The following is a 55133-nucleotide window of genomic DNA, read 5'->3' as shown; positions in this document are numbered from 1 at the left end:
TCGTATCGGCGAAGGGGCGTGCGGGCGCGAAAGGCCGCGCGCGCGGCCGTGATGTCGGGAAAGAGACCAAGGCTCGCGAACTGCACGAGAGCGTTGCCGGCGGCGCTCGCCTCCACCGGGCCGGCCAGAACCGGACGCCCGGTTGCGTGGGCGATCAGGGCGCACAGTGTTTCGTCGCGCGCGCCGCCGCCGCCGAGCCGGATGGCACGGATGGGGGCGCCTCGAAGGCGCTCGGCCGCCGCGATGCCGCCCGCGATCTGAAGCGCCATGCCCTCGTAGAGCGCGCGGGCCCATGGTCCGGGTTGGCCGGGGGAAAGGTCGGGGTCGGCGGCGCGAAGGGCGCCCACGAGATCCACCGGGTCCAGAAAGGCAGGCGCGGAAAGGTCCGGCACTCCGGCGGGGGCCGGAGATGCGAGGGCGAGACGGCCCCATTCGGCGAACCCGATATCCTCGCCCGTCGCCGCCGCCCATTGGTCTCGCAGCGCGCGCAGGAGGAGGAGCCCCGCAAAGCTCTTCACCAGAAGCGCGCGCCCCTCGACGCCGCCTTCCAGGCCGAAGCCGGCTCGGCGCGCTGGGGCGTCGATCGGCCCGTCCGGCACCTCGATGCCGAAGATGTTCCACGAGCCGGCCACCAGAAAGGCCTCGTCGTCTTGGGGGGCGAGCGCCAGGGCCGCGCTCGCCGTGTCGTGGGCGGCGACCGCGACCACCGCCGCCTCGCCAAGGCCGAAGCGCTCGGCGATTTCCGGCTTTAGGGAGCCGAGCCGCGTTCCAGCCGCGACCAGCGGGACGAAGGGCTGGCTCGGCATGCCAGCAAGCGCGAGGATTTTGGGGCTCCACGCTCCGGTGCGGAAGTCCACGAGGCCGCTCGTGCGCGCCAGGCTGCGCTCGCAGGCGGGCGTGCCCGACAGGCGATAGGCAACGAGATCGGCGATCATCAGAAAATGTTGCGCCTTCGCAGCAAGGTCCGGATGGCGGCGCGCCCAGTCGGCCAGATGGAAGACGGTGACGAAAGGCAGGATCTGCGCGCCCGTCCGCTCGGCGATCGCCTCGTGGTGGGTCCGAAGCGCCTCCAGCCCTCGGGCCCCGCGCCGGTGGCGGTGGGTGCGGGGCTGGTCCACCGGCCGGCCCGTCTCGTCCAGAAGCGCGAAGTCGACGCCCCAGCTGTCGACGCCGACCGAGGCGACGCCGCCCGCGCGGGCCGCCGCGCCAAGGCCCTCCTCGATCCCCTTCAGGAGGCGGTCGAGATCCCAGGCCGGGCCGTCGGGCAGGCGCGTCTCGTAGCCGGAGAAGCGATGCAACTCGGAGAGGCTCAATCCGTCCTCACCCCATTCGGCCAGCATCGCACGTCCCGAACCGCCGCCGAGGTCGAGCACCAGGCAGCGCGGCGAGGGGGAGGAAGGGCCCTGCATTCCCTTCGGCCTCAGGCGATCATGTAGCCGCCGTCGACCGGCATCGACAGGCCGTGCACCATGGCGGCTTCGTCCGACAGGAGAAACAGGATCACCTCGGCGATGTCGTCGGGTTCCGCGAAGCGCCCGAGCGGGATGCGGGCCATCATCGCCCCGGCCTTGTCCGGATCGCTCCAGGCCTTCACCGCCATCGGCGTCAGCGTCACGGTCGGATGGAGGCCGTTGACGCGGATGCCATGGGGGCCGAGTTCCTTGGCCATGACCCGCGTCAGGCCGTCGAGCCCCGCCTTGGAGGCGCAATAGGCGGCGTGGTCGGGAATGCCGACAAAGGACGCGCAGCTCGACACGTTGACGATCGCGCCGGATCGCCCCGAGGCGACCATGTCGCGCGCGTATTCCTGCGCGACGATCATCGGGGCGCGGGTGTTGACGGCGTAGAGGAGGTCGAAATTCTCCACCGACACGTCGAGGAAGGATTCGAGCTCCGTCGTTCCCGCGCAGTTGACGAGGAGGTCGGCGGGCAGAGCCTCGCGCGCCGCCCGGCGCGTGGCGTCGGCATCGGCGAGATCCACCGCGATCGTTTGCGCGCCGGTCTCCTCTTTCAGCGTTTCGAGATCGGCGGGGGAGCGCGTCAGGGCGATCACCTCCGCCCCGCGCCGGGCCAGCATCAGGGCGGTGGCACGCCCGATGCCCTTGCCCGCACCGGTGACGACGACGCGTTTGCCGGAAAAATCCATGGTCGCCCCCCTAGAGCCGCTGGCCGCTTTCGCGATCGAAGAGGTGGACGCGCCGCGTGTCGATGCGGAAGGACACGTCGTCGCCGGGCGCCGCGTCGATCCGGTCCTTGACGATCGCGTCGAGCGAATCCGTACCGACCTTGGCGAAGATCTGCGTTTCCGAACCGGTCGGCTCCAGAACCGAGATGCGCGCGGGGATGCCGCCCGGCGCGACGTCGATATGCTCGGGGCGGATGCCGTAGGTCACCGCGCGGCCCGCTTCGGCCACCCGATCGCCCAGCGGCAGGTGCGCGCCGCCGTCCGACACGAACACCGGGGCGCCGCCCTCCGCCGCGATCCTGCCGTGGACGAAGTTCATCGCGGGCGAACCGATGAAGCCCGCGACGAACGTGTTGGCCGGGCGGTCGTAGAGGTCGAGGGGCGCGCCCATCTGTTCCACGCGCCCGTCGCGCATGACGACGATCTTGTCGGCCATGGTCATCGCCTCGATCTGGTCGTGCGTGACGTAGACGATCGTCGTCTTCAGGCGCTGGTGCAGCTCCTTGATCTCGACGCGCATGGCGACGCGCAGCTTGGCGTCGAGGTTGGACAAGGGCTCGTCGAACAGGAAGACCTGCGGATCGCGCACGATGGCGCGGCCCATGGCGACGCGCTGGCGCTGGCCGCCCGAAAGCTCCTTCGGGTAGCGGTCGAGATACTTTTCGAGATCGAGAATGCCGGCCGCCTTGCGCACCTTCTGCTCGATCTCGGATTTCGGCGCGCCCTTGATCTTGAGCGCGAAGCCCATGTTCTCGGCCACCGTCTTGTGCGGGTAAAGCGCGTAGGACTGGAACACCATGGCGATGTCGCGGTCCTTGGGTGCGACGTCGTTGACGACCCGGCCGCCGATCGAGATCGTGCCCTCCGAGATCGCCTCCAGCCCCGCGATCATGCGCAGAAGCGTGGACTTGCCGCAGCCCGACGGGCCGACGAGGACGACGAACTGCCCGTCCTCCACGTCAACGTCCACGCCGTGCATCACCTGCACCTGGCCGTAGCGCTTGCGGACGTCCTTGATGGTCACCTGTGCCATGGGAATGCCTTCGAAACGGGGGCGCCGACGACCGGCAGGGCGGCGCTCGGGGTCAAGGTGTTCAGCCCTTCCAGACGATCAGGACGCCGAGCGCGATCGCCAGGATGTGGCAGACGGTGAGCGGGATCGACTGTTCCAGGAAGCGCATCCAGAAGAGCTCCAGCGCGACGAACAGGTAGATGCCGATGAAGAGCCGGTCGAACCAGTTGGTGACGATGGGCAGGAAGCCGCCGGGCCTTGGGGCCGCCTTCGCCGCGACGGCGGCTTCCTCGTCCACGGCTTCGACTTTCGCGGTGTGGTCCATGGAAACTACTCCTTCACCGCGCCGAAGGTCAGGCCGGCCACGATGTGGCGCTGCACGACGGCGAAGACGACGAGGGCGGGAATGAGCGTGATGATGGCGATCGAGGCCATCGTGCCCCATTCGGTGCCCGTGGTGGTGACGTATTCCGACAGGCCCGTGGTGATGGTGCGTGCGTTGAAGCTCGTCAGCGTGGCGGCGAGCAGGAACTCGTTCCAGGCGAAGACCCAGGTGAGGATCAGCGTCACGGCAAGGCCCGGCCGGGCAAGCGGAAAGATCACCTCGCGGATCACCTGCCAGGTCGAGGCGCCGTCAACGGTCGCCGCCTCGTCGAGTTCCTTGGGCAGCCCGTCGATCGTCGGGCGCAGCGTCCAGATCGCGAAGGGCAGGTTGAACGTGCAGTAGAGGAGGATCATCCCGATGCGCGAATCGTAGAGGCGGAAGTCGCCGATCGCGAAGACCTGCGTGAATAGGAGGAAGAAGGGCAGCAGGAACACGGCGGCCGGCGCCATGCGGTTGGTGATGGTCCAGAAGAAGATGTTCTCCTTGCCGCCGAGATCGTACCTCGACAGAGCGTAGCAGGCCATGAAGGCGAGCGTGGTGCAGAGCACCGCGTTTCCGCTCGAGATGATGACCGAGTTCATCATGTAGCGGCGCAGCGTGTCGTTGGTCAGGACGTTCGCGTAGTTGTTCCAGTAGACCGTGTCGAGAATGACGCTCGGCGTCGAGAACAGGTCCACCGCCGGCTTCACCGAGATCACGAACAGCCAGTAGATCGGAAACAGCGTCAGGAAACTCAGGCCGACCCAGAGGAGGATCGACAGGACGGGCCGGGAGGTTCGCATTAGAAGGTCCTCTTCTTCCGCGCGCGCGGCGCGACGAGGGCGACATAGAGGATCCAGCACATGACCAGCGTCAGGTAGAGGACGATCACCGAGATCGCCGATCCGTAGCCGTAGTCGGTCTTGGGAAACACGACCTTCCAGATGTGGAGGCCGATATAGCGGGTGGCCGCACCGGGCCCGCCGCCCGTCAGCATCCACACCTCGTCGACCGTGCGCAGCGCGTCCATCAGGCGGATGAAGACGGTGGCCAGGATCGCCGGGCGGATCATCGGCAGGGTGATGTGCCAGAACACCTGCCAACGGCTCGCCCCGTCGATCTGCGCCTGCTCGAAGGGCTCCTTCGGCAGCGACACGAGGGCGGCGAGCAGCGTCAGGGTGACGAGCGGCGTCCAGTGCCAGATGTCCATGATGACGGTGAGGATAAAGGCGGCGTTGGCGTCGCGCCCGATGTTCAGCTCGTAGCCGAACCAGGCGTTGAGATAATAGGGGATGATGCCGATGGAGGGCGTCGTCAGGAGGCGCCAGACCGAGCCGACGACGATCGGGGCGACGATCAGCGGCAGGGTGTGGATGGTGCGGAAGAAGCCGCGGCCCGGAAACTCCTTCATGAAGAGCTGGGCGAGGAGGTAGCCGATCACGACTTCCGAGAACACGGCGAAGAAGGCGAACTTCAGCGTGTACCAGATGGCGAGAAGGAACTCGGGGTCGAACACCAAGCGCCGGAAGTTGCTCGCGCCGTTGAACACCATGAAGGGACTGGCGCCGAACGGGTTCCACTGGTGGAACGCCACGTAGAGCACGTAGACGAACGGCACGATGCCGAAGGTGGCGAGGATGAGGATCGTCGGGGCGAGAAGCAGCCAGCCGACCTTGTTGGAACGCATGGAAACCATCCTCCCGAAACGAAGATGCGCGGCCCCGTTCTTTCCGGCGTCAGGTGAGAGGCGAAAAGGGGGCGTTGCGGGCGGTCGAGGCTTGGGGGCCAGGGCGGTGCCGGCCGGGAGTGGCCATGGGCTTCGTCCTGAAAAGGCCCGGCGAAACCGCTGGGCGGGGCCGGGTGAGAACGGCCGCCGCGCGCTTGGGCTCGCGGCGGCCGTCCGAAGCCTTCAGACTACTTGCGATAGCCGAGGTTGGTGAGTTCCTGCTCGGTCGCGGCCGCCATCTGATCGAGACCCTCGTCCGGGCCGACCTCGCCGGTCAGGATGCGGTAGAAGATCGGCGCGACGGTTTCGCGGATCTGGGCGTGGAAGGGATACTTCGGCGCGCCCGCGAAGAGGCGGCCCTCGTCCTTCATCATCGTGTAGTAGCCGCCGAGCCGGGCATCCATCTCCTTCACCTTCGGATCGTCGTAGGTGGCGGTGTTGGTGACGCGGGGCGCGACCACGGCCCAGTCCGGCTGCACCGAGTTCTGGCCGATATACTGGAGGAAGAGAAGGGCGGCTTCCTGGTTCTTGGCGGTGACGGGCACGCCGAAGGCGCCGCCGTCGTAGTAGCCGATATAGCCCTTGCCCGATTCCGCATCCGCCATGACGCCGTCCGACAGCGGCGGCAGGGCGATGCCGACCTTGTCGACGACCTTGGACTTGGAGGCGTCCGACGCGATCCAGGCGGCGTTCTCGCCATAGACGAGCCCTTGCGCGGCTCGGCCGGCGGCGAAGGTGGTGGCGACTTCCGACCAGGTGCTGGCCGCCGATTCCGGCGGAGCGATGTCGCGCAGATGCAGGAAGTATTTCAGCGCGGCCTTGGCCTTGTCGCTGTTCATCGTGCCGCCGTGCTCGACGGAAGCGCCGTAGTTGTCGTCGGCGTTGATGCCCCAGTTGTAGACGCCGAAGGTCGGCGCGACGGATTCGACGTATTCGTACCAGGACGCCGGGTGGCCGGTATGGGCCTGGCTCGTCGTGCCCCAGAGCTGCTCGCCCTTGTCCTTGCCCCACTGGGTGAAGAACTCGGCGATCTGCGTATAGTCCTCGTGCGTCTTGGCGGGCGCGAGATCCTTGCCGGTCTTTTCCTTGAAGGCCGCCTTGACAGCCGGATCGTCGAACAGATCCTTGCGGTAGAGGTAGATCTTGATGAAGGCTTCCATCGGCACGCCGAACAGGTCGTTGTCCTGGCCGCGGAAGTAGTCGGCGAAGGTGGTGAAGTTCTTTTCGTCGAAGTCGGGCGCCTTGAGCGCCGGGTTGTCCGCCAGCGTCTTGGTGATGTCGGTCAGGAACTGGCGCTGCAGGTAGGCGTAGACGATGTCCTGCTCGATATAGACCATGTCATAGATGCCGGTCTTGGCTTCCATGTCCTTGATGGCCTTGTCGTACATCTGGTCCCAGGAGGTGGTTTCCAGCTCGACCTTGATGCCGGTCTTTTCCTCGAACTGCTTGGCCAGAACGTCCTTGACGTAGTTCGACGGCGGCGTGCTCTCGGTCACGCCGTGCAGCGTCACGCCCTTGTACTTGGCGCCCGCGTCCGACCAGAAGTCGGCCCGCGCCGCCGTCAGGCCGCCCATCAGACCGACCGCCAGGGCGATCAGGCTCGTTCCCAGTTTACGCGTCATGCTCCATTCCTCCCGAAAGTCCGTCTTGCCCGCGGATCGTTCGTCCCGCCCTTGTTTCCGGGCGGCTATCGCTTTGGAATCGATGACCCTGGACCGGCGATCTCCACTCCCATCGCGGTGGGTCCATGGGCGATTCGTAGACCAACTCCGAACCGCGCACAACATTTGTTGCGAAGGACGCCAAATTATATTGGAGGTTCGGCAAAAAACGATGGAAGGATAGTTGGCGCACTGGTCACCGCGATAGCGGATATGCTGTCGAATGGCGTTGCAACGCAGCAAATTGGCGCCGTGTTGCAGCAACGGAACTCCCTTGACAACCACGGCTGGCCGGGAACTTTGTTGCACCGGCCAACAATGGGGGAGGATTTGATGAGTCGGTTGGGTATTCATTCGTTCGTCTGGACCAACGGCGCGACACAGGCCGATCTGGAAAAGGCGCTGGAGCAGAGCGCCGAAAGCGGCTTCGAACTGATCGAGTTCGCCTATCTGCGCCCCGATCGGTTCGACATCGACGCTTTGGGCAAGAAGGCGCAAGGGCTCGGCATCGAGATCGCGGTGACCATGGGTCTGCCGGTCTCGGCCGACGTGTCGAGCGAGGACGAAAGCGTCGTCAAGGCGGGCGAGGCGCTTCTGGCGGACGTCGTTCGCGGCGTGCGCGACGTCGGCGGCAAGACGCTCGGCGGCATCCTGTACTCCGCCCATACCAAGTACAACGCGCAGCCGACCGACCGGGGCCGCAAGAATTCGCTCGGCGCGATCGCGCGGACGGCGGATCTGGCGAAAGAGGCAGGCGTCGATCTCGTGCTCGAAGTCGTCAACCGCTTCGAGACCAACATGCTGAACACGGCGGCGCAAGGGTTGCAGTTCGTGAAGGAAACGGGTTCCGACCACGTCACCCTCCATCTCGATACGTTCCACATGAACATTGAGGAGGCCAATCCCGCCGCCGCCATCCGCCTCGCCGCTGACAAGATCGGCTATTTCCACATCGGGGAAAGCAACCGCGGATACTTGGGCGACGGCGTGATCGACTTCGATCCGATCTTCGACGCGCTGCTCGACATCGACTACCAGAAGAACATCTCGTTCGAGTCCTTCTCGGGCGCGGTGGTAGACGAGGCCCTGTCGCTCGCCTGCGCGATCTGGCGCGACACGTGGACCGAATCCATGCCGCTCGCGCTTCACGCCAAGAGCTTCATCGACTTGAAACGCGACGAGGCGGCCCGCCGGCGCGCGACCAACGCCCGGCCCTGATCCGGCGCGCGACGCATGCATGCCTCGGCCGGTGGACCTTCGCGTTCGCCGGCCAGGGCCGATCCTTGGAGCTCGGAAGACCTGTCGTCGCCCGTACCGGACCTGACGCGTCCGGAGCGCTCCTTTCTCGCCGGGAGAAGCCTGATTGTCGGAAATGGCGACCCTTGATCCCGCGACGCGCCGCGTCCGGCAAGGCAACGAGATGGCGGCACTGCGCGCGTTGCACCGGTTCGGCCGCCTCAGCCGAGCCGATCTGGCGCGCAAGCTCGGCCTCAACCGCTCGTCGTCCGGCCATATCGTGGCCGCGCTGACGCAGGAAGGGCTGGTGCGCGAGGTTTCGGGCGAGGAAACGGGGCGCCCGGGCGCAAACCGCGCGGGGCGTCCGGGTATCCTTCTGGAGCTGCAGCCGGACGCCATGTTCTTTGCCGGCTGCGAGATCGGCGTCGAGCACGTGTCCTTCGTGGCGGTCGACCTGTCGGCGCGCCCGATCGCCAGCCTCACCCGCCCCTTCGACGCGCCGGCGGCGGGCGTCGCGGCGGCATTCGAGGCGGCGACCGGCCTTGCGGCCGAGTGCCTTCCCGCCGCCGGTTGGGCGCGCTGCGAGGGGCTCGGCATCGCGATCCCCGCGCAGATGGAACGCGGCGGGCGGGTGCGCGTCGCCCCGCTTCTGGGCTGGCACGACGTTTATCCCGCGGAGATCATGCGTCCCCACCTGCCGCCGACCCTGCCGGTCGTCGCCGAGAACGACGCCAACGCCTTTGCGGTCGGCGACGCCTACGGGCGCGAGGTGGCGCGGCCCGGCGTCACCCTGGCGCTAGTCATGGAAACGGGCGTCGGCGGCGGCATCGTGGTGGACGGCGACCTGTTTCGCGGCGGCCATGGGCTTGCCGGCGAGATCGGGCACCTTCTCCTGCCGGACGAAGGAGGCGGCATGCGTCGCTTCGAGGAGCGCGTCGGGCTGGAGGCGATCCTTTCCGCCGCGCGCGCGGCCGGGCTTTGCGGAGGGGACGCCACCTTGGAGGCCTTTCTGCGCGAGGTCGGAGAGCGGGTACCGCGCGCCGTCGCCATCGCGGAGGACTGGGCGCGCTCGCTCGCCTTCGGCCTCGCGCAGGCGTGTCGGCTGATCGACCCCGACCAGATCGTGCTCGGCGGGTCGGTGGCGGCGCTTTATCCCCTGGTTGCGGCGCGCGTTGCCGCTCATTGGCGCGAGATCTCAGGGGACGGGTTTCCCGTGCCCGCGATCGCCGTCAACGACGGTCCCGTGTTCGGGGCCGCCTTCGGGGCGGCCTGCATCCTTCACCAGCGCTTCCTGTCGGCCGCCGACGGGCTCGCTCCCTGACCCACGTTCGAGGAACCACTTCGCCATGAACGATCCCTTTCGACTGGACGGCAAGGTCGCCCTGATCACCGGCGGCGCGCGCGGCATCGGCCTTGCCATCGCGCAGCGCTTTGCCGGCGCGGGCGCGCGGCTCGTCCTCACCGCGCGCAGCCTGTCCCCCGAGGCCGAGGCGGCCTTGGCGCAGACGGGTGCCGAGTGGGATTTCGTGCCCGGCGACGCGCGCGACGCGCAGACGCCGGACCGGGTCGTCGCCTTTGCGGCCCAGCGCTTCGGCGGGCTCGACATCCTCGTCAACAATGCCGGCGTCGCCTCGCATGGCGACACGCCCGAGTTCGACGACGAGCGCCTCGAACTGATCCTGTCCACCAACGTCGCGCAGGTCTTCCGCTTCTGCCGCGCCGCCGTGCCACATATGCGCGAACGAGGCGAGAGCGCGATTCTCAACATCGGCTCGGTGTCGGGCTTCATCGCCAACATTCCGCAGAACCAGACCGCCTACAACGCGTCCAAGGCGGCGGTCCACATGATGACCAAGAGCTTGGCCAGCGAGTTCGCGGCGGAAGGCATCCGCGTCAACGCGGTGGCGCCCGGCTATATCGACACGGACATGACGCGCGGCGGCTTCGAGAACCCGGACTGGGATCCGGTGTGGCGCCGGATGACGCCGATGGGCCGCTACGGCCAGCCGGACGAGGTCGCGACGGCCGTCCAGTTCCTGTGCTCGCCCGCCGCCGCCTACATCACCGGCGCCGTCCTGCCCATCGACGGCGGCTACCTGACGCGTTGAACGATTTCGAAAACCAACAGGAAAGGAACCGACATCATGGCACAGGAACTCGCCGGCAAGGTCGCGGCCGTCACCGGCGGCGCATCGGGCATCGGGCTGGAATGCGCCCGCACCATGCTGCGCGCCGGGGCGCGCGTCTTCATCGTCGACAATGCGCAGGACCGGCTGGACAAGGCGGTGGCGGATCTGGGTGAGGGCGCCACCGCGCTTCGGGTCGACATTACCAGCGGCGACAGCGTCGCCACCATGCTGCCGGCCATCCTCGATAAGGCCGGCCAGCTCGACATCTTCCACGCCAATGCCGGCTCCTATATCGGCGGCGACCTCGTGGATGGAAACGCCGACGCCTTCGACCGGATGCTGAACCTCAACGTCAACGCCGTGTTCCGGGGCGTCCATGCCGTCCTGCCGCACATGATCGAGCGGGGCACGGGCGACGTCATCGTCACGAGCTCGGTCGCCGGCCACCAGTCGATCCCCTGGGAGCCGGTCTACAGCGCCTCGAAATTCGCGGTGCAGTCCTTCGTCCACGCGGTGCGCCGGCAGGTCAACAAGCACGGCGTTCGCGTCGGCGCCATCGCGCCCGGCCCGGTGGTGACGCCGCTCGTCGACGACTGGCCGGCCGAGAACCTCAAGCGCGCCATCGAGAACGGCGCGCTGTTCCAGCCGGTGGAGGTCGCCGAGGCCGTTCTCTTCATGCTGACGCGCCCGCGCAACATCGTGGTGCGCGATCTCGTGCTCCTGCCGCAGAACTTCGACATCTGAAGCCACCAAGCCTTTTCGCTTGAAACCGAGGCCCCGAGCCGCCATCTGGCGGCTCGACCAGCCGAACGGACAAGGGACAAGGGACGACATGGCGGATACGGGCACGACGGGGCAGACACGCAGCTTCGAGGCGGATGTCGCCCGCCTCCTGCACCTGATGGTGCACTCGGTCTATTCCGACAAGGACGTGTTCCTGCGCGAGCTCGTGTCCAACGCCGCCGACGCCTGCGAGAAGCTGCGCTTCGAGGCGATCGCAGCCCCGACCCTGCTGAACGAGGGCGGCGAGCCCGCGATCACCCTGACGATCGACGCCGGGGCGCGCACCCTCACCGTCGAGGACAACGGCATCGGCATGAGCGAGGCGGAGATGGCCGAATCGCTCGGCACCATCGCGCGCTCGGGGACCCGCGCCTTCATGGACCGGATCACTGAGAAGGGCGAAGCCAGCGAGAACCGGCTGATCGGCCAGTTCGGCGTCGGCTTCTATTCCGCCTTCATGGTGGCCGACCGTGTCGAGGTCGTCTCACGCCGGGCGGGAAGCGACACCCCCGCGCGCTGGTCCTCCGATGGCCTCGGCACCTACGAGGTCGGCGCGGCCGATTTGGAAGGGTCGCCCCTTCGCGGCACGCGCGTCATCCTGCATCTGAAGGAGGACGCGGGCGCCTATCTGGAGGCTCACACCCTGGAGCGTACGGTGCGCTCCCAGTCCGGCCACGTGCCAGTGCCGATCCTTCTGCGCGAGGCCCCGGATGCCGAGCCGAAGCGCATTGCGGACGGCGCCGCGCTGTGGACGAAGTCGAAGAGCGAGGTGTCGTCGGACGAATACGCCGACTTCTACCGGACGCTGGCCGGCGGTTTCGACGAGCCGGCGCTGACGCTCCATTACCGCGCCGAAGGCCTTCACGAATATTCGGTGCTGGCCTTCGTGCCGGGCGCCAAGCCGTTCGACCTCTTCGACCCCGACCGCGCCGGCCGCCTGAAGCTCTACGTGCGCCGCGTCTTCATCACCGACGAGGCGGAAATCCTGCCGCGCTACCTGCGCTTCGTGCGCGGCCTCGTGGATTCGGCCGATCTGCCGCTCAACGTGTCGCGCGAGATGATCCAGGAAAGCCGAGTGCTGGCCGCGATCCGCAAGGGCGTGTCGAACCGCGTCCTGTCGGAGCTCGCCAAGCTTTCTGAGAACGAGCCGGAGCGCTATCTCTCCGTCTGGGAGAATTTCGGCGCCGTCCTGAAAGAGGGGCTCTACGAGGACGAGGCGCGCCGCGACGCGCTGCTTGGCCTGTCCCGCTTCCGCACCACGACCTCGGGCGCCGAGTGGCGCTCCCTCAAGGAGATCGTCGCCGCCTTCCGGGAAAACCAGGACGCGATCTACTACGCCACCGGCCCCGACGCCGAGCGGCTTGCCGCCTCGCCCCAGCTCGAAGGGTTCCGGGCGCGCGGGCTGGAAGTCCTGCTCCTCACCGATCAGGTGGACAGCTTCTGGGCGGCCGGTGGCGTCGAATTCGAGGGCAAGCCCTTCCGCTCGGTGACGCAAGGCCTCGCCGATCTCGGCACCGTGCCGCTCGCCGAGGGGCAGGAGCCGCCGGCGGAGGCCGCACCCGAAGTCGGCGATTTCGTCGCCTTCCTCAAGGCGACGCTGGGAGATGCGGTGTCGGACGTTCGCGCTTCCGAGCGCCTGACCACCAGCGCCGTCTGCCTCGTCGCGCCCGAGCACGGGATCGACCGGCAGCTGGAACGCCTTCTGGCGAGCGCCGGGCGCCTCGGCGCGGCGGGCTCCAAGCCGATCCTCGAGATCAACCCGCGCCACGACCTCGTCCAGCGCCTGGCAAAGCTGGGGGACGGCGAAGCGCATTTACGCGAGGACGCCGCCCATCTCCTTCTCGACGAAGCCCGCATCGCCGACGGCGAGCCGCCGGAGAACCCGCGAGCCTTTTCCGAGCGCCTCGGCCGCGTTCTCGGCCGCGCTCTGAACTGACCGATGCGAGCCGGCGGCGGATTTCGGTCCGCCGCCCGCTTGTGTTCACCGCTGGGCGGCGAGCGCCGATCGATAGATCTCCACCATGCGCTCGACCTTGCCGTCCCAGTCGAAGTCGCGCCGGACGGTGTCCCGCCCGGCCTGCCCCATGGCGCGCCGCCCTTCGGGGTCGCGCGCGAGCGCCGCGATGGCCTCGGCCAGACGCTCGGCGAAGGTGTCGCGCGGGCTTGGGTCCACCAGAAGGCCGCTACCCTCCGTGAGGTAGTCCGCCGGCCCGCCCCAGCGGCTGGCGATCACCGGCAGGCCCATCGCCATCGCCTCCAGAACCACTGCCCCGCCACATTCGCGCAGCGAGTTGAGGATCAGCGCGTCGGAGCGGGACATGATCTCGGCGCACGTTTCCTGCGGCTGGAAGCCGTGGAACGTGACATGGTCCGTCAGGCCGAGATCGTGGGCGAGCCGTTCCAGCGCGCCCCGTTCCTCCCCGTCGCCCAGAAGGTCGAGCCGGGCGTCGATGCCCTGTTGCCGCGCCAGCGCAAGCGCGCGCAGCGTCACGTCGATCGCCTTCCAGCCGACGAACCGGCCGACATAGACGAGCCTCAGTCCTTCGCGCGCCGTAGCGGGCGGCTTTCCCGTGAACCGGTCCCAGAGCGCCCAGTCCACGCCGTTCTCCACCAGCGTTTCGATCCCGGGATGATGGGGATCGGGAAGCGCCCGGCGCGTCCGGTCGTTGGCGACGAGAAGGGCGGCGGCGCGGTGCTTGCCCGGGCTGAGGCGGTTGAGAAGGAGCGCCGCACGGCGCCCCCAGGCGATCGAGGCCCGCGTGGCCCCTCGCTCGAAATCGCCGTAGCCGGGGGGATAGTCGATCCCGCCGTTCATCGGCCCGATCACCAAGGGCACGCCGAAGCGATGGAGGCTGGAGGGGATCAGCGGGGACACCGGGATCGGCTGATGGATGAGATCGACCTGGCCTTGCGCTACCAGCGCCCGGATCAGCCTGGCTTGATAAAATTCGTTGACGGCGGTCATCAGGGCGCCGCCGATCAGGTCGCGCACCCGGTCGGGAAACCTTGCGAAGGCGCGCCAGATCAGCTTGTGCCAGACCGTGTCGGGCACGAAATGCATCCGCTCGTGGTCGTAGCCGGACAGGCCGAGGAGCTCCTCGCGGTTGCGGTGGTGGGCGATGAGCCGAACCTCGTGTCCGCGCCGCGCGAGGCCGCGGAAGTAGTGCAGCGGCAGCACCGCCTCGCCGCCGAAGCGCACGGACGCGTTGGGCGCGACGATCAGGACCTTGAGAGGCGAGGGTGGCGACATCGGCATGGAGGATCCTCGGATGCGCCGGACGGCTTCGTTTCCGCGAACTGCATTCGCCGATTCCTACCCGCCATTGGTGTAGCAACCGTGGATGACGCCGCTGCATTCGCTCCCGAAGGACGAGCGCCGCCTATCCCCGCTCGTCGAGGCTGAACTCGCGCGGCTCGTTCTCGCGAAGCGGGAGCCGGCGCGCATAAAGAAGCGTCGCCGCGTCCTCGCGCCGCGCGATCTCCGCGTCGCCGCGGCCCGCGCGCGCCCGGATCAGGGCTTCCGCCTCCGGCCATCCCGGCGCCAGCACCGCGAACAGGCGGGTGCCGTGCAACGGCTCGCGGCGGCGGTCCTCGGGCGCCACGGCGCCGACGAAAAGCGTTTGCGTCTCGCTCATCATTCCTCCGAACTCGTGCTCCGGGAGAGATGGGAGGAAGGGCTCGCGTGGCCAGCAAAAGTTTGCCTGGGTGTCAGCCCTTGGAACTTAACCTAGTTAATGGACGAATCTCCCCCGCTCCCATCGGAAGGACCGGCCACGGAGGAACGGTTCTTGGTCGTGTATCTGATCCGCAAGCTGCAGAATTTTCTGGTCCTGTCCGACGAGGAGCGCTCCGCGCTTCAGGATCTGACCCATCGCCGGCCGCGCGTCCTGCAGCCGCGCGACGACGTGATCCGTCAGGGCGAGAAGCCGTTCTTCGTCAACCTGGTCCTGGAAGGCTTCGCTTGCCGATACAAGGTGCTGCCCGACGGGCGGCGGCAGATCCTGTCCTTCTTCATGCCCGGCGACCTGTGCGACCTGCACAACCATGTCCTGTCCGCCATGGATCATTCCATCGGCGCGATCTCGCCGCTGCGCATCGCCCAGATCGTGCCCGACGAGATCGAGGCGCTGATGGACCGGCACGCGCGCCTGCGCCGCGCCTTCTGGTGGAACGAGCTCGTGCGCGAATCGACGACGCGCGAATGGCTCGCCAATCTCGGCCAGCGAACCGGTTCGGAGCGGGTGGCCCATCTCCTGTGCGAGATCTTCGTGCGCATGCGCTCGATCGGGCTGGTGGACGCGGCGGGCGCCTGCCCGTTTCCGATCACCCAGGCCGACCTGTCGGACGCGCTCGGCATTTCCATCGTCCACACCAACCGCATGCTGCAGGACCTGCGCGCCGAGGGGCTGATCGTGCTCAAGGGGCGCACCCTGCAGGTGGACGACCTGCCGGCGCTGACGCGGCTCGCCAATTTCGATCCCACCTATCTCCATCTGCGGCCCGATGGAGGCGAGGAGCCGCTTTCGGGAGCGGCCGAAGCCCACAGGCAGGCCAGCGTATGAACCGATCGCCCGGCCCCTCGGGAACCCGGCCCTCGCCCATGCCGAACCGGCATGTGTGGCGGGCGTCCGCGGACGGGGGCTGGGTGTCGGTCGGCCCGTCCTTCCTGCGCCGAACGGGGCTCGAACTCGAGGCCTGCCTCGGGTCGGGCTGGATGAGCGTCGTCCACGGCGGGGACCGGGATTCCTTGCGTGAGGGGCTGCGCCGGGACGGTGCGGCGTTGGGCGCCGAGGCGCGTCTCTGGAGCGCCCCGCAGAACCGCTACGTGCCGAGCCTCTTCGTCGCCGAAGCGGTGTTGGAGCCGGGGGGGCGGGTGCGCGAATGGGTCGGCTCGATCAGCGACGTCGTGCCGGACCCCCATGTCGAAGGCGCCCTGCCGGCGTTTCACGAGCGCATGCTCGACGTCCTGTCCACCGTTCGCGCGCTGGTGCGCCGCTCGGCCGAAACGGCGGGCGGCGTCGACGAGCTCGCCATGCATGTGGACGGGCGCATCACGGCGCTGGCGCGCATCCAGTCCGCGCTCCTGCGCCGGCCCGCCCAAGGCGTGCCGCTCCTCGACCTGGCGATGGACGAGCTGCGCTCCTTTGCCGGGCACGGCGAGGAGCGGCTCGCTCTGTCCGGGCCCGACGTGCGGGTGCGGGGCAAGCTGGCGGAACTCGTCGCGCTCGCCCTCCACGAGCTCGCCACCAACGCCGTGAAGTTCGGGGCGCTGCGCGCCAGCGAGGGGCGCGTCGAGCTCGACTGGTCGCTGCGGCGCGACGAGAGCCTCGTCCTCGTCTGGCGCGAGCACGGGACGGCGAGCGGCTCCGCGCCGGAACGCGAAGGCTTCGGCTTCGATCTTCTCGCCCGCACCCTGCCGGACGATTTCGACGCGCGCGCCCATGCCGAATGGCTCCCCACCGGTGCCGTTTGGACGATCGAGATTCCCTTGCGCGGGCCGGCCCGCTTCTGCCTGTCGATGTGAAGGGGCTCACGCCGCGACCAGCGGAATCCCTTCCGTGCGAAAACGCTCCAGAAGCTGGAACAGGATGGTCGAGCGCGTTCCGTAGACCTGACGCGGCCCACTCACGAAGGCGAAGGACTTGAACGTCACCTTGCCCTCGTCGATCCCGTCGATGAAGACGCTGGGCGAAGGGTCGGCGAGCACCGCGTCGTGGGCGGCGTAGATGTCGAGGAGTGCCTGACGCACCGCCGCCACGTCCACATCGAGCGTGGCGGAGAACATGATCTGGATGCGCCCGAGCGGGTCGGCCAGCGTCATGTTGCGGATCGACTTGGTGACGAGCTCGGAATTGGGCACGATCAACGTCGAGCGGTCGGCGATCTGGATCTCGGTGGAGCGCACCGAGATGCGCTTCACGTCGCCCTCGTCCGTGCCGATGCGCACGGTGTCGCCGATCTTCACCGGCCGCTCGGCGAGGAGGATCAGGCCCGACACGAAGTTCTGGGTGATCGCCTGGAGGCCGAAGCCGATACCCACCGACAGCGCCGACACCACGAGGGCGATGCGCTCGACGCCGATGCCGAGCGTCGTGATCGCCCAGAAGCCGGCGAGGATGATGCCGGCATAGCTGACGATGGTGGAGACCGAGTTGCGCGCGCCCTGGTCGAGGTCGGTCGCCGGCAGGAAGCGCTGCTCCAGCCAGTGACGCACGACGCGCATCAGCGCGATGCCGACGGTCAGCGCGACGGCCGCCTTCAGGATCGCGCCCGGCACGATAGTGAAGCCGCCGACGCGGATCTCGGCCGAGGAGCTGAACTGGTAGAACAGGGAGCTTGCGCCCGGCCCGAGCGGCCCGGACAGGAGGAGCGCGGCCAGAACCAGGATGGCGATGCGAAGGACCGCCGACAGGACCACGCCGAGCTGGCGCACTTGGGTCTTGCGAAGGCCGAGCCCCGTATGCAGCGAGCGGCCGAGCCGGCTGTCGGCCGACAGGAAGGTCGTGAACACGTCGTCGACGACCACGAGCAGGAGATAGGCGGCCGAGGAGACGATCGCCGTCCAGATCACCTGCCGCGTCAGGAACAGGGCGAGGTTCACATAGCCCTGGAGCGCGGCGACGAGGCTGACGAGGACGCAGATCCAGGCCGCCAGCGTCGCCAGGGTGATGAGGGTCGTGCGAGCGCTGGGCTCCCGGTTCGCCGCGTCGCTTCGTGCCCGGCGCAGGCGCCCGAGCGTCAGGAGAACCGAGACGATCAGCGCGCCGTAGGTGAAGGCGACGGCGTAGTTGAGGACGATCGCGGCCGCCTGGCTGACGCCGACCGACCGCCCGCCTTCCACGAGGAGGACGCCGAAGAAGGTGAGAAGCGCGGCGGTGACGGGAAACGGCCGGAGGCGCTCGGCCGCCTCGTCGTCCAGCGGCAGGAGCCGCCAGGAGGCCTGGCCGACGAGAAGAAGGCCGGCTCCCAGCGACACCACGAAGGCGCCGACGGAGGCGGTGGTGGCGAGCACTTCGACGAGAGGCCGCGTCCGGTAGGTGAGGACGCCCGCCCAGTTCAGCCCGTAGGTGAGAAGCGTGAAGCCGAGGGCCGCCGTCAGCGTGCCGACGAGAACGAACCAGAGCGCCAGCCCCGAGCGGCGGGCGCGCGAGCCGGGAACCTGCTCCACCGCGAAGCGACGCCCTTTTTCGCGAAGCCAGCGGCGCAGCGGCACGAGAAGCAGGAGCGCCAGCCCGATCGAGCCGGCCACCACCGCGATTCTGGACGACAGGCGCGTCTGAGGAATCTGGGCGATCGCGTCGTGGATGAAGTCGCCCAGACGCGCGAGATCGTCGGGCAGGGCCTTGGCGACATCCGTCCAAAGCGAAGGCGACAGGGGCGAGGCGACCTGGCTGAACGTATCGCGGCTGAAGGCCTCGTTGATCTCGCGGATCATCCGGTCGATCGTTTGCTTGGCGTCGGCGGAAACCAGCCGGCCGCGCTTGATGGCCGAATCGAGATCGTTGCGCTCGGCCGTCAGGCGATCGCGCTGCGCCTTGACGTCGGGTGCCTCCCCGTCGCTCGGCTCCCCGAGCTCGGCGATGCGCGCGTCGAGCGCGGCAAGCTCGGGCTCCATCGTGCCGACGGCCTCGTTGGCCGTCACCCCGACCGTCATGGCGCGGTCGCGTAGGGCTGCCTTCGCGTCGGTGGTCGTGTCCGCGTTGGCGGCGGTCGTGATCGCTGCGAGCTCGCTCGCCTGCGCGTCCACCACCGCGATCGGGGAAGGGGCGGCATCGCTTTCCTGCGCCCGGGCTCCGGCAGCGCCGAGGAGCAGCGCCAGGAGGAGAGACATCCAGACGGCGCGAAGAAGGCGAGTGAAGTGCAGCATGGACGCGTCGCTTGCAGCGCCCGGCCAGGCGCCGTCCCCTCAAGGTGAACCCTCGTGCCCGGCGGCTGAGGGCCGCCCGGCGCCGGGCGTTCTACCGGCATCTCGGGGGCCGAAATGTGGCTGCCGGGGTCAGGCCGTCTCAAGTTGTCGCAGGGCTGGCGAATGGGCCCGCGCCCATCTCGACATCGCAGGGTGCCGCGCCACATCGGAGGGCATGAACCGCTTCGACGACCCGACCCTTCTTCGCGACGAGCTGACCCGGCGCTTCGATCTCGTGCTTCGCCCCTCCACCGGCGAGATCGAGCGATATCGCCTGGAAGCGGCGCGACTGGCGATGGTGCTGGCCGATCGCGAGGCGGCCGAGCGGGAAGCGGCGCGCGGCGTTTTTCTGATGCCGCCCGAAGCGGCCGCACCCGTTCTCCTGCGCACGGCCGCCTGAGGTTCAGTCCCGCGTCCCGCCCGGCGCGTCGGGGATCAGCACCAGTTCGCCGTGGCGCACCGAGCGCTCGGCCATGACGTGCTCGGCGAAATGGCGCACCGCGCCCGTTTCCCCCTTCAGCACCGAAACCTCCATGCAGGTCCCGTGGTCGAGATGGACATGGAGGCTCGACACCGACAGGTCGTGATGGTCGTGATGGGCGTTGGTGAGCCGGCGCGACAGGTCGCGCGCGGCGTGATCGTAGACATAGACCAAGGCGGCGACGCAGGGGCCCGCCGCGCCGGAATCCTGCCGCGCGCGAGCGAGCCCCGAGCGGGCGAGGTCGCGGATCGCTTCCGAGCGGTTCTGGTAGCCGCGCTCGGCCATGACCTCGTCGAGCGCGGCCATCAGTTCGTCGTCGAGCGTCACGGTCACGCGCTGCATCGGGAAGAGCCCTTTCCGGTGGATCGCGATCTCATAACCCGAAGGGCGCGGTGCGGGCAAAGCAGGACCCAAGGGCGTGGTCGCCGAGTATGATGTTTTGATATAGACCTCATACTCTCCCGCCTCTATGGTCCGCCCGATTCGACAGCGCGCGCGGGGACGACGGACATGGCACGGAAATGGGCTATCGCGGCCGCGCTTCTCGGCATTCTGGCGGGGCCCGCATCGACCCTCGCCGCGCCCCGGACCGATCTCGTGCTCGCCATCGGCGGCGAGCCGGACACCGGCTACGACCCGATCCTCGGCTGGGGATCCTACGGCCATCCCCTGTTCCAATCGACGCTGCTGCGCCGCGACGCCGACTTGGCGACGCAAGCCGATCTCGCCACGCGCTGGACCCTGTCGGAGGATCGCCTGCGATGGACGATCGAGATCCGGCCGGACGTGCGCTTTTCCGACGGCTCGCCGTTGCGGGCGCGCGACGTCGCCTTCACCTACAACAAGGCGCGGGACACTGCGGGTGCCCTGGACCTGTCCGTGCTCGAAAGCGCCGAGGCGATCGGCGACACGACGGTGGTGCTGCGCCTGCGCAAGCCCTGGATCACCTTCACCGAAACCTTCTTCACCCTCGGCATTGTGCCCGCCGACGCCTACGGCCCGGACTACGCCCGCCACCCGCTCGGTTCCGGCCCCTATCGCCTCGTGTCCTGGCGGGAGGGCGAGCAGCTGATCGTGGAGCGCAATCCGAACTATTACGGCGAGAAGCCCGCTTTCGAGCGGCTGACCTTCCTGTTCACGGGGGAGGACGCGGGGCTGGCGGCCGCGCGAGCGGCGCGCGTCGACATCGTGTCCGCGCCGGCCCCCTTGGCGGACGACGTGCCCGAAGGCTTCCGGGCGGTGTCCGTCCGCACGGTGGACAATCGCGGCCTCAGCCTTCCCTTCCTGCCCGCCGAGGGGCGGACGAACGCGGCCGGCCAGCCGCTCGGCAACGCCGTCACCTCGGACCCGGCGATCCGCCACGCGATCAATCGGGGGCTCGACCGGCAGGTGGTCGTCGACGTGGCGCTCCACGGCCACGGCACGCCCGCCTTCGGCCCGGTGGACGGCCTCGCTTGGGCGGGCGCGGGGGACCGGGTGGATTCCGACATCGAGGGTGCCCGACGTCTCCTCGATGAAGCCGGCTGGCTCGAAGGCTCGGACGGCGTGCGCGAGCGAAACGGCGTGCGCGCCGCCTTTCCCCTCAACTATCCCGCCGCCGACCCGACGCGTCAGGCGCTGGCGGAGGTCGCGGCCGAGCTTTTGAGGCCGCTCGGGATCGAAGCGACCCCGAAGGGCGGCTCCTGGGACGCGATCGCCCGCGTCATGCATGCCGAGCCCGCCGTGTTCGGCTTCGGCAGTCATTCGCCCTACCAGCTCTACAGCCTCTACCAGTCGACGCTGGCGGGCGTCGAATACCTCAACCCGACCTACTACGCGAACCCCGTCGTGGATGCGTTGTTTGCCGAGGCGCAGGGTGCGCCGAGCCTCGAAGCCTCGTTTCCCCTTTGGGCCCGCGCCGCCTTCGACGGGCGCACCGGCTATGGTCTCGAAGGGGACGCCGCCTGGGCCTGGCTAGTCAATCTCGACCATGTGTATTTCGTCAACCGATGCCTCGACCTCGGCCGTCCGCCGATCGAGCCGCATGGCCACGGCTGGCCGCTGACGGCCTCGATCGCCGAATGGCGCTGGACCTGCGATTGAAGATCCTCGGCCTTGCCTTCATGCGTTTCGCGCTGGTGCTCGCGCTCGTCGCGGGAGCCGCCTTCGCGCTCGCCAAATTGTCACCGATCGATCCGGTCGGCGCCTATCTCGGCCCCGGCATCAGCCGGTTGACACCGGACATGCGCGCCGGCCTCGAGGCCGCCTGGGGGCTCGACCAACCCGCGCCCGTCCAGTTCGCGCGCTGGCTTGCCCGGCTCCTGTCGGGCGATCTCGGATGGAGCACGAGCTTCAACGCGCCCGTCGGAAGCGTCATTGCCGAGCGCGCCAGCTCGACCCTTCTTCTGACGCTGCCCGCCTTCGCACTCTCCGGTCTCCTCGGCTTCGCGCTCGGCGTCCTGGCCGGCGGTTTCGAGGGCTCGGCGCTCGACCGCGCCGTGCGCCTTTACGCCTATGTCCTGGCCGCCACCCCGACCTTCTGGCTGGCGATCCTGGCGCTCACCGTCTTTTCCGTCCGGCTCGGCTGGACGCCGATCTGCTGCTCCGGCCCGATCGGGGTGCCGCCCGGCGACGTGACGGTGGGGGAGCGTCTACGCCATCTCGCGCTGCCGCTGCTCGTCCTGTCGGTGTTCGGCGTCGCGCAGGTGACGCTCCACACCCGCGCCAAGGTGGCCGAGCTGATGCGCGCCGACCCCGCCCTCTTCGCCTTCGCGCAAGGGGCGAGCCGGCTGGATGTCGCTTGGGCGCACGCGGCGCGCGGCGCGCTCGTGCCGGCGCTGACGGTCGTCTGCGCCTCGGTCAGTGAGATTCTGGGCGGCGCCGTCCTGGTGGAGCAGGTCTTCGCCTATCCCGGCCTAGGCCGCGCCGTGGTGGAGGCCGGGGTGCGGTGCGACGTGCCGCTGCTTCTCGCCCTGTCGCTTCTGGCCGCCGCGCTCGTCGCCGCCGGCAACATGGCGGCCGACCTCCTGTATCGGCGCGTCGATCCGCGTTTGAGGCCGGGGGCATGAGCGTCGCCGCGCTGCCCCCCGAACCGGAGGCCTCCCGGGGGCTTCGCCCTTCGGTCCGTATCCTTCTCGCCGGCCTGCCCATCGCAGCGCTCGCCGTGGCTCCGCTGGCGATCGGAACGCAGGGCGGCGCGGATTTCGCCGCCCGTCTCCTGCCCCCGTCGCTCCACCACCCGTTCGGCACCGACCCGATGGGGCGCGACATGGCCTGGCGCACGCTGCAAGGGCTGGCCTTGAGCCTTCGCATCGGGCTTCTCGCCGCCGCGCTGTCCGCCGGCATCGCTCTCGTTCTTGCGCTACTCGCCAGCGTTTCACGTGTGACGGATGCGCTCGTCTCGCTCGTCACCGACGCGGCGCTCGCCCTGCCGCACCTCGTCGCACTGATCCTCGTCGCCTTCGCCTTCGGGGGGGGCACGGGCGGGGTGGTGGCAGCCGTCGCACTCACCCATTGGCCGCGCCTTGCGCGTATCCTGCGCGCCGAGCTCCTCGGTGTCCTCGCCATGCCCTATGTCGAGGCCTCGCGCGGCTACGGGCGCTCGCGGGCGTTCATCGCGCGCGCCCACGTCCTGCCCCATCTCCTGCCCCAGCTCGGCGTCGGCTTCGTGCTCCTGTTTCCGCACGCCATCCTCCATGAGGCGGCGCTGACGTTCCTCGGCTTCGGCCTTGAACCCTCACGCCCGGCGATCGGCGTCCTGCTCGCCGATGCGATGCGTTCTTTAAGTGCCGGGCATTGGTGGCTCGGCGTATTTCCGGGGCTGGCGCTTCTCGGCCTCGCCCTTTGTTTCGAAGGGCTCGGCTCCACGCTTCGCCGCCGCCTCGACCCGCGCGGGGGCCGCTCTTGAGCGCGCGGCTGGCGATCCGCGACCTTCGTGTGCGCTTTCCCGCCCGCATCGGCGGGCCGGCGGTGACCGGCCTCGACGGTGTCTCGCTGGAAGCTGAGCCCGGCGAGGTCGTGGCGCTGATCGGCTCCTCCGGGGCGGGCAAGAGCCTCCTCGCCCACGCCGTTCTCGGCCTCCTGCCGCCCGACGCTGCAGTCACGGGAACGATGCTCTTCGAGGGCGAGCCACTCGACCCAGCGGCTTGGAAGCGCCTGCGTGGCCGGCATATCGCGCTGGTGCCGCAATCGGTCACCCATCTCGATCCACTTCTTTCGGTCGGCCGCCAGCTGGCGCTCGCCGCCCGGCGCGCCGGAGCAGCGACCCCGGGCCCGGAGGCCTTGCGCGCCCTCGGGCTCGGGCCGGACGTCGCGGCCCTCCGCCCGCACCAGATTTCGGGCGGCACCGCGCGGCGCATCCTCCTCCTGATGGGCCTTGTCGGCGACCCGCGCCTGATCCTCGCCGACGAGCCGACCGACCACCTCGACGAGGCGACGCGCGCCCTCGTCTTCGCGCGGCTGCGCGCGGCGGCCGATCGCGGCGCCTGCGTTCTCCTCGTCACCCACGATCTGCCCGGCGTCCTCCCCGTCGCCGATCGCGTCGCGATCCTGCACGAGGGACGGCTGATGGGGATCGAGCCGCCGGCGGCGTTCGAGGGGACGGGCGAGCGCCTCCGGTCCGCCTTCGCGCGCCGCCTCTGGCAGGCCCTGCCGCAGAACGGCTTCGGGAGCGCGGGGAATGCTTGAGGCGCGAGGGCTTTGCCATGCTTTCGCGCCCGGCGCTCCGGTTCTGCGCGGCGCGTCGATCCGAGTGGCGCCGGGCGAGATCGTCGGCCTTCTCGGCCTTTCCGGGGTGGGCAAGACGACGCTCGGGCGCATCCTCGCCGGCCGGCTTCGACCGCAGGCGGGAGTTGTTCGGCTGGACGGCGCGCCGCTGCCGCCCGCCGGCTTCCGTCCGGTGCAGTATTGCGCCCAGCATCCGGTCGAGGACATGAACCCGCGCTGGCGGATCGGTGAGGTTCTGGCCGAGCCGGGCCTGCGCGAGCCGGCGGTGGAGCGGGCGCTGCGCGTCGATCCCGGCTGGGAGCGCCGCTATCCCCATGAACTCTCCGGCGGCGAGCTTCAGCGCGTCTCGATCGCACGGGCGCTTCGCCCCCGAACCCGCTATCTCGTCGCCGACGAGATCTCCGCCGCGCTCGACCCGATCACCCAGCACGAGATCTGGCAGGTGCTGATGGCGCGCGCGCGCGAAACGGGGCTCGGCATCCTGGCGATCAGCCACGACCGCGCGCTTCTCGCCGGGATCGCGACGCGCGTGGAAACGCTGGGAGACTGAGGCCGATCCTCGGAGCCCGTCCGAAAAAACCACCGGGTCGGCTCGCCGGGTCTTTCCGCCGCCCTCATCGCTGCTTCGGGGCGAGGCACCGGTCTCGCCCGTTCTTCGGACCCTTGCCGATACCGCCGGCATCGACTGGCGTTCGGCGCCTCGATCACGACGAAAATTCCTTGGCCATCCTCCGCCGGGGACTGTCCGGGCGGGCTTTCAGTCGAGATGGCGCACGGGCAGGAAGTTCACGGCGCGGCCGGTGAAGCGGGCGGTCGAGCCCGGGCGCCCGCCGGTCGGCGCGAAGCCGAGGGCGAGGATGTCGCCGGGGCGCTCGGCCACCAGCCGCCCGGCGTCCGGCAGGGCGGTTCCTTCCTCCAGCGCCCGGCGCTCCGGGTCGGCCAGAAGCGCGGCGATCGCGGTCTGCGAGCCGGCGGGGCGATGGGCATGTCGAGGGGCCGGCGCGGCAGCCGTCTTCGTCACCCGGCCGCCGCGCGGCGAGGGAATCGTGGCGGCGGGCGCATGGGCCGGGGCGCCGGTGCCGTGCGGTCGCGTGTCGAGCGAGGCTTCCAGGATCACCGGGCGCGCGTGCGGCACGGCTGTGGCCGGCGCGGGGGCTGCGAAGGCGGAGGCCAGAAGCGGCTCGGGCTCGGGTCTCGCCGGGACGGCGCCGGCGGCCTGTGCCATCAGCGCTTCCACCACCGGCCGCTCGCGCGGCGTCGGCACGCCGTGGGCGAAGGCGGCGGGCAAGGCGGGCTCGGGATCCTGCGTCAGCGCGGCGACGAGCGCCTCGTCGCTCGGCGTGATTTCGGGGACCGCCACCGGCGTGGCTTGCGCAACGGGTGCGCGCGCCGGGGCGTGGGTGGGCAGGGGAACGCGCTCGGGCTGGAGCGCGGCCACCAGCGTTTCTTCGGCGGCTGCCGGCGCCTTAGCCGGTGCCGAAGCGTCGAACCCGCCGTTGCCCGGCATCTCGGCGCCGGGCGGCAGGGCGGCGGGCTTCTGCGGCTTGGGCGCTGCCGCCGGCGGCGCTGCGGCCGGCGCGGCGCGCTTGGCGGTCAGCGTGTTCTCGGCGTCCGCTTCGTCCTCGGCCTCGTCGCGCCCGCCGCCGAACAAGGCGGCTAGGAACGAGCGGCGGGGCGCTGCGGCGGTGGAGCCGGCATCGGCCACCATCAGCTCGGACGCGCCCTTGCGCTTCTTGTAGGAGGCCATCGCCACGTCGTAGCCGGGCAGCGGCTTGCCGTCGGCGGGCAGGTGGATGGTCTTGCCGTCCGGGAAGATGCGGGTCAGTTCCTGCCGGCTCATGCGCGGCCAGTAGCGCCCCGAACCGACGTCGAAATGCACGAAGGGCGCGCCCGAACGCGGATAGAAGCCGACGCCGCCGATCTGCATTTTCAGGCCTATCTCGCGAAGCTTGGCGAGCGGCACGTCGGGAATGAAGAAGTCCACCGCCTTGCCCAGCATGTGCTGGGAATGCTCGGCAACGCCCGTATTGGCGGAGCGCGAGCGCAGCATCTTGTTGGTTTCGGGCGCGCGGAAGCCGCCGATCACGTGGATCGGCATATGCGAGCCGCTCTTCTGGTAGGCTTCCCAAAGGAGGTCGAGAAGGCGCGGGTCCATCGTGGTCGGCTGGTTGCGCCGCCAGTCGCGCAGCGCCCAGTTCGCCTTCTTCAGCCCGTCGGGCAGGTACTTGCCGTCGCGCTTGAAGGTGATCTCGGAGGATTCGTGCAGGTTGATGTGATAGATGCGCAGGGTGCGCGTCTCGGGACGTGCGGTGGCCGTGGTGCCCATCGCGCCGGCCGCGAGGCCGAGAATGACCACGGCGGTTCGGCGCATGCCGAACGCCCGCTTGAACGCGCGCTTTGCGATCATTCCGCCCCCTCAAGAACCACGGGATGGACATGGGCCATCTCGCGTTTTCGTGAATTCACCATGCCATAAAAATTACGACAGGACGAGGGCAGGCGTTGCGCGAGGCTGGAGAGCCCCGTCAGGAGGCTCGTTCCGACAGACTCGCGAGGCGGCGCAGCGCCAGACGATAGCCTTCCGTCCCGCACCCCGCGATCACCCCGTCGGCCCTCAGCGAAACGTAGGAATGGTGCCGGAAGCTTTCGCGCTGGTGGACGTTGGAGATGTGGACCTCGATCACCGGACCGTCGAAAGCCTTCAGCGCGTCGAGAATGGCGACCGAGGTGTGGGTGAAGGCGGCAGGGTTGATCGCGATGCCGGCGGCGACCTCCCGCGCCTCGTGAATCCAGTCGATCAGCGCGCCCTCGTGGTTGGACTGGTGGAAGCGGATCTCGTGGCCGAGTTCAGTGGCGAGCGCCCGGCAGTCCCGCTCCACGTCGGCGAGCGTCTCGCGCCCGTAGATCTCCGGCTGGCGGCGGCCGAGAAGGTTGAGATTGGGGCCGTTGAGAACGAAGAAGAGGCTCATGCCGAGGGTCCTGGACGGGTGGGAATCGCTGTCGTTCCGCCAAGAATACCAGATCCCGTCGATCCCCGAAGCGAAGGGCGGGAATGGACACGCGATGGGCGAATTTTCGGCGCTGTCCCCAGACGGCGCAACATTCGTTCGCAAAGCTTCGCCGCCCCGCAGTCTCCTTGGCTCGCGGAAAGGACAGGGGACCTTGTAGGTTCGGTCCGACGAATCGAAAGAGGAACCGGCATGATCAGGACACTTGGGCTCGCCGCCGCATGGGCGGCACTCATCATCGGGCAGGCGGGTGCGCAGGAGCCGACCAAGATCCTCAACGCCTCCTACGACATTTCGCGCGAGCTGTTCGAAAGCGTCAACGCCGGCTTTCGCGAAGCCTACAAGGCCGATCACGGCGGCGCCGACGTCACGGTGGACCAGAGCCACGGCGGCTCCTCGCGACAGGCGCGCGCCATCCTGGAAGGGCTGGAAGCGGACGTCGTCACCTTCAACCAGGTCACCGACATCGACGCCCTGGTGAAGGGCGGGTTCGTGGCCGGCGACTGGGCGAGCCGTTTCCCGGACAACGCCTCCCCCTATTATTCGCTGCCCGCCTTTCTGGTGCGCGCCGGCAACCCGAAAAACGTCCGCAACTGGGACGATCTCGTGCGCGACGACGTCAAGGTCGTCTTCCCCAATCCGAAGACGTCCGGAAACGCGCGCTACACCTATCTCGCCGCGACCGCCTTCGCCCGCGAGGCCTTCGGCGGGGACGAGGCCAAGGTGGAAGCGTTCGTCACCAAGCTCTTCCGCAACGTGCCGGTGTTCGACACGGGCGGGCGCGCGGCCACCACGACCTTCGTGGAGCGCGAGATCGGCGACGTCCTGATCACCTTCGAGGCCGAAACGCGCGGCATCGCCAAGGAGTTCGGCACCGATAAGTTCGAGACCGTGGTGCCTCCGGTCAGCCTCCTCGCCGAGTTTCCGGTGGCGGTGGTGGACAAGGTGGCCGAGAAGCGCGGGTCCGAGGCCCTCTCCAAGGCCTATCTCGACTATCTCTATACGCCCGCCGGCCAGCGCCTGATCGCCGAGAACGGCAACCGGGTGCGCGACGAGGGCGTGGCGAAGGAGTTCGCCGCCGACTTCCCGGAGACGCGCCTCCTCACCGTCGAGGACGTGTTCGGCGGCTGGGAAAAGGCGCAGGCCGAGCACTTCGCAGCCGGCGGCATCCTCGACAGGATCTACGGCGACCGCTAAGGCGCTTTTCCATCCGCCGGCCTTCGGGCCGTTCGATCGTCGGGGCCGGCTTCTTGCCGGCCTCGTTCGCATGTTCGGGAGTTTAAGCAAGCCCTTGTCCCGCCGCGTCCTGCCCGGCCTCCCGCTGACCCTCGGCTTCACGCTCCTGTTCGTGTCGGTGATTGTCTGCCTGCCGCTCGTCGCCCTGATCCTCAAGGCGGCAAGCCTCGGCCCGGCGGAATACTGGCGCATCGTGACGGGGCCGCGCGCGCTCGCGAGCTACCGCGTCACGTTGACGGCGGCGGCCTTCGCCACCCTCTTCAACGCCGTGTTCGGCCTCGTCCTCGCCTTCGTGCTGACGCGCTACCGCTTTCCCGGCCGTCGCGTGCTGGATGCGATGGTGGACCTGCCCTTCGCGCTGCCGACCGCCGTCGCCGGCATCGCGCTGACGACGCTCTTTGCCGCCAACGGCCCGTTCGGCTCCGCGCTGTCCGCGCTCGGGATCACGGTGGTCTACACGCCGCTCGGCATCGCGGTCGCCATGGCCTTTACCAGCCTGCCTTTCGTGGTGCGAACGGTGCAGCCGGTGCTGGAAGACCTCGACCCGGCGCTGGAGGAAGCGGCGCTGTCGCTCGGCGTGTCGGAGCCGCGCATCTTCGCGCGCGTTCTCCTGCCGCTGCTGGCGCCGGCGCTTCTGGCCGGCGTGTCCCTGTCCTTCGCGCGCTCGCTCGGCGAGTTCGGGGCGATCATCTTCATCGCCGGCAACCAGCCGCGCTCCACCGAGATCACCGCGCTTCTCGCCTTCATCCGGCTGGAGGAATACGACTATCCCGCTGCCGCCGCGCTCGCTTCCGTGATGCTTTTCGCCGCCTTCGTCATGCTGGTCGTCGTCGGCGCGCTGCAGGCGCGCGCCCTGCGCTACACCGGCCGGAGCTGACGCCCATGCGAGCCCCACCCAAAGCCCGGATCGGCGACACTCCCCTCGTGCGCCGCACGCTCATCGGGATCGTCGTCCTCGTCGCCCTCCTGATGCTGGTGGCGCCGCTCGTCGTGATCTTCGCGCAGGCCTTTTCCGCCGGCTGGGAGCGTTTCGGGGCGGCGATCCTCCATCCCGACACGCGACACGCCATCGGCCTCACCGTTCTGACCGCGCTGATCGCGGTGCCGGTCAATACCCTCTTCGGGGTCTCGGCCGCCTGGGCGGTGACGAAGTTCGACTTTCCCCTGAAGCGCCTTCTCATGGTGGCGATCGAGATCCCGTTCTCGGTGTCGCCGATCGTGGCAGGCGTCGCCTATCTCTTCGTCTACGGGCTGCAGGGCCTGTTCGGCCCCGCGCTTCAGGATGCGGGGGTGCAGGTGCTCTTCGCCCTGCCGGGCATCGTTCTCGCCTCCACCTTCGTCACCGCGCCGTTCGTCGCGCGCGAGCTGATCCCGCTGATGCAGGCGCAGGGGCGCGATCTGGAGGAGGCGGCGACCTCGCTCGGCGCGTCGGGCTTTCGCACCTTCCGGAAGGTGACCCTGCCCAATATCCGCTGGGCGCTGCTCTACGGCGTGGTGCTGTGCAACGCCCGCGTCATGGGCGAGTTCGGCGCCGTGTCCGTGGTGTCGGGCAACATCCGGGGGCAGACCAACACGCTGCCGCTTCATGTCGAGCTTCTCTACCACGACTACGACGCGGCCGGCGCCTTTGCCGCCGCCAGCATGCTGACGCTTCTCGCGCTTCTCACGCTCGCCCTGAAAGTGTGGCTGGAAGGGCGGGGCGCCGGGCGTCGGCGCCGCCGGCCGGCCGCCGATCTCGACATCATCCTGCCGCCCGGAGGCCCCGCCCGATGAAGATCAGCCTCCAGGGCATTTCGCGCGTCTTCGAAGGCGCGACGCCGGCCGTCGACGACGTGACGCTCGAGATCGGTAGCGGCAAGCTCGTGGCGCTTCTGGGGCCGTCGGGCTCGGGCAAGACCACGATCCTGCGCATGGTGGCCGGGCTCGACTTTCCCGATCGCGGCACGATCCGCTTCGGGCAGGAGGACGCGACCACGATCCCGGTGGCCAAACGCGGCGTCGGCTTCGTGTTCCAGCACTACGCCCTGTTTCCGCACATGACGCTCCACGAGAACATCGCCTTCGGCATGGAAGCGCTGCGGCCCAAGCGCTCAAAGCATGAGATCGCCGCGCGCGTCGAGGAGCTCCTCGGCCTCGTGCGCCTGCCGGGTTTGGGGGAGCGTTTCCCGGCGCAGATTTCCGGCGGTCAGCGGCAGCGCGTGGCGCTCGCCCGCGCGCTCGCCGTCGAGCCGCGCGTTCTCCTCCTCGACGAGCCCTTCGGTGCGCTCGACGCCGCCGTGCGCCGCGACCTTCGGCGCTGGCTGCGCGAGATCCACGACGAACTCGGCATCACCACGATCTTCGTCACCCACGACCAGGAGGAGGCGCTGGATCTCGCCGACGAGGTGGTGATCCTGCGCGACGGGCGCATCGTCCAGGCCGGCTCGCCCGCCACTGTGACACGCCGTCCCGTTTCGCCCTTCGTCCTCGAGTTCCTAGGCGACGCCAACCGCTTCACGGTGCCGGTGGAGGGCGGCGCGGTTCGGTTCGGCTCCCAGCGCTTGCCCGCGCCCGAAGGCCTCGCGGCCAGCGCCCAGCTCTTCGCCCGGCCGCGCGATCTCGTGTGGAAGCCGGCGGGCGAGGGGCTGCCGGTGCGCATCCAGCGCATTCTCGACCGGCCGGATTCGCGCCGCCTCGTCGCCCTGACGCACGAGGGCGTGGCCGTGGAACTCGACGTCGCGCCCGAAACGCAAGTCCGCGTCGGCGAGGACGGGGTGATCGGCGTCCTGCGCTGGCAGGTGTTTCCGGCCTGAGGGTGCCTGACAGGACCGCCGGGCCGAAGATGGCCGAGGAATCTTCGTCGCTTGGCACGCGCCGAACGCCATCGATACCGGCGGCATCGGTAGGAATCGGCAACGAAGCGGGCGGCGGAAAGGACCGGCCAGCCGACCCTGCGAGGTTTCGTCAGGGGCTCCGAGCCTCCGGCGCGGCCGCGCGTCGCCGCTCCAGCTCGGCCATGACCTCGCCGGCCAGATCCTTCAGCTCGGCCGCCTGCGCCGGGGCGAGCCCTTCGGGTCGGGCGACGTCGTCGACGACGCAGAGCGTGCCGAGGACATGGCCGTTCGGCGCGACGAGCGGCGCGCCGGCATAGAAGCGCAGGTGCGAGCCGCCGGTGACGAGCGGGTTGTCGCACGTGCGCGGATCGGCCGTCAGGTCCGGGATCACCAGAAGCTCGGTGCCTTTCAGGGCATGGGCGCAGACCGATTGGTCGAGCACCGTTTCGGACTGTTCGATCCCGATCTTGGCCTTGAACCACTGCCGGTCGCGGTCCACCAGGGTGACGAGGGCGACGGGCGCGGCGCAGGCGCGTGAGGCGGCGCGCACGAGCGCGTCGAACCGGGGCTCGGGCGGCGTGTCGAGAACGCCGTAGCCGTGCAGCGTGTCGAGACGCCTGGGGTCGAGAACCGCTTCCGGGATCGGACGGGAGTCCGGCATGCGATGGGTCCTTGCGATGGATCGGTAGCCTTGAGGGAAGCCGATCGGGCGGCCGAGCGCAACCCGAGCGACCCGGTGGATTGTCAGGGAAACGCGAAGGCCTCGCCCGGATGCATCGGGCGGAAGCGCTCGCGCGGCACGTGCGCGGCATCGAGGGCGGCGGCAAGCGCCTCGGCCGGCTGGTCGATCCCCTCGTCGGCAAGATGGAACGTGCCCCAGTGGAAGCCGAGCGCATCGCGCGCGCCGGTATCCTGGAAGATGCGCACGGATTCATCGGGGCTCACATGCTGGTCGCGCATGAACCAGCGCGGCTCGTAGGCGCCGATCGGCAGGAGGGCGAGGCGGGGGGCGCCGAAATCTTCGCGCACCCGGCGAAAGATCGCGCCGTCGCCATAGCCGGTGTCGCCGGAATGATAGACCGTGCCCGCTGGCGTCTCCAAGACGAAGCCGCTCCACAGCGCCATGCGCCGGTCGCGGATCCCGCGTGCCGACCAGTGCGAGGCCGGATGGAGGGTGACGGACACGCGTTCCGACAGGACGAAGCGGTCGCCCCAGTCGCCGGTGTCGACGCGCATCTCAGGCACGCGGGCGTGGATCACCGCATCATTGCCGAGCGGGGTGACGACGCGCGGGGCGTCCCGTGCCTCCAAACGCGCCAGCGTGGCGAGGTCCATGTGGTCGTAGTGGTTGTGCGAGACGAGCACGGCGTCGATCGGCGGCAGGTCGTCGAAGCGGATGCCGGGCGGGTCGATGCGAAGGGGCCCGAAGCGGCGGAAGGGGCTGGCGCGATCCGACCAGAGCGGGTCGAACAGGATGTTGAGACCGGCCGCCTGAAGGAGAATGCTGGCATGGCCGACGAAGGCGACGCGCAAGCCTTCCGAGCGCTCCGGCGGCGTGTCGGTCGGCAGCGTGGCGCGCGTCGCCGGCCAGGGAACGCGGGTCCCCTGCCGCTTCCATTTCCAGATCGCGGAAAACGGCTTGTCGGAGGTGAGCCCGTAGTTGGAAAAGCGCGTGCCGTCGAAATGGTCGCTCACTGGACCGGTGTAGTAGGGGTTCTTCATTCGCCGTCCCAAGCCGTTGCCGCGCCGCTCCTCGAATTGGGCGGCGCGGGCGGGCGTGGCAAGGGCCCCCGCGTCAATGCGCGGCGGCGGTCTCCGGCGGATGGCCGAGGGCGTGGAGAATGCCGCGCAGCTCGGCCAGCCCCCGCATACGGCCCGTCGCCGGGTAGCCCGGCGTCACGTCCTTGTGGAGGTCGTCCAGCATCCGGTGCCCGTGGTCGGAGCGGAAGACGATCGTCTCGCCCTTGTCGCGCCGCCGGTCCTCGTCGACGAGTTCGCGCAGGACCGCCACCATGTCGACATCGCCATCGAGATGGGCCGATTCGTGGAAGGTGCGCGGGTCCGCCTCGCGGCGCGTGGCGCGCAGGTGGGCGAAATGGATGCGCGAGGCGAAGCGCCGGGCGATCGCGGGGAGGTCGTTCCCCTCGCGAACGCCGAGACTCCCCGTGCAGAAGCACATGCCGTTGGCCGGCGAGGGAACGGCGTCGAAGATCGCCGCGTAGTCCTCGGCCGTCGAGGCGATGCGCGGCAGGCCGAAGAGCGGGCGCGGCGGGTCGTCGGGGTGGAGCGTCAGCTTGACGCCGAGCTTCTCGGCCGCCGGCGTCACCGCCTGCAGAAACTCGACGAGGTGGCGGCGCAGGCGCGCGGCGTCGATGCCCCGATACTGGTCGAGCTTGTCGCGAAAGCCGGGGATCGTCATCGGCTCGGTGGTGGAGCCCGGCAGGGCGCTGGTGATGTTGCGCACGAGATCGGCGATCTCGCCCTCGCTCATCGCCTCGAACCGGGCTCGGGCCCGCTCCTGCTCGGCTCGGCTGTATTCGGCTTTCGCACCGTCGCGCTCGAGGATGTGGAGTTCGAAGGCGGCGAAGGTTTCGAAGTCGAAGCGCATCGCGGTGGCGCCCGTGTCGGTCACGAAGTCGAGTTCGGTGCGGCACCAGTCCACCACCGGCATGAAGTTGTAGCAGACGATCGGGATGCCGGCCTCGGCCACGCTCTCAAGGCTCGCGATCCAGGCCTCGATCTCGGCCGTGGCCGCGCGTCCCGTGCGCTTCACCGCGTCCGGGATCGGGATGCTTTCCACCACGGACCAGCGTAAGGGGACGCGGCCGGGGGGCGTCGTCTCGACCAGGTCGCGGCGCGCGGCCACGTCTTCGCGCGTCCAGGGCGCGCCGATCGGCACCTCGTGCAGCGAGGACACGACGTCGGTGGCGCCGACCTGACGTACCTCGTCGAGCGTCACCGGAGCCTTCGGCCCGAACCATCTCCAACCCTGGCGCATCGGCAATCCTTTTCGTGTTTCACGTGAAATAATCGGGGTGGCGTTCGCGCAGGGCCGCGACATCGGGAATGACGGCGTGAAGATGAGCTTCGATCGCGCCTCGCGCGCCCGGCGCGTCGCCCGCCGCCACCCGGTCGCGGATCAGGCGGTGCTCGGCGACCACCCCTTCCATCCGCCCGAAGGCCGGCAGGGTCAGGCGCCGCGCCCGGTCGATCTGGATCTTCACCTGCGTGACGAGGCGCCAGACGCCGGGATGACCCGCGATCGCGGCCAGCTCCGCGTGAAAGGCCTCGTCGGCCTCGTGAAAGGCATCCGTGTCGCCGCCCGCTGCCAGAACGCTCTGCTGGGCCAGGATGGCGTCGAGCCGGAACAGGTTCTTGTGGGAAGGGGAAAGGGCGGCCTTCTCCACGGTGGCGCCTTCCAACGCCGTTCGGACAAGGACGGCTTCGGGGATGACATGGACGGGCACGCGTGAGACGAAGGTGCCCGACTGCGGGAACACGTCGACGAGTTCCATTTCGGCCAGCCGGATCAGCGCTTCCCGGACCGGGGTGCGCGACACGCCGAAACGCTCCACGAGAGCGCGATCGTTGAGCGGAGTACCGGGTTTCAAGCGCAGGGAGACGATCTCGTCCAACAGCGTCTGGAAGATACGGGTCGCGGTGGTGACCCGCCCGATCGGGCGGGCGCGTGCGACGGGAGAGGGGACGTGTTCCATGGCCACGAAGAGACGCCGTTGAGGAATTGACATTCTAATATATCAATGAGTACGGATTGCCAAGGCGCGTGCCGGATCGCTGCGACCGGAACCCGTTCGTGCCGTCCGATCTCTCAAGCTTCTTCCGAAAGGCTCCCCCCCGCGATGTCCGAGCTTTCGTTCCGCGCCCTGTCGGCTTTGCCGGGTTCCGTGTCCCGTCCCCGCTACGATCGGGCGCATGCCAGGATCGGCATCGTGCATCTCGGGCTCGGCGCGTTTCAGCGCGCCCACCAGGCCGTCTACACCGAAGAGGTGCTGGCGGGCGGCGATCTAGAATGGGGGATCGCCGGCGTTTCGCTGCGCAGCCCCGAAACTCGGGATGCCCTGGTCCCGCAGGACGGGCTCTACACGGTGGCGGTGCGGTCGGGCCAAGGCGACCGGTTGCAGGTGATCGGCTCGGTGCTCCGGTCGCTGGTGGCGCCCGAAGACCCGGAAGCCGTGCTGGCACTCCTTGCGGCGCGAGACACGCGCATCGTGTCGCTGACGGTGACGGAAAAGGGGTATTGCCACAATCCGGCCACGGGCGAACTCGACGAGGCGCATGCCGATATCCGCCACGATCTCGCCCATCCAAAAGCGCCGCGCTCGGCGCCTGGCTTCCTGGTGGAAGCGCTGGCGCGCCGGCAGGCGGCGGGAATCCTGCCCTTCACCGTCCTGTCCTGCGACAACCTTCCCGCCAACGGGCAGACGGCGCGGCGCGTGGTGACGCGGCTGGCGCACCTGCGGGACGAGGCGCTCGGCGCCTTCGTCGAAGGCGAGGTGGCGTTTCCCTCCACCATGGTGGATCGCATCGTGCCCGCCACCACGGACGACGACCGCGCCTTCGTGGCACAAGCGCTCGGGGTTCGCGACGCCTGGCCGGTGATGACCGAGCCGTTCACGCAATGGGTGATCGAGGACCGCTTCCCGACCGGGCGCCCCGCTTGGGAGCGGGCGGGCGCGAGCTTCACGAGCGATGTCGAGCCGTTCGAGCTGATGAAGCTTCGCCTTCTCAACGGCTCGCATTCGACGCTGAGCTATCTCGGCTATCTCGCCGGCTTCGAGACCGTGTCGGACGTGATGGGCGCGCCGCGCTTCGCCGAGTTCCTAGCCGCCATGATGCGCGAAGAGATCGCGCCGACGCTGCCCCCGCTTCCCGGCTTCGACCTCGGCGCCTATCAGCGCCAGCTTCTCCAGCGCTTCCAAAATCCGGCGCTGCGCCACCGCACATGGCAGATCGCCATGGACGGCTCGCAGAAGATCCCGCAGCGGCTTCTGGGCACGATCCGCCACCGTCTGGCGGCGGGCGCCCCGTTCGAGCGGCTGGCGCTGGGGCTTGCCGGATGGATGCGCTATGTGGCGGGCTCGCGGGACGGGGGCGAGCCGATCGACGTGCGCGACCCGCTTGGGGTCCGGCTGCGCGCGCTTTGCGACGAGGCGGGGCCGGGGCCCAAGCGCCAGGCCGCGGCGCTCTTGTCGGTTCGCGAGGTGTTCGGAGACGACCTTCCCGCCGATCCGGCGTTTCGCGAGGCGGTGACCGGGGCCCTGGCAGAGGTGATGGCGCGCGGCGCCGCCGGCGCGGTGGCGGCGCGGGCTTGAGGCCTTAAGGTCAGACGCCGCGCATCAGCCCGCCGTCGACGCGCAGGTTCTGCCCCGTGATGTAGCCGGCGCCCTCGGACGCCAGGAAGGCGATCGTGGCGGCGATCTCGGCCATGGTGCCGTAGCGCTTCATGGGAACGCTCGTCCGCCGCTCCTCCGTGCCGGGCAGGCTGTCGATCCAGCCGGGCAGGACGTTGTTCATGCGAACGCCGTGGGGCGCGAACTCGTCGGCGAAGAGCTTGGTGTAGGCGGCAAGCCCCGCCCGGAACACGGCCGAGGTCGGAAACAGGGCGCTCGGCTCGAAGGCCCAGGCGGTGGATACGTTGACGATGGCCCCGACCCCTTGCGCCTTCATGATCGGGGCGATGAGACGGGTCGGGCGAACGACGTTGAGAAGGTAGACCTCGAGCCCCCGGTGCCAGTCCTCGTCCGTGATCTGGGTGACGGGCGCGCGGGGCCCGTGCCCGGCGCTGTTGACGAGCGCGTCGATCCGCCCCCAGCGCTCCAGCGCCCCATCGACGAGGCGCTGAAGGTCGCCTTCGGACTGGTTGGAGCCGGTGACCCCGAAGCCCCCGAGCTCGCCCGCCAGCGCCTCGCCCTTGCCGGACGAGGACAGGATCGCGACGCGGTATCCGTCCTCGGCCAGGCGCCGCGCGGCCGCCGCGCCCATGCCGCTGCCGCCGGCCGTGATGATCGCCACCTTCTCGCCCATGACTTTCCCGTCCCTTCGATTCGAACGGGACGCCGGAAAGCGCCCCGTTCGACCATCGTGGCACCCGGCGGCCGAGGAGGCCAGTCGGCTAGTGCGCCGCGCCCGAGCCGCCGACCGAAACGATCGTGTAGGGCGTGCCGGGAACCGCGATCGTGCCCGTTTCCTCCAGCGTGTCGGTGGACACGAGGCGCACGAGGCCGGCGCGCGGGTCGGTGAGGGCGATGCGATCGCCGGCGACCGCGAGGCGCGGGCGCGCATCGCGCCAGTGGCCGTCCATGGAATAGGGCTCGGTGATGCGGGCGCTCCGGGCGATCCTGCCGTCCAGGACGTCGAGAACGTGGAGGTCCCCGTCCTCCGTGAGGATGTAGGCGTTGCGCGCCTTGGCGGGATCGAGCGCGAAATCGACGCGCCGGGTCGGCAGGTCGACCTTGAGGAAGGGCCGGTCCGCCCCCGGCTCGATCACCACGACGGCGCGCGGGCCGTAGTTGCCGAGGAAGAAGCGCATCGCGGTGCCGCCCTTCAGGGTCGACACGTTGCCCTCGCCAAGCGCTTGCGTCCCGATATGCGTGAGCGTCGGCGCCCCACCGTTCTCGCCGGGCGTCGCCACGACGATCCCGTCCCGGCAGCCGAAGGCGAACGTGCGGGCGGACTGCGCCTGACCGTGGACACCGGGGCAGGGGGTGATCCCGCCGACCTGAACGCCGTCCCGGTCGAGAACTTTGAGGCCGGCGCGCGGCGCGCTGGGATCGGCGCCGGGCACCGATACCACGAGATGGTCGCCCATCGGAGCGGCCAGACCGTGATGGGCCGGACCCGTCTTCACCCGTCGCGGTCGCCATGGGCCGGCGAGGAGATCGGCCTCCCGGAACAGGGTGACGTCGCCCGTGCCGTCGTCGAACAGGGCGAGACGGCCGGAGCCCTCTACAAGGTGGGCGGGCGTCGTGCCTTCGATCACCGTCGGCAGGAGCTTGGCCGCGTCCACGGAAAGATCGGCATGGTCGCCGTGGTCCTCGAAGGCGAGGCCCGAGGCGATCGCCGCCACCCGGCCCCGATCGCCCTGCACCGCGAAGACCGTGCGTCCGCTGTCGGAGCGGGAGAGAGCCGGGGATGCGTCGATCCGAAACATGCCGGCTTCGGCTCCGGCTCCGGTTTCGAGATCGAAGGCGCGGACCACGCCTTCGGCATGATCGCCGACGAACAGACGGTGATGCGTCCGGCTTTCGGAATCGGCCTCTTGCGCCCGCGACGGGGCGGGCGCCGCCAGAACGAGCGCAAGGGCGAGACCCAGCGAGAGGTGGTGGAGGTGCGGGGCGTGGTTCTTCATTCTCGTCTCCATTCGATCGAGAATGTTTTGTTATCTCATAACATAATTTGAGGCTAGGGCGTTGGCGTTCTGATTGGGCTGGAGCGGACGGGGCAAGCCGTTACCCGGCTTTCCGGTTTTGTTCCCCCTGGCCGGACGCGCATCTTGCAAACGCCGGGTCGGCATGCCTTGGTGGCCGAAAGCCGGGACGAAACGCGACACGGCATCGAGAGCCCATGAGTTGAGCCCATGCCCGAACCCCTTTCGCGGACCTCCACCGGCAATCCGGAACTGGACCTGATCCTCGACGGGGGGCTTCCGACGGGGCGCCTGTATCTGGTGGAAGGAACGCCGGGCTCGGGCAAGACGACGATGGCGCTGCGCTTCCTTCTGGACGGCGTCGCGCGCGGCGAGCGCTGCCTCTACATCACCCTGTCGGAAACGCGCGACGAGCTTCTGGCGGTCGCCGCCGCGCACGGGTTCGATCTGACTGATATCGACATCTTCGAGCTCGCCTCCGCCGACGAGGTCTTAGGCACGGGGCGCGAGCAGACGGTGCTCCATGCGTGGGAGATGGAACTCGGGGGAACGATCCGCCTGATCCAGGACGAGGTGGAGCGCACGGGGCCCCGGCGCGTCGTCTTCGACAGTCTGTCGGAAATGCGGCTCCTGGCGCAGGATCCGCTGCGCTACCGGCGGCAGGTCCTGCTCCTGAAGCAGTTCTTCGCGCCGCGCGAGGCGACCGTCCTTCTGATCGACGACCTGACGACCGACGGCGGGCGGCGCGATTCGCACCTTCATTCCCTTTGCCACGGCGTCGTCACGCTGGAACGGCTGACGCTGGATTTCGGCGCGGCGCGGCGCCGCCTGCAGGTCCAGAAGCTGCGCGGGGTCGATTTCGTCGCCGGCTACCACGACTTCACCATCCGCCACGGTGGCCTCGACGTGTATCCGCGCCTGATCGCGTCCACCCACCATACGCCCTTTGCCGGCGAACCGATGCCGAGCGGCATCGCCGAACTCGACGCGCTTCTCCATGGCGGCCCCTTGCGCGGCACGTCGACGCTGATCACCGGCCCGGCGGGCGCGGGCAAGACCACGATCGCGCTCCAGTTCGTGGCGGCGGCCTGCCGGCGCGGCGAGCCCTGCACGATCTACGAGTTCGACGAGCGCGTGGGCACGATGATGGTGCGCGCCCGGGCGATGGGGCTCGACCTCCAGAGCCATCTCGACAGCGGGCTCCTGCGCATCCGCCAGATCGACCCGGCCGAAGTGTCGCCCGGCGAGTTCGCCTGGGGCGTCCGGCGGGAGGTCGAGGAGCGCGACTGCCGCCTTCTCGTGATCGACAGCCTCAACGGCTACATGGCGGCCATGCCGCAGGAACAGCAGCTGATCCTGCAGATCCATGAGCTCCTGTCCTATCTCAACCAGAAGGGCGTCGGCACCTTCCTGATCAACCCGCAGCACGGCCTCGTCGGCACCATGGTGACCGGCTCGCTCGACATTTCCTATGTCGCCGACGCCGTGCTCCTCATTCGCTTCTTCGAGGCGGACGGGCGCATCCGCAAGGCGATCTCGGTTCTGAAGAACCGGGGCGGCCCGCACGAGGACGCCATTCGCGAGCTGCGCGTGGACGGCCACGGGGTGCGCGTCGGCGCGCCGCTCGTGCATTTCCGCGGCGTTCTGACGGGAACGCCGGAATATGTCGGCCAGGTCGATCCTCTGATGGAAGATCGGACGCGTGCATAGGCGGGGAGTGCGAGGCTTTCAGGTTCTCGTCTGCGCGCCGTTCGGGCGTGACGGGGAGAGCTTGGTGGGTGTTCTCCAGCGCGAGGGCTACAGCGCCGAACTGACGGGCGATCTGCGAACGCTCGGCGCCCGCATGGCGCAGGACGAGGGGCAGGCCGTCGGTGCCGTGCTCCTGACGGAAGAAGCGCTGCAGGCGGGGGCGGAGGCCCTGACCCGAGCCCTAACCGTGCAGCCGGAATGGTCCGACATTCCGGTGGTGCTTCTCGCCTCGCGCCGTTCGGGGCCCTCGGAACCGGTGGACCGGTTCCGCCGCATCCTGCCGGGAAGCGTCACCAACATCGTGACCCTGGAGCGCCCGCTCGGTATCGAATCGCTCGTGTCCTCGCTGGCTTCCGTGATGCGCGCGCGCCAGAAGCAGTTCGAGATGCGCGACCGGCTGGCCGAACTGACGCTCAGCCGCGAGGCTCTGGCCGCCAGCGAGCGCCAGCTTCGTCTCGTCGCGGATTCCTTGCCCGTCCTCATTGCCTTCGTGGACCGCGATCTCGTCTACCGCTTCGCCAACCGGGCCTACGAGGACTGGTTCGGCTTCGAGCCGGACGCGGTGATCGGGCTGACCATCCCCCAGCTCCTGGGGGCGGAAGCGTTCGAAACGCGCCGCGAAGGCGTCGCCATGGCGCTGCGGGGCGAGGTCTTCCAGACGGAGACGCGGTTCTCCGGCTATGGCGGGCGCGGCGACGACCGCCTGGCCGAGGTGCGCTATCTCCCGCGCTTCGACGTAGGCGGCGGGGTCGACGGGTTTCACATCTTCGTTCTCGACATCACCGAGCGCAAGCGGCTGGAAAACGACCTGCGCGAGGCGGCGGCCATGCTGGAAGGGCGCGTCGCCGAGCGCACCGCCGAGCTTTCGGCCGAGATGACGCGGCGCGAGGGCGTCGAGGACGCGCTGCGCCAGTCGCAGAAGATGGAGGCGATCGGCCAGCTGACGGGCGGCATCGCGCACGACTTCAACAACATGCTGGCAGGCGTCATCGGATCGCTCGATCTGATGCGCCGACGCTGGGAGCGGGGCGACTACGCGGCCCTGCCGCGCTACATCGACAACGCGTCCCAGGCGGCGGGGCGGGCGGCGACCCTGACCTCGCGCCTTCTCGCCTTCGGCCGGCGCCAGTCGCTCGACCTGGTGCCGGTGGATCTGAAGGCCATCGTCGGCGGCATGGAGGATCTCCTGCGCCGCACGCTCGGCGAGAACATCGAGATCGTGACCGAGCTCGGCGCAGAGGCGCTCGTCGCGCGCACCGACGTCAGCCAGCTCGAGAACTCGCTCCTGAACCTCGCGATCAACGCGCGCGACGCGATGCCGGACGGCGGGCGGCTCACCATCGCGGTGCGCCGGGCGGGGCCGGACGAGGCGGGGCCTCGCTTCGGGCCGGGCGAGTTCGTGGTCCTGTCGGTGTCCGACACGGGCACGGGCATGTCGCCCGAAACCTTGGCCAAGGCGTTCGAGCCCTTCTTCACCACCAAGCCGATCGGGCAGGGGACGGGCCTCGGCCTGTCGCAGATCTACGGCTTCGCGCGCCAGTCCGGCGGCCATGTCGCGATCGACAGCGAGGAAGGGCGGGGCACCACGATCCGGCTTCTCCTGCCGCTCGAGGTCGCCACCGCCGCCGTCGAAGAAGCCGAGATGCGCGAAGCGCCGGCCGGCGAGGGCGAAAGCGTCCTCATCGTCGAGGACGAGGGGCTGGTGCGCATGCTGATCACCGACGTTCTCGCCGATCTCGGCTACCAGCCGATCGAGGTGGGAAGCGCCGACGACGCGCTGCCGATCCTCCAGTCGGGCGCGCGCATCGATCTCATGGTCACCGATGTCGGGCTGCCGGGCATGAACGGGCGCCAGCTCGCCGAGATCGCGCGCCGGCTCCGGCCGGATTTGAAGATCCTGTTCGTGACGGGCTATGCGGAAACGGCGTCCGTGCGCGGCGAGTTCCTGGACGAGGGCATGGACCTCATCGGCAAGCCCTTCGAATACGACGCGCTCGGCGCCAAGGTGCGCGCGATGATCGCGGGGCCGGACGCGGCGGGATAGGGCCGGCGGCACCCTCGGCGGAGCATCGGCCGGGAGCCGAAACGCCAAGGTCGGAGCCGTTTCCCGAGGCTGCAGGGAGGCGGGAGGTGCGGCCGACCTCGACAAGCATGTTTCGCCGCTTCCGGCAGCCGGCCGGGGCGCGGTTTCGCTCCGAGCCCCGCTGCCCCATGCTGGGTGCCATGCCTCGGCCGTCCACTGACGGCGGCGGACATGGCCGTTCCCTCCCGATCCTTCGCCGGATACTTTCCAAGCGTTCGCCCGAAACGGGACTTCAGCAGTTGGCGGCGATGCCCTGCGTGTCGTTGGCGGCCTTGGCGGTCTGGCAGGCGGCGCCGCGCGTCAGGTCGTTGAGACCCTGCTTGGCGGAATCGAGCGCCCGGCCCGTGGCCTCGCCCGCGCGCTGGAGGGCGGGGGCTGCGGCGTCGCGCGCTTCCGTTGCCGCCGCGCCGATCGCCTGGCCGGTCTGACGTCCCGCTTCGCCGATCGCATCGATCGCCTGGTTGGTTTCGGAGCGGGCGGTGCCGGAGGTCGTCGTGGTCGTGGCGGGTGCCGTCGCCGTGGGAGCGGCGGGCGCCGTTTCCGCCTGGGAGGCCGGCGTGTCGTCGCTGCAGGCCGAAAGGCTGAAGGCGGCGAGCAGGGCGAGCGGGATCAGCTTGTTCATCTCGGCGTATCTTCCATCATGCCGCTCCGGCGGCGGTCCCTTGCGCGGGGAAACTGCCGCAGGGTGCCGATCTTTCAAGCCGTGCGACGCCCCGGAGAAGGGTGGCGTTCACGCTTCGTCCACCATCAAACGGATACACCTTCCGTCAGGAGACAGGCAGAAGGGTTCGGGCGAGATGACCAAGCGCAAGCCGCGTCGCAAGACCGCCGCCGCGTCCCGCAAGGGGGGCTTGGGCCAGGTCGGATGGGTGTGGTGGACGGCGGGGGCGCTCGCCGTCGGCTGGATCGCCTTCGACGCCAACCGCGCTGCGATCGAGCGCCACGTGCCGCAGCTCGCCCGTCTCGCCCGGCCGGGCGGCGAAGCGGAGATCCCGCGCCGTGCCGCCGCGCCCGAGCGCCAGCCCACCCGCGCGGCGCCGCCGGTTCGTCAGGCGCCGTCCACTCCGGCCCCGGCGCGCGTTCCCGCCGCCGTCCCGAAGGCGCCCGTCCCCAAGGCCACCGTGCCGGAGGAGCGCCCGGTGCGCACGGCCGCCATCGCGCCGGCCGCGCCGCAGCCGAGGCCGATGGCAGCCGCCACACCTTCCCCGGCACGCGAAACGGAGGCTGTCCGTATCGTCAGCGGGTCGGCGCTCGCCACGCGCCAGCCGATGCCGCTGCGGCGCGAGCCGAGCGCCGGCGCGCCGGTCTGGATGGTGCTGGATGCCGGGCGCCCGCTGCGCGTCACCCGTCGCCAGGGCGACTGGGCGCTGGTGCAGTCCGGCATCTTCACCGGCTGGGTCGCGGCAAGCGCCGTCGCCGCGCCGCGACCCGTCGGCACCGTGATGCCGGCGCTCGCCGCCGCAAGGTCCGGACGCGGCGGTCCGGTCCCCGAAGCTGCGATTCCCGGCACCCGCTGAGGCGCCGGAGGGGCGTTCTAGAGTGCCGTCGCCGCCAGCACGAAGCGGCGATGGATCAGGGTGCGCAGCCGGTCGCGCAGCGAGGCTCCCTGACGTTGGGCGCGACCAATGGCGTTTTGCGATCCGGCGCGGAATTCCCCGAAGTCGGCCTGCGTGAGAAGCGGCAGAAGTTCGGGCAGGCGAAGGCCCGTTCCGAAGGGCAGCTCGCGCATGATCGCCGCGTGGCGATCCGCCATGCCGTCGCGATGCGTTCCGTCCTCGCCTCGCCAGCGGTCGATGGCGCGCACCCCGATCCGGGCAAGCCGCCCGGCCCCCGTGACCCTTGCCCAGTCGCCGTCGAAGACGAGAAGCGTGCCGCCCGGCCGCAGGACGCGGCGCCATTCGCGGAAGGCTCCGGCCGGGTCGGTGAGCGTCCACACGAGATGCCGGCACACGACGGCGTCGAAGGCGCCGCCCGCCTCCATCGTCCGCTCGGCATCGGCCAGCGTGAAGCGAAGCCGCGTCTGGCCCGCGTGCTTGGCCTGGGCGCGGGCGAGCATGGCCTCCGAAAAGTCGAGGGCGACGATCTCGTGGCCGAGCGCGTGGAGAACGCCGGTGATCTCGCCGGTGCCGCAGGCGAGCTCCAGGATGCGCAGCGGCGCGGGGCCGAGGCGCGCGCCGATCTCGGCCGCCCAGGCTTCGGCCTCCGCGCCCGGCGCGATCCGGTGCCCGGCCGACAGGTCGAACGTCTCCGAGCGTTCCGACCAGTAGTCGCGGATGTCTTCCTTGAGATCGAAATTGCGCATGGGTCAGGGGCCCGCGTTCGCACGCGCCAGGATCTCCCTAAACCGCGCCTTGGCGCGCGCGGGCAGCGTCTCGTCGGCGAAGTCCGGCGGGAGCTCGGCCTCGCCGACGCGCACCACCATCACCATGCCCATGCCGAGATGGGGCGAGCATTTGACACCGTAGAAACCGGGTCGGTCGAAGGCGACTTCGACTTCCTCGTCGATCCGGCCCTTGAAGCGTGGTGCGCCCGCCGGCCCCATGGTTTCGATCGCGGCGGCGTTGTGCGAGCGCTGACCGACGCGGAAGCGGATCGTGTCGCCGGGCCGGAGGGCGACGAAGTCCGGCTCGAACACCATGGATCCGTGCTCGCCGCGCGTCAGCATGCGCACCTCGACGGTTTCGGCGCGCGCCGGAACCGGGCCGAGGAGGGCGAGGAGAACGACGGCGCGCTCAAGCGATCGCGGCATGGGCTGTTTCCTTCCGTTGGGCGGGCGCGGCGAAGCGGAGGAAGGGTTCACCCTCTTTGGAGCGCTCCATCACCGCGCCTACGCGAAACACGTCGGCGATGCGCTCCGGCGTCAGAACAGCGGCGGGTTCGCCCAGCGCGACGAGCCGGCCCCCTTTCATCACGGCGAGGCGGTCGGAGAAGTTCAGGGCGTGGTTGAGGTCGTGCAGGACGGCGACCACGGTCAGCCCACGTGAGCGAACCAGGGCGAGGAGGCCGAGCTGGTGCTCGATGTCGAGATGGTTGGTGGGCTCGTCGAGAAGAAGCACGCGCGGCTCCTGCGCGAAGGCGCGCCCGATCGACAGCCGCTGGCGCTCGCCGCCCGACAGCGTCGCCCAGGTGCGGGCGGCAAAGGCTTCCATGTCCACGGCGCGAAGGGCATCCAGAACGATCGCTTCGTCCTTGTCGCTCCAGGGCGACAGGGGCCCGAGATGGGGCGTGCGCCCGAGCGCGACCGTGGCGTGGCCGGTCAGCCGCTCGGTGGTTTCGGCCTGCTGCTCCACCAGCGCCATCACCCTGGCGACCTCGCGCCGGGGCATAGAGTCGAGTGGACGCCCACCCAGAAGAACGCGGCCCGCATGCGCACGGCGCAGACCGGCGAGCAGCGAGACAAGGGTGGACTTGCCCGATCCGTTGGGGCCGACGATGCCGAGGAACTCGCCGGGGCGCACGTCGAGCGACACATCGTCCAGGATGGCGCGCCCGCCGGCGCGCCAGGTGAGGTTCTGCGCCTCCAGCCTCATCGCGGCGTGCTCCCCGCCCCGACCGGGCGATGGATCAGAATCACAGCGAAGGCCGGGGCGCCGACCAGTGCCGTCATCACGCCGATGGGCAGGACCTGGCCGGGAATGAGGGTCCGCGACAGGACGTCCGCCGCGATCAGGAACACGGCGCCGATCAGCGCGGACGCGGGCAGGAGCGTGCGATGCGCCGTGCCGACCACGAGCCGGGCGGCATGCGGGATGACGAGGCCGACGAAGCCGATCGAGCCCACGATCGACACCATCACCGCCGTCATCAGCGCGGTGGCGCCAATCAGCGCGGCGCGCACCCAGCGAACGGGAATGCCGAGAGCGGCCGCCGCCGATGCGCCGAAGGCAAAGGCGTCGAGCGCGCGGGCATGGAGAAGGCAGAGGGCGAGCCCCAGAAGCGCGACCGGAACGGCCAGCCCCGCATCGGGCCAGCGCACGCCCGACAGGTTGCCGAGCAGCCAGAACATGATGCCGCGCGCTTCCTCGGCCGTCGCCGACTTGGTGACGACGAAGGATGTCAGCGCGTTGAAGAGCTGCGAGCCGGCGATGCCGGCGAGGATGATCGCGGCGGGGCCACGCCCGGCAAGGATGCTGAGACCCGCCACGAGGGCGAAGGCGAGGAGCGCGCCGACGAGCGCGCCGGCGGACAAGGAGAGGGCGCCCGCGCCAAGCCCCAGAATCGCCACCGCCACCGCGCCGGTGGAAGCGCCGGCCGAAAGCCCGAGGAGATAGGGGTCGGCCAGCGCGTTGCGCAGGAGCGACTGGAGAACGGCGCCGGAAACCCCAAGCGCCGCGCCGCAGGCGGCCGCCACGACGGCGCGCGGCAGGCGGTAGTTCCAGACGATGCCCATGTCGATCGCATCCAAGGGATAGCCGGCGCCCCACAGGCGGTTGGCGAGCGTCTGCCAGACGGTGGCGAGCGGAATGCGCGTTTCCCCGACCGCCGCCCCGAAGAATAGGGCGGCGAGAACGAGGGCGAGCGCGCCGGCGCTCCACAGGGCGAGATGGAGCGCCTGACGGCGGGGGGGCGTCACCGGGCGAGGCCTGCCTTTTCGAGCGCATCCGCCAGCACCTCGATGCCGTCGATCGTGCGGATCGTCGGGTTCATCGCCTGCGCGTCCATCTCGACGACACGGCCTTCGCGCACCGCCGGCATGAGGCTGGCGACGGGGTCTTCAGCCAGAAACTGCCGCTTCACGGCCACGTCGTCGGCGGGAAAGCGGCGGCGGTCCATCGCGCCCGCCACGATCACGGTCGGATCGGCGCGCGCGATCGTTTCCCACCCGACCGTCGGCCATTCCTCCTGGCTGTCGATGATGTTCCGCACGCCGAGACGCGACATGATGTATCCCGGCGCGCCGCTTTGCCCGGCGACATAGGGGTCGATGTCGAGTTCGGCCGAGGAAAACCAGAACACGGCGGATGTGCCCGGCCGGAGGTTGGTGATCTTCGCCTTGGCCGCCGCCTCGCGCGCCTTGAGGTCGGCCACGAGCTCGGCGCCGCGATCCTCTCGGTCGAAGATGCGGGCGAGGTCCTCGATCTCGCGATAAACGAGGTCGAGCGTGAAGGTCCTGGTGCGGGTGCCGTCGCCGCCGGCCGAATTGTCCTTGCCCTCGCAGTCGGCCGGCGAGGTGTAGACGGGAATGCCGAGCTCCTCGAACTGTTCGGGGGTCGCCACGACCCCTTGCGGGCCGACCTGCCATTCGAACTGGGTGGTCACGAGGTCGGGCCGCTCCGCGACGACGCTTTCGAAGCTCGGATCGTTGTCGGCCAAGCGCTTCACCTTGGCATTCGCCGCCGCGAACTCGGGCAGGACGGGGCCGACCCAGAGCGCGGTGCCCGCCACCTTGTCGGCGAGGCCGAGGAGATAGAGGATTTCCGTCGTGGACTGCCCGATCGAGACCGCACGCTCGGGCGCTTTCGAAAACGTGAGGGTGTGGCCGCAATTCTCGAGGCGGAGCGGATAGGCGGTCTGTGCCGCCCAAACGTTGCCGGCGGGCAGGAGGAAGGCGGCAAGGGCGAGACCGGCGGCAAGGCGCGGGAAGGCGGTGGCGGACACAGAGAAACCCTTCGTCGATGCGATCGATGTTTTGTTATAAAATAACAAACCTGAAGGGAAGGGGGTATCGTTCGAGGATCGGCGCAGACCGGCCGCTTCGCGCAGCCAGCGAACGACAAGGGAATGGCGCGGGCGAGCCGCGCGCGAGATGGGGGCCGTCATGGGCGTCCTTTCCGAGCATCCCCGCTCGAATGGCGTGAAGGAAGAAGCGCTGAAGAGCACTTCGTTTCGACGGCAGGTCTCCTGGCTCGCGGATGGAATGCGCCGCCCATCTGCCTTCCCGCCAGAGCCCCAATGGGGCCTGGCAGTGGCATGGCGCCGGAAAGGCTCCGGCGGCCCGCCGCCTTCTGGCCTGTCGCAAGGCCGAAAGGCGGGGATGGACGACATCCGCTCACAGTTGCGGGGGCAGCCACGGTCTCGGCCCCGATTGGGTCGGCCTCACCGTGTTCCCTTTTCATCCCCTCGACGTCTCGTGTCGGGGAACCGTCGGGATCCTGGATACGCGGGGCGGGGAAGATTCGTCAACCGACGCCGGCGGGCCGCCGGGCGCTGGAGCGTCCTGCGACCGCGTTGGGTGGTCCGCACGGAAGGGATTTCGCCGCGCGGCCGCATGGCGAGCGCCGGGAGGACGACGATGACCGTTCGACCCGGTCGCCGAGCGCTCCAGCGCCCGTTCGGGTGAGGCGCAGTTCGCTGGACGGGCCCTAGCGCTCGCCGAGCGTCTTCATCACCAGGAAGGTGGCCGAGGCGCGGTTCTCGACGCCGAGCTTGGCGAAGACGACTTCCAGATGCTTGTTCACAGTGCGCGGGCTGAGAGCCAGAATCTCGGCGATGTCGCGGTTGGCCTTGCCGCGCGCCAGCCAGAGGACGACGTCGGCCTCGCGCGCGGTGAGGCCGAACCGGGCCCGCAGGTGCGCCTCGTCGGCGGAGGCATCGTCGACGGTGAGGCGAAACAGGTGTTCGCCGGGTGCGGACGTGCCGAGAAGCGCGAGGGCGAGGCGGACCCCGCCGGGGGGGGTGAGCCTCCAGCCGCCCGGCGGCACCGCGCCGGGATCGGCGCCCGCCGCGAGCCAGGCGCCGAGGTCCGGCGGCAGCACGAGATCGGTGCCGGGCCCGCCCAGCGCTTCTCCCAGGAGCCTCGCCGCCTGGGGCGTCGCCCACAGGACGTGCCCCGCGCCATCGGCGGCGAACAGGAAGCGGCCCGCCGTGTCGAGCGCGGCGCGCGTCGTCTGCGCCGCGCGGGCGTTGGCGAGATGGACGCGGATGCGCGCCAGGATCTCGTCGGGTACGATCGGCTTGACGACATAGTCGACGCCGCCCGCCTCCAGGCCCCGAACGACATGCTCGGTGTCGTTCAGTCCGGTCATGAAGATCACCGGGACATGGGCCAGCGCCGGATCGGCCTTGAGGCGCCGCGTCGTTTCGAACCCGCCCATCCCCGGCATCACCGCGTCCATCAAGACGACGTCCGGGGTGATCTCGGCGGCGATGCCGAGCGCCTGTTCGCCGTCCAGCGCCACGAGGACGCTCGCCCCCGTGCGCTCGATCGCGTCGGTCAGAAGGCGCAGCGTGTCCGGCGAATCGTCCACCACGAGGACGAGCGCGTGTCCGTCGTCGCCGGGGTTCGTCTCCCTAGTCATCGCCTTCGCTCTCCAGAAGCCGGCCGAAGCCCTTCCAGTCGAAGGCTTCCGCCCGAACCCTGAGGGCCGCGGCGAAATCGCGCAAGGCGGGATCGGCGCCGAGCGCCTCCAGCTTGCGCTCGACCCCGCTGGCGAAGCCGATCCGGCCGAGGCGGGCGAGCTCGGCGATGTCGGCCGGCGGCGGGCGGCGCATCGGGCCGGCGGGGGCGGGCGCCTCGCCGGGCGCGGGGGATCCTTGCGACCATTCGAGGTCGAGCGCGGTGCCGATGCGGGCGAGAAGGCTCCGGAGATCGACGGGTTTGGGCAGCGCACCGTCGATCGAGGGATCGTCGCCGTCGGAGCCGGGCGGCGGCATTTCGGCGAGCGTTGCCGACAGCATCAGGACGGCGCCGGTCTGACCGGCATCGCGAAGCGCGCGGGCGAGCGTCCAGCCGTCCATGCTCGGCATCTGGATGTCGAGGAGGAACAGGTCCGGCCGGATCTCGGCGACGAGGCCGAGCGCGGTCGGCCCGTCGCCGGCGGTCAGCACGATGAAGCCCAGCGGTCGCAGGACCTCGACCATCAGCTCGCGATGCGCCTCGTCGTCGTCCACCACCAGCACCGTGCGCCGGGGGCCGAGATAGCCGTGGACGCGCGCGGGCGCCTCGGATGTTTCGCTCGTCGCCGGCCGGGCCACGTGGGGCGCGACGCTCGACAGCATCATGCGAAGCTCGAACCGGCTGCCCTCGCCCGGCCGGCTCCGCATCGAAACATCGCCGCCCATCAGGCTGGCGAGGAGACGGGTGATCGTCAGCCCGAGGCCGAGGCCCGGCAGCTTGCCGCGCGCCGCATCCCCCCGCTCGAAAGGCTCGAAGATGCGCGCCTGCTCGGGCTCGGCGATGCCGGGGCCGGTGTCGGTGACGCTGATCGTCGCGACCTGGCTGCGATAGTCGACCTTGAGTGTCACCGTTCCCTCTTCGGTATATTTCACCGCGTTGGACAGGAGGTTGATCAGGATCTGGCGCAGCCGCTTCTCGTCCGTGCGCACGATTTCGGGAAGATGGGCGGGGCGCTCGAAGCGGAACTCCAGCCCCTTGGCGCTCGCCTGGAGGCGGAACATGTCGACGATCTGGGCGAGGAAGTCGGGCAGGCGCACGTCGGCCGGCTGGAGCGCGAGGCGGCCGGTCTCGATGCGCGAGATGTCGAGAATGCCGTCGATGAGGCCGGACAGGTGCTCGGCCGAGCGGCGGATGGTGCGGATGCCGCCCGCCCGTTCCGGCGGAATGGCCGCGTCCCCTTCCAGAAGCTGGGCATAGCCGAGGACGGCGTTCAGCGGCGTGCGCAGCTCGTGGCTCATGCCGACGACGTATCGGCTCTTGGCAAGGCTTGCCGCCTCCGCCCGCTCCTTGGCGGCCTGGAGGGCTGCGTCGGTGCGTCGGTGGGCGGCGATCTCCTTCAGAAGAAGGCTCGTCTGGCGCGCCGATTCCTCCTGCGCGACGCGGCGCGATTCCTGCGCCAGAACGAAGAACCAGGTGGCGATGCCCGACACGATGAGGAGGATGAAGAAGGCGGCCCAAAGCGCGGCGGCGATCGTCTCGGTGTCGTTCGGGCTCGCCAGGGTCGCCTGATAGTAGATCAGGCCGAGCACGATCGAGATGACGCCGGCCAGAAGCGCGAAGCCGCCGAGATAGCGCCCGGTGCGCGAATCGATCCGCCGCACCACGCGCTCGGGCAGGACAGCCTCCGCAAAGCCGGCGGCTTGGGCTGCGAAGCGCGCGTGCGGTTTGCAGAGATCGTGGCAGCGCGCGTCGAGCGAGCAGCAGAGCGAGCAGATCGGCGCGGCATAGGCCGGGCAATAGGCCATGTCCTCGGGCTCGAACGGATGTTCGCAGATCGAACAGGCAATCGACGCCCGGCTCGCCCATTCGGCGCGAGGACGCCGGGCGAGATAGTAGCGCCCACCCGTGCCCCAGGCGATGAGGGGCGCTACGACGAGCGCGGTGCCGAGCGCCACGAAGGCGGACAGCGCCTGCGCCATCTCGCCCAAGGCTCCGCCGAAGGCGACGAGCGAAAGGAGCGTCGCCAGCCCCATGGAGCCGAGGCCGACGGGGTTGAGGTCGTAGAGATGGGCGCGCTTGAATTCGATGCCGGGCGGGGACAGTCCCAGCGGCTTGTTGATCGCCAGATCGGCGACGATGGCGCCGAGCCAGGCGACGGCGACGTTGGCGAAAAGGCCGAACGTCACCTCCAGCGCCCGGTAGATGCCGAGCTCCATGAGAAGAAGCGCGATCGCGACGTTGAAGACGAGCCAGACGACGCGGCCGGGATGGGAATGGGTGAGGCGGGAAAAGAAGTTCGACCAGGCGAGCGAGCCCGCATAGGCGTTCATCACGTTGATCTTGAGTTGGCTCACCACCACGAAGCCGGCGGTGAGAAGCAGGACCGCGGTTTCCGACGGCAGGACGAAGCCGAAGGCCGCCTGATACATGTAGGCGGGCTCTGCCGCGTGTTCGGGCGAGATGCCGTGGCGCAGCGCGAGGACGGCGAGAAACGAGCCGAACAGGAGCTTGGGCGCCCCCAGAACGATCCAGCCGGGTCCGGCGGCGAACAACGAGAACCACCAGTTCCAGCCGCGCTTCTGCCCCCGCGCCGGCAGGAAGCGCAGGATGTCCACCTGCTCGCCGATCTGCGGCATCAGGGCGAGGATGACGGAAGCGGCCGCGCCGAACTGGAGGAGGTCGAGCCCGCCCCCGCCCGTCGCATCGAGGCCGGGAAAGCCGACCCAGGCCTCGACCGATGCGGCGTCGTGCCAGAGGATGAAGCCGATCGGCAGGAGGTTCAGCCCGATCCAGAGCGGCTGCGTCCACAGCTGGAAGCGGCTGATCCAGGTGACGCCGTGGGTGACGAGCGGGATCACCACGACGGCCGAGACGATGTAGCCGATCCACAGCGGCAGCCCGAAGGCGAGCTCGAGCGCCGCCGTCATGATCGAGGCTTCCACCGCGAAGAGGATGAAGGTGAAGGTCGCGTAGATCAGCGAGGTGACGGTGGAGCCGATATAGCCGAAGCCCGCGCCCCGCGTCAGAAGGTCGATGTCGACGCCGTGGCGCGCGGCATAGAGGCTGATCGGGATGCCGGTAAGGAACAGGACGAGCGTGACGCAGAGGATCGCGGCCACCGCGTTGGCGAAGCCGAAGGACAGTGTGATCGCCCCGCCGACGGCTTCGAGCGCCAGAAACGAGATCGCCCCGATCGCCGTCTGCGACACGCGCGCCGCCGTCCAGCGCCGGGCGGATTTCGCGGTGAAGCGCAGCGCGTAGTCTTCCAGCGTCTGGTTGGCGACGAAGCGGTTGTATTCGCGCCGAACGGGCAGGATGCGCTGGCGTCCGATCATTCCTCGTCCCGGCTTGGGTTGCGTCCCGCCGATCCTATCGCGCGGCGGCGGGGCCGGCGTCTACGTCATTTGACGTATACCGCCCGTCCACCACTCGTCCGAAGGTGCCGACGAGCGGCGGGGATGCCGCGATCATCTTCGATCCGAGGGGGACGAACCCATGCGAGTTTCCACCAAAGCCGGTTGGCTCGTCGGCGCCTATGCCGCCGCCACCCTGGCCACCACGCTCAGCGCCGCCGCCCAGGAGGACACGATCAAGGTCGGTATCCTCCATTCGCTGTCGGGCACGATGGCGATCTCGGAGACGACGCTGAAGGACGCCATGCTGATGCTCATCGACGAGCAGAACAAGAAGGGCGGGCTTCTCGGCAAGAAGCTGGAGCCGGTGGTCGTCGACCCCGCCTCCGACTGGCCGCTCTTCGCCGAGCGCGCGCGCGGCCTCATCGCGCAGGACAAGGTCGCCGCCGTCTTCGGTTGCTGGACCTCCGTGTCGCGCAAGTCGGTGCTCCCGGTGTTCAAGGAGCTGAACTCGATCCTGTTCTACCCCGTCCAGTACGAGGGCGAAGAATCGGAGCGCAACGTGTTCTACACGGGCGCGGCGCCCAACCAGCAGGCCATTCCCGCCGTCGACTACCTGATCGAGGAAGGCGTCGAACGCTGGGTGCTGGAGGGGACGGACTACGTCTACCCCCGCACCACCAACAAGATTCTCGAAGCCTACCTGAAGTCCAAAGGCGTCGCGGCGGAGGACATCAAGGTCAACTACACGCCCTTCGGCTTCTCCGACTGGCAGACCGAGGTGTCGTCGATCAAGGAGTTCGGCGGCTCGGGCAAGAAGACGGCGGTGGTCTCCACCGTCAACGGCGACGCCAACGTGCCGTTCTATAAGGAACTCGCCAACCAGGGCGTGTCGGCGGGCGATATCCCGGTCGTCGCCTTCTCGGTCGGCGAAGAGGAACTCGCCGGCATCGACACCAAGCCGCTGGTCGGGCATCTCGCCGCTTGGAACTACTTCCAGAGCGTCGACACCCCGGAAAACGAAGAGTTCATCGCCAAGTGGCGTGAATTCACCAAGAACGACAAGCGCGTCACCAACGACCCGATGGAGGCCCACTATATCGGCTTCAACATGTGGGTGAAGGCGGTGGAAGCGGCCGGCACGACCGATACGGACGCGGTCATCGACGCGATGGTCGGGGTCTCGGTGCCGAACCTCACGGGCGGCTACTCCTCCATGGGGCCGAACCACCACATCACCAAGCCGGTGCTGATCGGCGAGATCCAGGACGACGGCCAGTTCGAGGTGGTGCACGAGACCTCGGGCCTGGTGCTGGGCGACGAATGGTCGGACTACCTGCCCGAATCCAAGCCTCTCATCTCCGACTGGCGCGCCCCGATGTCCTGCGGAAACTTCAACACCGAGACCGGCAAGTGCGGCGGCGCGGGCGCCACGGCCTCCAACTGACTTGTGGCTTGAACGTCCCCCCGAGCCGCGCATGGCGGCTCCGGGGGACACCGATCGAAGCGCCCCTCCCGTTCGGCGGGCGGGGCGCCTTCGCCTGATCCCTTCCACGAATGGCGACCCCCCAGCCGGAACGGTTTTGGGGTCGGGAGCGGCTTTTCCCATGAGCGGCACGTTTCGGGCGCTCCTCGCCCTTGTCCTTCTCCTTGCAGCTCTTCCCGGCGCAGCATTGGCGCAAGGGGCGGATCCCGCCGCGCTGATCCAGGAGTTCGGCGGCAAGAAGAGCTTCGCCGACACCGAGGCGACGATCGGAGCGCTGGCGGCGACCGGCGATCCGGCGGTGGCGCCCGCGCTCCGGGCTCTCGCCGACGGCGATCTCTACTACGAGAAGGACGGTGGCCGGGTCGTGATCGGGCGGGCGAGCGGTTCGGGCATCGCAGCCAGCGACCCCTTGACCGGCGAGGCGCTGGGCGAACGGCCGAAGGGCGCCTTGGAAAAGGTGCGCATCAAGAATTCCATCCGAACGCTGGTGGCTGAGGCGCTCGGCGGCCTGACGCTCGGCTCCGCCGACCCGGCCGAGCGCCTGCGCGCCGCCTC

At 69.5% G+C, this 55133-nt stretch carries 50 protein-coding genes and 1 riboswitch (2 of these 51 running past the window's edge); of the genes, 23 read left to right on the top strand and 27 right to left on the bottom strand.

Annotated features, from left to right (window positions below; genetic code table 11):
* The 7 genes from H7A85_RS14005 to H7A85_RS13975 form a co-directional block, all read right to left on the bottom strand.
* Nucleotides 1–1409, bottom strand: the 5' portion of a protein-coding gene (locus H7A85_RS14005; RefSeq protein ID WP_182086560.1) for an FGGY family carbohydrate kinase. Its footprint begins 28 nt before the window's first position; the window shows 1409 of its 1437 coding nt (coding positions 1–1409); the start codon lies at nucleotides 1407–1409; the stop codon falls past the left edge of the window.
* An 11-nt stretch (nucleotides 1410–1420) separates the two neighbouring features.
* Nucleotides 1421–2146 carry an SDR family oxidoreductase gene (locus H7A85_RS14000; protein WP_182086559.1) on the bottom strand — a complete coding sequence of 242 codons (726 nt, stop codon included), beginning with the start codon at nucleotides 2144–2146 and terminating at the stop codon, nucleotides 1421–1423.
* A gap of 10 nt (nucleotides 2147–2156) precedes the next feature.
* Nucleotides 2157–3218: a sn-glycerol-3-phosphate ABC transporter ATP-binding protein UgpC gene (gene ugpC / locus H7A85_RS13995; protein WP_182086558.1), complete on the bottom strand. Its 1062-nt coding sequence runs from the start codon at nucleotides 3216–3218 to the stop codon at nucleotides 2157–2159.
* 61 nt (nucleotides 3219–3279) lie between these two features.
* A complete protein-coding gene (locus tag H7A85_RS13990; protein WP_244631191.1) occupies nucleotides 3280–3522 on the bottom strand; it encodes a DUF2160 family membrane protein in 243 nt (80 codons plus the stop codon).
* Nucleotides 3523–3527: 5 nt separating this feature from the next.
* Nucleotides 3528–4364: a carbohydrate ABC transporter permease gene (locus tag H7A85_RS13985; RefSeq protein WP_182086557.1), complete on the bottom strand. Its 837-nt coding sequence runs from the start codon at nucleotides 4362–4364 to the stop codon at nucleotides 3528–3530.
* Nucleotides 4364–5248: a sugar ABC transporter permease gene (locus H7A85_RS13980; RefSeq protein ID WP_182086556.1), complete on the bottom strand. Its 885-nt coding sequence runs from the start codon at nucleotides 5246–5248 to the stop codon at nucleotides 4364–4366. The genes H7A85_RS13985 and H7A85_RS13980 overlap by 1 nt, the downstream gene beginning before the upstream one ends.
* 227 nt (nucleotides 5249–5475) lie before the next feature.
* Nucleotides 5476–6861 (bottom strand): extracellular solute-binding protein, encoded by a 1386-nt coding sequence (locus H7A85_RS13975; protein ID WP_244631197.1) that lies wholly within the window; start codon nucleotides 6859–6861, stop codon nucleotides 5476–5478.
* A 420-nt stretch (nucleotides 6862–7281) separates the two neighbouring features.
* On the opposite strand from H7A85_RS13975, the gene H7A85_RS13970 reads away from it, so the two are divergent.
* The 5 genes from H7A85_RS13970 (at nucleotide 7282) to htpG (ending at nucleotide 13032) form a co-directional block, all read left to right on the top strand.
* Nucleotides 7282–8166: a sugar phosphate isomerase/epimerase gene (locus tag H7A85_RS13970; protein WP_182086554.1), complete on the top strand. Its 885-nt coding sequence runs from the start codon at nucleotides 7282–7284 to the stop codon at nucleotides 8164–8166.
* Between the two features lie 145 nt (nucleotides 8167–8311).
* On the top strand, nucleotides 8312–9505 hold the full coding sequence (locus H7A85_RS13965; RefSeq protein ID WP_182086553.1) for an ROK family transcriptional regulator: 1194 nt from the start codon (nucleotides 8312–8314) through the stop codon (nucleotides 9503–9505).
* Nucleotides 9506–9530: 25 nt separating this feature from the next.
* Nucleotides 9531–10292 (top strand): 3-oxoacyl-ACP reductase family protein, encoded by a 762-nt coding sequence (locus H7A85_RS13960; protein ID WP_182086552.1) that lies wholly within the window; start codon nucleotides 9531–9533, stop codon nucleotides 10290–10292.
* Between the two features lie 36 nt (nucleotides 10293–10328).
* Complete coding sequence (locus H7A85_RS13955) at nucleotides 10329–11057, top strand: SDR family oxidoreductase (protein ID WP_182086551.1); 729 nt, start codon at nucleotides 10329–10331, stop codon at nucleotides 11055–11057.
* Nucleotides 11058–11145: 88 nt separating this feature from the next.
* Nucleotides 11146–13032: a molecular chaperone HtpG gene (gene htpG, locus H7A85_RS13950; protein WP_182086550.1), complete on the top strand. Its 1887-nt coding sequence runs from the start codon at nucleotides 11146–11148 to the stop codon at nucleotides 13030–13032.
* Nucleotides 13033–13077: 45 nt separating this feature from the next.
* Here the strand turns inward: htpG and H7A85_RS13945 are convergent, their stop codons facing one another.
* Nucleotides 13078–14352 carry a glycosyltransferase family 4 protein gene (locus tag H7A85_RS13945; RefSeq protein WP_182086549.1) on the bottom strand — a complete coding sequence of 425 codons (1275 nt, stop codon included), beginning with the start codon at nucleotides 14350–14352 and terminating at the stop codon, nucleotides 13078–13080.
* Between the two features lie 124 nt (nucleotides 14353–14476).
* The gene (locus H7A85_RS13940) at nucleotides 14477–14731 is read right to left on the bottom strand and encodes a hypothetical protein (protein WP_182086548.1); all 255 of its coding nucleotides are present in this window, start codon (nucleotides 14729–14731) and stop codon (nucleotides 14477–14479) included.
* Between the two features lie 159 nt (nucleotides 14732–14890).
* Between H7A85_RS13940 and H7A85_RS13935 the strand changes: the two genes are divergently transcribed.
* Both H7A85_RS13935 and H7A85_RS13930 read left to right on the top strand, forming a co-directional pair.
* Nucleotides 14891–15658: a Crp/Fnr family transcriptional regulator gene (locus tag H7A85_RS13935; protein ID WP_348519699.1), complete on the top strand. Its 768-nt coding sequence runs from the start codon at nucleotides 14891–14893 to the stop codon at nucleotides 15656–15658.
* 38 nt (nucleotides 15659–15696) lie between these two features.
* Complete coding sequence (locus H7A85_RS13930; protein WP_182086546.1) at nucleotides 15697–16620, top strand: HWE histidine kinase domain-containing protein; 924 nt, start codon at nucleotides 15697–15699, stop codon at nucleotides 16618–16620.
* Between the two features lie 6 nt (nucleotides 16621–16626).
* On the opposite strand, the gene H7A85_RS13925 is transcribed toward H7A85_RS13930, so the two are convergent.
* Nucleotides 16627–18963, bottom strand: coding sequence for a DUF3772 domain-containing protein (locus H7A85_RS13925; protein WP_182086545.1), 2337 nt, complete (start codon nucleotides 18961–18963; stop codon nucleotides 16627–16629).
* Between the two features lie 214 nt (nucleotides 18964–19177).
* On the opposite strand from H7A85_RS13925, the gene H7A85_RS13920 reads away from it, so the two are divergent.
* Entirely contained in the window at nucleotides 19178–19402 is a 225-nt protein-coding gene (locus H7A85_RS13920) for a hypothetical protein (protein WP_182086544.1), read from the top strand.
* A gap of 3 nt (nucleotides 19403–19405) precedes the next feature.
* Here H7A85_RS13920 and nikR read toward each other — a convergent pair whose 3' ends face one another.
* Complete coding sequence (gene nikR / locus H7A85_RS13915) at nucleotides 19406–19825, bottom strand: nickel-responsive transcriptional regulator NikR (protein ID WP_182086543.1); 420 nt, start codon at nucleotides 19823–19825, stop codon at nucleotides 19406–19408.
* 168 nt (nucleotides 19826–19993) lie between these two features.
* Between nikR and H7A85_RS13910 the strand changes: the two genes are divergently transcribed.
* Genes H7A85_RS13910 through H7A85_RS13890 form a run of 5 tightly spaced genes read left to right on the top strand, consistent with a single transcriptional unit; the run spans nucleotide 19994 to nucleotide 24737 of the window.
* Entirely contained in the window at nucleotides 19994–21565 is a 1572-nt protein-coding gene (locus H7A85_RS13910; protein WP_182086542.1) for an ABC transporter substrate-binding protein, read from the top strand.
* The gene (locus tag H7A85_RS13905) at nucleotides 21544–22530 is read left to right on the top strand and encodes an ABC transporter permease (protein ID WP_182086541.1); all 987 of its coding nucleotides are present in this window, start codon (nucleotides 21544–21546) and stop codon (nucleotides 22528–22530) included. The genes H7A85_RS13910 and H7A85_RS13905 overlap by 22 nt, the downstream gene beginning before the upstream one ends.
* On the top strand, nucleotides 22527–23369 hold the full coding sequence (locus tag H7A85_RS13900; RefSeq protein ID WP_182086540.1) for an ABC transporter permease: 843 nt from the start codon (nucleotides 22527–22529) through the stop codon (nucleotides 23367–23369). Before H7A85_RS13905 ends, H7A85_RS13900 begins: the two co-directional genes overlap by 4 nt.
* On the top strand, nucleotides 23366–24148 hold the full coding sequence (locus H7A85_RS13895) for an ATP-binding cassette domain-containing protein (protein WP_182086539.1): 783 nt from the start codon (nucleotides 23366–23368) through the stop codon (nucleotides 24146–24148). Before H7A85_RS13900 ends, H7A85_RS13895 begins: the two co-directional genes overlap by 4 nt.
* Nucleotides 24141–24737 (top strand): ATP-binding cassette domain-containing protein, encoded by a 597-nt coding sequence (locus H7A85_RS13890; protein WP_182086538.1) that lies wholly within the window; start codon nucleotides 24141–24143, stop codon nucleotides 24735–24737. Before H7A85_RS13895 ends, H7A85_RS13890 begins: the two co-directional genes overlap by 8 nt.
* A 207-nt stretch (nucleotides 24738–24944) precedes the next feature.
* Here the strand turns inward: H7A85_RS13890 and H7A85_RS13885 are convergent, their stop codons facing one another.
* The gene (locus H7A85_RS13885; protein WP_182086537.1) at nucleotides 24945–26594 is read right to left on the bottom strand and encodes a DUF882 domain-containing protein; all 1650 of its coding nucleotides are present in this window, start codon (nucleotides 26592–26594) and stop codon (nucleotides 24945–24947) included.
* Nucleotides 26595–26712: 118 nt separating this feature from the next.
* Nucleotides 26713–27156, bottom strand: coding sequence for a type II 3-dehydroquinate dehydratase (gene aroQ / locus H7A85_RS13880; RefSeq protein WP_182086536.1), 444 nt, complete (start codon nucleotides 27154–27156; stop codon nucleotides 26713–26715).
* 231 nt (nucleotides 27157–27387) lie between these two features.
* Between aroQ and cysP the strand changes: the two genes are divergently transcribed.
* From cysP to H7A85_RS13860, 4 genes are all read left to right on the top strand, one after another.
* Nucleotides 27388–28392: a thiosulfate ABC transporter substrate-binding protein CysP gene (gene cysP / locus H7A85_RS13875; RefSeq protein ID WP_182086535.1), complete on the top strand. Its 1005-nt coding sequence runs from the start codon at nucleotides 27388–27390 to the stop codon at nucleotides 28390–28392.
* A 70-nt stretch (nucleotides 28393–28462) separates the two neighbouring features.
* The gene (cysT, locus tag H7A85_RS13870) at nucleotides 28463–29308 is read left to right on the top strand and encodes a sulfate ABC transporter permease subunit CysT (protein ID WP_182086534.1); all 846 of its coding nucleotides are present in this window, start codon (nucleotides 28463–28465) and stop codon (nucleotides 29306–29308) included.
* A 5-nt stretch (nucleotides 29309–29313) separates the two neighbouring features.
* Nucleotides 29314–30204 carry a sulfate ABC transporter permease subunit CysW gene (gene cysW, locus H7A85_RS13865; RefSeq protein ID WP_182086533.1) on the top strand — a complete coding sequence of 297 codons (891 nt, stop codon included), beginning with the start codon at nucleotides 29314–29316 and terminating at the stop codon, nucleotides 30202–30204.
* Nucleotides 30201–31223, top strand: a complete 1023-nt coding sequence (locus H7A85_RS13860) for a sulfate/molybdate ABC transporter ATP-binding protein (RefSeq protein ID WP_182086532.1) — start codon at nucleotides 30201–30203, stop codon at nucleotides 31221–31223. The genes cysW and H7A85_RS13860 overlap by 4 nt, the downstream gene beginning before the upstream one ends.
* Nucleotides 31224–31374: 151 nt before the next feature.
* Here H7A85_RS13860 and H7A85_RS13855 read toward each other — a convergent pair whose 3' ends face one another.
* The 4 genes from H7A85_RS13855 to H7A85_RS13840 form a co-directional block, all read right to left on the bottom strand.
* Complete coding sequence (locus H7A85_RS13855; RefSeq protein WP_182086531.1) at nucleotides 31375–31905, bottom strand: GAF domain-containing protein; 531 nt, start codon at nucleotides 31903–31905, stop codon at nucleotides 31375–31377.
* An 83-nt stretch (nucleotides 31906–31988) separates the two neighbouring features.
* Complete coding sequence (locus H7A85_RS13850; protein WP_182086530.1) at nucleotides 31989–32966, bottom strand: MBL fold metallo-hydrolase; 978 nt, start codon at nucleotides 32964–32966, stop codon at nucleotides 31989–31991.
* A 73-nt stretch (nucleotides 32967–33039) separates the two neighbouring features.
* Nucleotides 33040–34242: a mannonate dehydratase gene (gene uxuA / locus H7A85_RS13845; protein WP_182086529.1), complete on the bottom strand. Its 1203-nt coding sequence runs from the start codon at nucleotides 34240–34242 to the stop codon at nucleotides 33040–33042.
* Between the two features lie 19 nt (nucleotides 34243–34261).
* On the bottom strand, nucleotides 34262–34960 hold the full coding sequence (locus H7A85_RS13840; protein ID WP_182086605.1) for a GntR family transcriptional regulator: 699 nt from the start codon (nucleotides 34958–34960) through the stop codon (nucleotides 34262–34264).
* Between the two features lie 144 nt (nucleotides 34961–35104).
* On the opposite strand from H7A85_RS13840, the gene H7A85_RS13835 reads away from it, so the two are divergent.
* The gene (locus H7A85_RS13835) at nucleotides 35105–36577 is read left to right on the top strand and encodes a mannitol dehydrogenase family protein (protein WP_182086528.1); all 1473 of its coding nucleotides are present in this window, start codon (nucleotides 35105–35107) and stop codon (nucleotides 36575–36577) included.
* Between the two features lie 10 nt (nucleotides 36578–36587).
* On the opposite strand, the gene H7A85_RS13830 is transcribed toward H7A85_RS13835, so the two are convergent.
* The gene (locus H7A85_RS13830; protein WP_182086527.1) at nucleotides 36588–37289 is read right to left on the bottom strand and encodes an SDR family oxidoreductase; all 702 of its coding nucleotides are present in this window, start codon (nucleotides 37287–37289) and stop codon (nucleotides 36588–36590) included.
* Between the two features lie 88 nt (nucleotides 37290–37377).
* Nucleotides 37378–38613 (bottom strand): metallochaperone AztD, encoded by a 1236-nt coding sequence (locus tag H7A85_RS13825; protein WP_182086526.1) that lies wholly within the window; start codon nucleotides 38611–38613, stop codon nucleotides 37378–37380.
* 228 nt (nucleotides 38614–38841) lie between these two features.
* Here H7A85_RS13825 and H7A85_RS13820 point away from each other — a divergent pair, with 228 nt between their 5' ends.
* Both H7A85_RS13820 and H7A85_RS13815 read left to right on the top strand, forming a co-directional pair.
* Nucleotides 38842–40341, top strand: coding sequence for an ATPase domain-containing protein (locus H7A85_RS13820; protein ID WP_182086525.1), 1500 nt, complete (start codon nucleotides 38842–38844; stop codon nucleotides 40339–40341).
* Complete coding sequence (locus H7A85_RS13815) at nucleotides 40334–42424, top strand: PAS domain-containing sensor histidine kinase (protein WP_182086524.1); 2091 nt, start codon at nucleotides 40334–40336, stop codon at nucleotides 42422–42424. The genes H7A85_RS13820 and H7A85_RS13815 overlap by 8 nt, the downstream gene beginning before the upstream one ends.
* Nucleotides 42425–42695: 271 nt before the next feature.
* On the opposite strand, the gene H7A85_RS13810 is transcribed toward H7A85_RS13815, so the two are convergent.
* The gene (locus H7A85_RS13810; RefSeq protein WP_182086523.1) at nucleotides 42696–43085 is read right to left on the bottom strand and encodes a hypothetical protein; all 390 of its coding nucleotides are present in this window, start codon (nucleotides 43083–43085) and stop codon (nucleotides 42696–42698) included.
* Nucleotides 43086–43260: 175 nt separating this feature from the next.
* Here H7A85_RS13810 and H7A85_RS13805 point away from each other — a divergent pair, with 175 nt between their 5' ends.
* Nucleotides 43261–43980: an SH3 domain-containing protein gene (locus H7A85_RS13805; protein WP_182086522.1), complete on the top strand. Its 720-nt coding sequence runs from the start codon at nucleotides 43261–43263 to the stop codon at nucleotides 43978–43980.
* A gap of 17 nt (nucleotides 43981–43997) precedes the next feature.
* Here H7A85_RS13805 and H7A85_RS13800 read toward each other — a convergent pair whose 3' ends face one another.
* From H7A85_RS13800 to H7A85_RS13770, 7 genes are all read right to left on the bottom strand, one after another.
* The gene (locus tag H7A85_RS13800) at nucleotides 43998–44765 is read right to left on the bottom strand and encodes a class I SAM-dependent methyltransferase (RefSeq protein WP_182086521.1); all 768 of its coding nucleotides are present in this window, start codon (nucleotides 44763–44765) and stop codon (nucleotides 43998–44000) included.
* Nucleotides 44766–44768: 3 nt separating this feature from the next.
* Nucleotides 44769–45212 carry a pseudoazurin gene (locus H7A85_RS13795; protein WP_182086520.1) on the bottom strand — a complete coding sequence of 148 codons (444 nt, stop codon included), beginning with the start codon at nucleotides 45210–45212 and terminating at the stop codon, nucleotides 44769–44771.
* The gene (locus H7A85_RS13790) at nucleotides 45196–45993 is read right to left on the bottom strand and encodes an ABC transporter ATP-binding protein (protein ID WP_182086519.1); all 798 of its coding nucleotides are present in this window, start codon (nucleotides 45991–45993) and stop codon (nucleotides 45196–45198) included. The genes H7A85_RS13795 and H7A85_RS13790 overlap by 17 nt, the downstream gene beginning before the upstream one ends.
* Nucleotides 45990–47036, bottom strand: coding sequence for an iron chelate uptake ABC transporter family permease subunit (locus H7A85_RS13785; protein WP_182086518.1), 1047 nt, complete (start codon nucleotides 47034–47036; stop codon nucleotides 45990–45992). Before H7A85_RS13785 ends, H7A85_RS13790 begins: the two co-directional genes overlap by 4 nt.
* Nucleotides 47033–48004 carry an ABC transporter substrate-binding protein gene (locus tag H7A85_RS13780; RefSeq protein WP_244631196.1) on the bottom strand — a complete coding sequence of 324 codons (972 nt, stop codon included), beginning with the start codon at nucleotides 48002–48004 and terminating at the stop codon, nucleotides 47033–47035. Before H7A85_RS13780 ends, H7A85_RS13785 begins: the two co-directional genes overlap by 4 nt.
* A 272-nt stretch (nucleotides 48005–48276) precedes the next feature.
* A riboswitch (cobalamin riboswitch) is annotated at nucleotides 48277–48564 on the bottom strand.
* Nucleotides 48565–48765: 201 nt separating this feature from the next.
* The gene (locus tag H7A85_RS13775) at nucleotides 48766–49701 is read right to left on the bottom strand and encodes a response regulator transcription factor (RefSeq protein ID WP_182086516.1); all 936 of its coding nucleotides are present in this window, start codon (nucleotides 49699–49701) and stop codon (nucleotides 48766–48768) included.
* Complete coding sequence (locus tag H7A85_RS13770) at nucleotides 49694–53074, bottom strand: ATP-binding protein (protein WP_182086515.1); 3381 nt, start codon at nucleotides 53072–53074, stop codon at nucleotides 49694–49696. The genes H7A85_RS13775 and H7A85_RS13770 overlap by 8 nt, the downstream gene beginning before the upstream one ends.
* 160 nt (nucleotides 53075–53234) lie before the next feature.
* Between H7A85_RS13770 and urtA the strand changes: the two genes are divergently transcribed.
* Together urtA and urtB are read left to right on the top strand one after the other, a co-directional pair.
* On the top strand, nucleotides 53235–54539 hold the full coding sequence (gene urtA, locus H7A85_RS13765) for an urea ABC transporter substrate-binding protein (protein ID WP_182086514.1): 1305 nt from the start codon (nucleotides 53235–53237) through the stop codon (nucleotides 54537–54539).
* 160 nt (nucleotides 54540–54699) lie between these two features.
* Nucleotides 54700–55133: the start of an urea ABC transporter permease subunit UrtB gene (urtB, locus tag H7A85_RS13760; RefSeq protein WP_182086513.1), read on the top strand. Its footprint extends 1186 nt past the window's final position; 434 of the gene's 1620 nt are visible here — the first part of the coding sequence; it begins with the start codon at nucleotides 54700–54702; its stop codon lies off the right edge, out of view.

The sequence above is a fragment of the Aureimonas sp. ME7 genome, from assembly GCF_903970965.1.
Taxonomy (GTDB): Bacteria; Pseudomonadota; Alphaproteobacteria; order Rhizobiales; family Rhizobiaceae; genus Aureimonas.
This window is presented reverse-complemented; position numbering and strand designations above follow the sequence as displayed.

Excerpts from the sequence above, each read along its gene's own strand:
- H7A85_RS14000 (WP_182086559.1), bottom strand. The coding sequence starts at position 2,146 with ATGGATTTTTCCGGCAAACGCGTCGTCGTCACCGGTGCGGGCAAGGGC.
- ugpC (WP_182086558.1), bottom strand. The coding sequence starts at position 3,218 with ATGGCACAGGTGACCATCAAGGACGTCCGCAAGCGCTACGGCCAGGTG.
- H7A85_RS13990 (WP_244631191.1), bottom strand. The coding sequence starts at position 3,522 with ATGGACCACACCGCGAAAGTCGAAGCCGTGGACGAGGAAGCCGCCGTC.
- H7A85_RS13985 (WP_182086557.1), bottom strand. The coding sequence starts at position 4,364 with ATGCGAACCTCCCGGCCCGTCCTGTCGATCCTCCTCTGGGTCGGCCTG.
- H7A85_RS13980 (WP_182086556.1), bottom strand. The coding sequence starts at position 5,248 with ATGCGTTCCAACAAGGTCGGCTGGCTGCTTCTCGCCCCGACGATCCTC.
- H7A85_RS13975 (WP_244631197.1), bottom strand. The coding sequence starts at position 6,861 with ATGGGCGGCCTGACGGCGGCGCGGGCCGACTTCTGGTCGGACGCGGGC.
- H7A85_RS13970 (WP_182086554.1), top strand. The coding sequence starts at position 7,282 with ATGAGTCGGTTGGGTATTCATTCGTTCGTCTGGACCAACGGCGCGACA.
- H7A85_RS13960 (WP_182086552.1), top strand. The coding sequence starts at position 9,531 with ATGAACGATCCCTTTCGACTGGACGGCAAGGTCGCCCTGATCACCGGC.
- H7A85_RS13955 (WP_182086551.1), top strand. The coding sequence starts at position 10,329 with ATGGCACAGGAACTCGCCGGCAAGGTCGCGGCCGTCACCGGCGGCGCA.
- htpG (WP_182086550.1), top strand. The coding sequence starts at position 11,146 with ATGGCGGATACGGGCACGACGGGGCAGACACGCAGCTTCGAGGCGGAT.
- H7A85_RS13945 (WP_182086549.1), bottom strand. The coding sequence starts at position 14,352 with ATGCCGATGTCGCCACCCTCGCCTCTCAAGGTCCTGATCGTCGCGCCC.
- H7A85_RS13940 (WP_182086548.1), bottom strand. The coding sequence starts at position 14,731 with ATGAGCGAGACGCAAACGCTTTTCGTCGGCGCCGTGGCGCCCGAGGAC.
- H7A85_RS13930 (WP_182086546.1), top strand. The coding sequence starts at position 15,697 with ATGCCGAACCGGCATGTGTGGCGGGCGTCCGCGGACGGGGGCTGGGTG.
- H7A85_RS13925 (WP_182086545.1), bottom strand. The coding sequence starts at position 18,963 with ATGCTGCACTTCACTCGCCTTCTTCGCGCCGTCTGGATGTCTCTCCTC.
- H7A85_RS13920 (WP_182086544.1), top strand. The coding sequence starts at position 19,178 with ATGAACCGCTTCGACGACCCGACCCTTCTTCGCGACGAGCTGACCCGG.
- nikR (WP_182086543.1), bottom strand. The coding sequence starts at position 19,825 with ATGCAGCGCGTGACCGTGACGCTCGACGACGAACTGATGGCCGCGCTC.
- H7A85_RS13910 (WP_182086542.1), top strand. The coding sequence starts at position 19,994 with ATGGCACGGAAATGGGCTATCGCGGCCGCGCTTCTCGGCATTCTGGCG.
- H7A85_RS13905 (WP_182086541.1), top strand. The coding sequence starts at position 21,544 with ATGGCGCTGGACCTGCGATTGAAGATCCTCGGCCTTGCCTTCATGCGT.
- H7A85_RS13900 (WP_182086540.1), top strand. The coding sequence starts at position 22,527 with ATGAGCGTCGCCGCGCTGCCCCCCGAACCGGAGGCCTCCCGGGGGCTT.
- H7A85_RS13890 (WP_182086538.1), top strand. The coding sequence starts at position 24,141 with ATGCTTGAGGCGCGAGGGCTTTGCCATGCTTTCGCGCCCGGCGCTCCG.
- H7A85_RS13885 (WP_182086537.1), bottom strand. The coding sequence starts at position 26,594 with ATGATCGCAAAGCGCGCGTTCAAGCGGGCGTTCGGCATGCGCCGAACC.
- aroQ (WP_182086536.1), bottom strand. The coding sequence starts at position 27,156 with ATGAGCCTCTTCTTCGTTCTCAACGGCCCCAATCTCAACCTTCTCGGC.
- cysP (WP_182086535.1), top strand. The coding sequence starts at position 27,388 with ATGATCAGGACACTTGGGCTCGCCGCCGCATGGGCGGCACTCATCATC.
- cysT (WP_182086534.1), top strand. The coding sequence starts at position 28,463 with ATGTTCGGGAGTTTAAGCAAGCCCTTGTCCCGCCGCGTCCTGCCCGGC.
- cysW (WP_182086533.1), top strand. The coding sequence starts at position 29,314 with ATGCGAGCCCCACCCAAAGCCCGGATCGGCGACACTCCCCTCGTGCGC.
- H7A85_RS13860 (WP_182086532.1), top strand. The coding sequence starts at position 30,201 with ATGAAGATCAGCCTCCAGGGCATTTCGCGCGTCTTCGAAGGCGCGACG.
- H7A85_RS13855 (WP_182086531.1), bottom strand. The coding sequence starts at position 31,905 with ATGCCGGACTCCCGTCCGATCCCGGAAGCGGTTCTCGACCCCAGGCGT.
- H7A85_RS13850 (WP_182086530.1), bottom strand. The coding sequence starts at position 32,966 with ATGAAGAACCCCTACTACACCGGTCCAGTGAGCGACCATTTCGACGGC.
- uxuA (WP_182086529.1), bottom strand. The coding sequence starts at position 34,242 with ATGCGCCAGGGTTGGAGATGGTTCGGGCCGAAGGCTCCGGTGACGCTC.
- H7A85_RS13840 (WP_182086605.1), bottom strand. The coding sequence starts at position 34,960 with ATGGAACACGTCCCCTCTCCCGTCGCACGCGCCCGCCCGATCGGGCGG.
- H7A85_RS13835 (WP_182086528.1), top strand. The coding sequence starts at position 35,105 with ATGTCCGAGCTTTCGTTCCGCGCCCTGTCGGCTTTGCCGGGTTCCGTG.
- H7A85_RS13830 (WP_182086527.1), bottom strand. The coding sequence starts at position 37,289 with ATGGGCGAGAAGGTGGCGATCATCACGGCCGGCGGCAGCGGCATGGGC.
- H7A85_RS13825 (WP_182086526.1), bottom strand. The coding sequence starts at position 38,613 with ATGAAGAACCACGCCCCGCACCTCCACCACCTCTCGCTGGGTCTCGCC.
- H7A85_RS13820 (WP_182086525.1), top strand. The coding sequence starts at position 38,842 with ATGCCCGAACCCCTTTCGCGGACCTCCACCGGCAATCCGGAACTGGAC.
- H7A85_RS13810 (WP_182086523.1), bottom strand. The coding sequence starts at position 43,085 with ATGAACAAGCTGATCCCGCTCGCCCTGCTCGCCGCCTTCAGCCTTTCG.
- H7A85_RS13805 (WP_182086522.1), top strand. The coding sequence starts at position 43,261 with ATGACCAAGCGCAAGCCGCGTCGCAAGACCGCCGCCGCGTCCCGCAAG.
- H7A85_RS13800 (WP_182086521.1), bottom strand. The coding sequence starts at position 44,765 with ATGCGCAATTTCGATCTCAAGGAAGACATCCGCGACTACTGGTCGGAA.
- H7A85_RS13795 (WP_182086520.1), bottom strand. The coding sequence starts at position 45,212 with ATGCCGCGATCGCTTGAGCGCGCCGTCGTTCTCCTCGCCCTCCTCGGC.
- H7A85_RS13790 (WP_182086519.1), bottom strand. The coding sequence starts at position 45,993 with ATGAGGCTGGAGGCGCAGAACCTCACCTGGCGCGCCGGCGGGCGCGCC.
- H7A85_RS13775 (WP_182086516.1), bottom strand. The coding sequence starts at position 49,701 with ATGACTAGGGAGACGAACCCCGGCGACGACGGACACGCGCTCGTCCTC.
- H7A85_RS13770 (WP_182086515.1), bottom strand. The coding sequence starts at position 53,074 with ATGATCGGACGCCAGCGCATCCTGCCCGTTCGGCGCGAATACAACCGC.
- urtA (WP_182086514.1), top strand. The coding sequence starts at position 53,235 with ATGCGAGTTTCCACCAAAGCCGGTTGGCTCGTCGGCGCCTATGCCGCC.